Source organism: Streptomyces sp. NPDC049915, from assembly GCF_040656475.1.
Lineage (GTDB): Bacteria > Actinomycetota > Actinomycetes > Streptomycetales > Streptomycetaceae > Streptomyces.
On sequence record NZ_JBFAMH010000001.1, the window covers coordinates 517479 to 575149 of the forward strand.

The 57671-nt window shown below is 71.0% G+C and carries 43 protein-coding genes (2 of these 43 cut by a window edge); 23 read left to right on the forward strand and 20 right to left on the reverse strand.

Annotated elements, in window-relative coordinates; translation table 11 throughout:
* From AB0J12_RS02195 to AB0J12_RS02240, 10 genes are all read left to right on the forward strand, one after another.
* Positions 1-212, forward strand: partial view of an SPFH domain-containing protein gene (locus tag AB0J12_RS02195; protein WP_363262208.1) — the final stretch only. Its footprint begins 724 nt before the window's first position; 212 of the gene's 936 nt are visible here — the last part of the coding sequence; the start codon falls outside the window, past its left edge; its stop codon occupies positions 210-212.
* Between the two features lie 128 nt (positions 213-340).
* On the forward strand, positions 341-1708 hold the full coding sequence (locus AB0J12_RS02200) for a PhoX family protein (protein WP_363262209.1): 1368 nt from the start codon (positions 341-343) through the stop codon (positions 1706-1708).
* A gap of 50 nt (positions 1709-1758) precedes the next feature.
* Positions 1759-3279 carry an FAD-dependent oxidoreductase gene (locus AB0J12_RS02205; protein WP_363262210.1) on the forward strand — a complete coding sequence of 507 codons (1521 nt, stop codon included), beginning with the start codon at positions 1759-1761 and terminating at the stop codon, positions 3277-3279.
* Between the two features lie 250 nt (positions 3280-3529).
* Positions 3530-4399 carry a polysaccharide deacetylase family protein gene (locus AB0J12_RS02210; protein WP_363262211.1) on the forward strand — a complete coding sequence of 290 codons (870 nt, stop codon included), beginning with the start codon at positions 3530-3532 and terminating at the stop codon, positions 4397-4399.
* Positions 4400-4429: 30 nt separating this feature from the next.
* Positions 4430-4621, forward strand: a complete 192-nt coding sequence (locus tag AB0J12_RS02215; protein WP_363262212.1) for a hypothetical protein — start codon at positions 4430-4432, stop codon at positions 4619-4621.
* 45 nt (positions 4622-4666) lie between these two features.
* Positions 4667-5383, forward strand: coding sequence for an aminoacyl-tRNA hydrolase (locus AB0J12_RS02220; RefSeq protein ID WP_363262213.1), 717 nt, complete (start codon positions 4667-4669; stop codon positions 5381-5383).
* 198 nt (positions 5384-5581) lie between these two features.
* Positions 5582-6904 carry a DUF692 domain-containing protein gene (locus tag AB0J12_RS02225; protein ID WP_363262214.1) on the forward strand — a complete coding sequence of 441 codons (1323 nt, stop codon included), beginning with the start codon at positions 5582-5584 and terminating at the stop codon, positions 6902-6904.
* A 177-nt stretch (positions 6905-7081) separates the two neighbouring features.
* The gene (locus AB0J12_RS02230) at positions 7082-7804 is read left to right on the forward strand and encodes a DUF4142 domain-containing protein (RefSeq protein ID WP_363262215.1); all 723 of its coding nucleotides are present in this window, start codon (positions 7082-7084) and stop codon (positions 7802-7804) included.
* A 93-nt stretch (positions 7805-7897) separates the two neighbouring features.
* Complete coding sequence (locus AB0J12_RS02235; protein ID WP_363262216.1) at positions 7898-8686, forward strand: TIGR04222 domain-containing membrane protein; 789 nt, start codon at positions 7898-7900, stop codon at positions 8684-8686.
* Between the two features lie 107 nt (positions 8687-8793).
* Positions 8794-10455 (forward strand): alpha/beta hydrolase, encoded by a 1662-nt coding sequence (locus AB0J12_RS02240; protein ID WP_363262218.1) that lies wholly within the window; start codon positions 8794-8796, stop codon positions 10453-10455.
* Positions 10456-10543: 88 nt separating this feature from the next.
* Here the strand turns inward: AB0J12_RS02240 and hemQ are convergent, their stop codons facing one another.
* Positions 10544-11275, reverse strand: coding sequence for a hydrogen peroxide-dependent heme synthase (gene hemQ / locus AB0J12_RS02245; protein WP_363262219.1), 732 nt, complete (start codon positions 11273-11275; stop codon positions 10544-10546).
* 4 nt (positions 11276-11279) lie between these two features.
* Positions 11280-12728: a protoporphyrinogen oxidase gene (gene hemG / locus AB0J12_RS02250; protein WP_363262220.1), complete on the reverse strand. Its 1449-nt coding sequence runs from the start codon at positions 12726-12728 to the stop codon at positions 11280-11282.
* Between the two features lie 152 nt (positions 12729-12880).
* Between hemG and AB0J12_RS02255 the strand changes: the two genes are divergently transcribed.
* Both AB0J12_RS02255 and AB0J12_RS02260 read left to right on the forward strand, forming a co-directional pair.
* The gene (locus AB0J12_RS02255) at positions 12881-13822 is read left to right on the forward strand and encodes a DUF4349 domain-containing protein (RefSeq protein WP_363262221.1); all 942 of its coding nucleotides are present in this window, start codon (positions 12881-12883) and stop codon (positions 13820-13822) included.
* A 27-nt stretch (positions 13823-13849) separates the two neighbouring features.
* Positions 13850-15259 (forward strand): FAD-dependent oxidoreductase, encoded by a 1410-nt coding sequence (locus tag AB0J12_RS02260; RefSeq protein ID WP_363262222.1) that lies wholly within the window; start codon positions 13850-13852, stop codon positions 15257-15259.
* Between the two features lie 152 nt (positions 15260-15411).
* Here AB0J12_RS02260 and AB0J12_RS02265 read toward each other — a convergent pair whose 3' ends face one another.
* Entirely contained in the window at positions 15412-15678 is a 267-nt protein-coding gene (locus AB0J12_RS02265) for a hypothetical protein (RefSeq protein WP_363262223.1), read from the reverse strand.
* A 124-nt stretch (positions 15679-15802) separates the two neighbouring features.
* Here AB0J12_RS02265 and AB0J12_RS02270 point away from each other — a divergent pair, with 124 nt between their 5' ends.
* Positions 15803-16627, forward strand: coding sequence for a rhomboid family intramembrane serine protease (locus AB0J12_RS02270; RefSeq protein ID WP_363262224.1), 825 nt, complete (start codon positions 15803-15805; stop codon positions 16625-16627).
* 11 nt (positions 16628-16638) lie between these two features.
* On the opposite strand, the gene hemE is transcribed toward AB0J12_RS02270, so the two are convergent.
* Positions 16639-17706, reverse strand: coding sequence for a uroporphyrinogen decarboxylase (hemE, locus tag AB0J12_RS02275; protein WP_363262225.1), 1068 nt, complete (start codon positions 17704-17706; stop codon positions 16639-16641).
* 118 nt (positions 17707-17824) lie between these two features.
* On the opposite strand from hemE, the gene AB0J12_RS02280 reads away from it, so the two are divergent.
* The 5 genes from AB0J12_RS02280 (at position 17825) to AB0J12_RS02300 (ending at position 24589) form a co-directional block, all read left to right on the forward strand.
* Entirely contained in the window at positions 17825-18496 is a 672-nt protein-coding gene (locus tag AB0J12_RS02280) for a DUF3000 domain-containing protein (protein ID WP_363262226.1), read from the forward strand.
* 273 nt (positions 18497-18769) lie between these two features.
* Positions 18770-19432: a response regulator transcription factor gene (locus AB0J12_RS02285; RefSeq protein WP_361624703.1), complete on the forward strand. Its 663-nt coding sequence runs from the start codon at positions 18770-18772 to the stop codon at positions 19430-19432.
* A 247-nt stretch (positions 19433-19679) separates the two neighbouring features.
* Positions 19680-20960 carry a ribonuclease D gene (locus AB0J12_RS02290; protein ID WP_363262227.1) on the forward strand — a complete coding sequence of 427 codons (1281 nt, stop codon included), beginning with the start codon at positions 19680-19682 and terminating at the stop codon, positions 20958-20960.
* Positions 20961-21242: 282 nt separating this feature from the next.
* The gene (locus tag AB0J12_RS02295; RefSeq protein WP_363262228.1) at positions 21243-22463 is read left to right on the forward strand and encodes an acetyl-CoA C-acyltransferase; all 1221 of its coding nucleotides are present in this window, start codon (positions 21243-21245) and stop codon (positions 22461-22463) included.
* Positions 22460-24589, forward strand: a complete 2130-nt coding sequence (locus AB0J12_RS02300) for a 3-hydroxyacyl-CoA dehydrogenase NAD-binding domain-containing protein (protein WP_363262229.1) — start codon at positions 22460-22462, stop codon at positions 24587-24589. Before AB0J12_RS02295 ends, AB0J12_RS02300 begins: the two co-directional genes overlap by 4 nt.
* A gap of 67 nt (positions 24590-24656) precedes the next feature.
* Here the strand turns inward: AB0J12_RS02300 and AB0J12_RS02305 are convergent, their stop codons facing one another.
* Genes AB0J12_RS02305 through AB0J12_RS02315 form a run of 3 tightly spaced genes read right to left on the reverse strand, consistent with a single transcriptional unit; the run spans position 24657 to position 27946 of the window.
* On the reverse strand, positions 24657-24902 hold the full coding sequence (locus tag AB0J12_RS02305) for a hypothetical protein (protein ID WP_363262230.1): 246 nt from the start codon (positions 24900-24902) through the stop codon (positions 24657-24659).
* A 13-nt stretch (positions 24903-24915) separates the two neighbouring features.
* Complete coding sequence (locus AB0J12_RS02310; protein ID WP_363262231.1) at positions 24916-26436, reverse strand: hypothetical protein; 1521 nt, start codon at positions 26434-26436, stop codon at positions 24916-24918.
* Positions 26437-26491: 55 nt separating this feature from the next.
* Positions 26492-27946, reverse strand: a complete 1455-nt coding sequence (locus AB0J12_RS02315; RefSeq protein WP_363262232.1) for a hypothetical protein — start codon at positions 27944-27946, stop codon at positions 26492-26494.
* A 75-nt stretch (positions 27947-28021) separates the two neighbouring features.
* On the opposite strand from AB0J12_RS02315, the gene AB0J12_RS02320 reads away from it, so the two are divergent.
* Positions 28022-28933, forward strand: coding sequence for an endonuclease/exonuclease/phosphatase family protein (locus tag AB0J12_RS02320; protein ID WP_363262233.1), 912 nt, complete (start codon positions 28022-28024; stop codon positions 28931-28933).
* A 56-nt stretch (positions 28934-28989) separates the two neighbouring features.
* Here AB0J12_RS02320 and AB0J12_RS02325 read toward each other — a convergent pair whose 3' ends face one another.
* Entirely contained in the window at positions 28990-32976 is a 3987-nt protein-coding gene (locus AB0J12_RS02325; protein ID WP_363262234.1) for a CDP-glycerol glycerophosphotransferase family protein, read from the reverse strand.
* 367 nt (positions 32977-33343) lie between these two features.
* Between AB0J12_RS02325 and AB0J12_RS02330 the strand changes: the two genes are divergently transcribed.
* Complete coding sequence (locus AB0J12_RS02330) at positions 33344-34435, forward strand: LCP family protein (protein ID WP_363262236.1); 1092 nt, start codon at positions 33344-33346, stop codon at positions 34433-34435.
* Positions 34436-34485: 50 nt separating this feature from the next.
* Here AB0J12_RS02330 and AB0J12_RS02335 read toward each other — a convergent pair whose 3' ends face one another.
* A complete protein-coding gene (locus tag AB0J12_RS02335; RefSeq protein ID WP_363262237.1) occupies positions 34486-35589 on the reverse strand; it encodes a hypothetical protein in 1104 nt (367 codons plus the stop codon).
* A gap of 177 nt (positions 35590-35766) precedes the next feature.
* On the opposite strand from AB0J12_RS02335, the gene AB0J12_RS02340 reads away from it, so the two are divergent.
* A complete protein-coding gene (locus tag AB0J12_RS02340) occupies positions 35767-36147 on the forward strand; it encodes an NTP pyrophosphohydrolase (RefSeq protein WP_363262238.1) in 381 nt (126 codons plus the stop codon).
* Positions 36148-36318: 171 nt separating this feature from the next.
* Here the strand turns inward: AB0J12_RS02340 and AB0J12_RS02345 are convergent, their stop codons facing one another.
* From AB0J12_RS02345 to ngcE, 9 genes are all read right to left on the reverse strand, one after another.
* A complete protein-coding gene (locus AB0J12_RS02345) occupies positions 36319-37848 on the reverse strand; it encodes an amino acid permease (RefSeq protein WP_363262239.1) in 1530 nt (509 codons plus the stop codon).
* A gap of 143 nt (positions 37849-37991) precedes the next feature.
* Entirely contained in the window at positions 37992-39911 is a 1920-nt protein-coding gene (dxs, locus tag AB0J12_RS02350) for a 1-deoxy-D-xylulose-5-phosphate synthase (protein WP_363262240.1), read from the reverse strand.
* Between the two features lie 223 nt (positions 39912-40134).
* A complete protein-coding gene (locus AB0J12_RS02355) occupies positions 40135-41427 on the reverse strand; it encodes a sugar ABC transporter permease (RefSeq protein WP_363262241.1) in 1293 nt (430 codons plus the stop codon).
* Complete coding sequence (locus tag AB0J12_RS02360; RefSeq protein ID WP_363262242.1) at positions 41424-42224, reverse strand: ATP-binding cassette domain-containing protein; 801 nt, start codon at positions 42222-42224, stop codon at positions 41424-41426. Before AB0J12_RS02360 ends, AB0J12_RS02355 begins: the two co-directional genes overlap by 4 nt.
* Before the next feature lie 207 nt (positions 42225-42431).
* Positions 42432-43535 carry a substrate-binding domain-containing protein gene (locus AB0J12_RS02365; RefSeq protein ID WP_363262288.1) on the reverse strand — a complete coding sequence of 368 codons (1104 nt, stop codon included), beginning with the start codon at positions 43533-43535 and terminating at the stop codon, positions 42432-42434.
* 134 nt (positions 43536-43669) lie between these two features.
* Positions 43670-44869, reverse strand: coding sequence for an ROK family transcriptional regulator (locus AB0J12_RS02370; protein WP_363262243.1), 1200 nt, complete (start codon positions 44867-44869; stop codon positions 43670-43672).
* A 339-nt stretch (positions 44870-45208) separates the two neighbouring features.
* On the reverse strand, positions 45209-46132 hold the full coding sequence (locus tag AB0J12_RS02375) for a carbohydrate ABC transporter permease (protein ID WP_363262244.1): 924 nt from the start codon (positions 46130-46132) through the stop codon (positions 45209-45211).
* Entirely contained in the window at positions 46132-47058 is a 927-nt protein-coding gene (locus tag AB0J12_RS02380) for a sugar ABC transporter permease (RefSeq protein WP_363262245.1), read from the reverse strand. The genes AB0J12_RS02375 and AB0J12_RS02380 overlap by 1 nt, the downstream gene beginning before the upstream one ends.
* A gap of 88 nt (positions 47059-47146) precedes the next feature.
* Positions 47147-48601 carry an N-acetylglucosamine/diacetylchitobiose ABC transporter substrate-binding protein gene (ngcE, locus tag AB0J12_RS02385; protein WP_363262246.1) on the reverse strand — a complete coding sequence of 485 codons (1455 nt, stop codon included), beginning with the start codon at positions 48599-48601 and terminating at the stop codon, positions 47147-47149.
* A gap of 376 nt (positions 48602-48977) precedes the next feature.
* Between ngcE and AB0J12_RS02390 the strand changes: the two genes are divergently transcribed.
* Positions 48978-52787 carry a GH92 family glycosyl hydrolase gene (locus tag AB0J12_RS02390; protein ID WP_363262247.1) on the forward strand — a complete coding sequence of 1270 codons (3810 nt, stop codon included), beginning with the start codon at positions 48978-48980 and terminating at the stop codon, positions 52785-52787.
* Between the two features lie 49 nt (positions 52788-52836).
* Here the strand turns inward: AB0J12_RS02390 and AB0J12_RS02395 are convergent, their stop codons facing one another.
* Together AB0J12_RS02395 and AB0J12_RS02400 are read right to left on the reverse strand one after the other, a co-directional pair.
* Entirely contained in the window at positions 52837-53289 is a 453-nt protein-coding gene (locus tag AB0J12_RS02395) for a hypothetical protein (protein WP_363262248.1), read from the reverse strand.
* Positions 53290-53350: 61 nt separating this feature from the next.
* Positions 53351-56623, reverse strand: coding sequence for a GH92 family glycosyl hydrolase (locus AB0J12_RS02400; protein WP_363262249.1), 3273 nt, complete (start codon positions 56621-56623; stop codon positions 53351-53353).
* Between the two features lie 456 nt (positions 56624-57079).
* Between AB0J12_RS02400 and AB0J12_RS02405 the strand changes: the two genes are divergently transcribed.
* Positions 57080-57671, forward strand: partial view of a SpoIIE family protein phosphatase gene (locus AB0J12_RS02405; protein ID WP_363262250.1) — the beginning only. Its footprint extends 2057 nt past the window's final position; only the first 592 of its 2649 coding nucleotides appear in the window; the start codon lies at positions 57080-57082; its stop codon lies beyond the right edge, outside the window.

The following is a 57671-nucleotide window of genomic DNA, read 5'->3' on the forward strand; positions in this document are numbered from 1 at the left end:
TGGAGCTGCTGCGCTTCCTGGAGAGGGGCGCCGAGCGGACCGAGCAGACGCCGAAGAGCCACGTCAACGATCAGGCCCCGAAGGGCCTGGCCGGCGAACAGGCGCCGAAGGGCCTCGCCAACGATCAACCACCCAAGGGCCTGGCCGGCGATCAGGCCCCGAAGGGCCTCGCCGACGAGCAGGTGCCGAAGGGGCACGTCATCGAGCCGTGACGCGGCGGTGATACGCGCGGTGACACGTGCTACACGCGTGGTTCCCGCGCACGGCGGCAGATGGTAGACACAGCGGGGTCAGTAGTTCCTGTGCATTTCCTGTCCGCCAGCAGGAAGGTTGCTGCCGCATGTCTGCAACTCGACGTCAGGTTCTGGCTCGTGCGAGTGCCCTGGGAGCGGGCATCGCCTTCACCGGGGCCCTGTCCGAGCTCTTCGCGGGCACCGCCGCCGCGCAGAACCTGGGCCACACCGGCTACGGCCCGCTCGTCCCCGACCCGAACGGACTGCTCGACCTGCCGAAAGGTTTCCGCTACACCGTGCTCTCCCGTGAGGGCGACCCGCTGCGCTCCGGAGAGGGCCCGGTCCCCTCCCACCACGACGGCATGGCCGCGTTCGCCGGCCGAGGGGGCCGTACCCACCTCGTGCGCAACCACGAGAACCGCGTCACCGCGGCCGTCCCGGTACCCACGATCGAAGGCCTCACCTATGACCCGGCGGGCAGGGGCGGCTGTACGGCCCTGACACTGGACTCCCGCAATCGGGTCCTGTCCGAGCGTGTCGCCATCGCCGGCACGGCCGTGAACTGCGCCGGTGGGCGCACCCCCTGGGGCACCTGGCTGACCTGCGAGGAGACCGAGGACAAGGCCGGCACCAATGGTTACGCCAAGGACCACGGCTTCATCTTCGAGGTCCACCCGAGCGACCCGCACCGCACCGGCGCCGTCCCGCTGACCGCGATGGGCCGCTTCCAGCACGAGGCGATCGCGATCGACCCGGGCAACGGCGTCGTCTACGAGACGGAGGACGCCTTCCTCAAGCCGTTCGGCCTCTTCTACCGCTTCCTGCCGAACAAGCCGCTGGGCGGCGTCGGTTCGCTGCGCGCGGGCGGCCGGCTCCAGGCGATGCGCGTGCCCGGCGTAGCGGATCTGTCCACGATCCAGGAGACCGGCGCGCACTTCGACGGCGTGGAGTGGGTGGACGTACCCGACCCGCTGGCCGTGTCCACCCCGACCCGGCTGCAGGACTACGGCCCCGGGGGCATCACGCACGCGCAGAAGCTGGAGGGCTGCTACTGGGGCGGCTCGTGCGTCTACTTCGTGTCGTCCTTCGCCCGCAGCGCGGACGGCTCGGGCGCCGACCACTACGGCCAGATCTGGCGCTACGACCCGAAGCGGCACCGCCTGACGCTGGTGATCGTCTTCGGCCCCGGCACCGATGTGCAACTGCCCGGCGAGTCCCCGGACAACATCTGCCTGGCGCCCAGCGGCGGGCTGATGGTGTGCGAGGACGGCAACGGCGCGCAGCACGTCTTCGGGGTGACCCGCGGGGGCGAGGTGTACCCGATGGCCCGCGGCCGGCAGAACATCGGAACACCCGAGGCACCGGAGTGGGGCGAGTTCGCCGGGGTCACCTTCTCCCCCGACGGCGACACGATGTACGTCAACTGCTACACGCCGGGCACGACGTTCGCGGTGACCGGCCCCTGGCGCCGATAGCGGGACGGTCCGCAGCCGTGATCATGCCGGGACGGGGTACCCGCTCCGGCATGACGCGGAAAGAGCAGGTCAGCGGCTCGTACTGGCTGCAGACGGAGCCCGGCGGCAGCCCCCGGCCCACCCTGACGGAGGACCTGACGGTCGACGTGGCCGTGATCGGCGCCGGGATGGCCGGGCTGAGCACGGCGTGGGAGCTGACCCGCGCCGGGCTCTCCGTGGCCGTACTGGAGGCCGACCGGGTCGCGGCCGGGGTGACCGGCCACACCACCGCCAAGGTCACCGCCCTGCACACCCTGATCTACGACAAACTGCGGCGCACCCGCGGTGGCGAGGCCGCGCGGCTGTACGCCCGCTCGCAGTCCGAGGCGATCGAGCGGGCCGCCGGGATCGTGGCCGAACTGGGCATCGACTGCGACTGGGAGGAGCGCAGCGCCTACACCTACGTGCACGACGGCGGCCGCCTCGAGGAGGTGCGCGCGGAGGCGCGGGCGGCGAAGGAGGCGGGGCTGCCGGCGTCGTTCGTGACGGAGACCGGGCTGCCGTTCCCGGTCGCGGGCGCGGTGAAGGTGACCGGACAGGCGCAGTTCCACCCGCGCAAGTACCTGCTCGCCCTGGCCGAGGATCTGGAGGCGCGCGGCGGGCGCATCCACGAGTACACGCGCGTGACCGGGCTGACCGAGGGCGAGCCGTGCCGGCTGACGACCGACGCGGGGGTCACGGTGACCGCGCGGGACGTGGTCGTCGCCACGCACTACCCGGTGTTCGACCGGGCGCTGCTGTTCACGCGGCTCTCCCCGCGCCGCGAGCTGGTCGTGGCCGGGACGATCCCCGCCGACCGCGACCCGGACGGCATGTACATCACGCCGGACGACAACACGAGGTCGGTGCGGACCGCGCCCTACGGCGACGGGCAGCGGTTCCTGGTGGTCACCGGGCAGCACTTCACGCCCGGCACCGGCGACACCCCGGCGCTCTTCGAGGAGCTGACGGACTGGGCGTCCACGCACTTCCCCGGCGTGTACCTCACCCATCGCTGGGCCACGCAGGACAACGACCCCACGGACACCGTGCCGATGGTCGGCCTGCTGCACCCCGGCGCCCGGCACACCTATGTGGCGACCGGCTTCGGCGGCTGGGGGCTGAGCGGCGGGATGATGGCCGGGCGGCTGCTCACGGCGCTGATCCGGGGCGAGAAGTGCGCGTGGAGCGAGCTGTACGACCCGCGCCGGCTGGGCACGGCGGTGCGTGAGGCGCCGACGTTCCTGAAGACGCAGGCCAAGGTGGCCCGGCATTTCATCGGCGACCGGCTGCGTCCGGCGAAGTCCCTGGAGGACGTAGCGCCCGGCGAGGGCGCGGTGGTCCGGGCCGGCGGCGACCGGGTCGCGGCCTACCGCGACGAGGACGGCGAGCTCCATGCCCTGTCCGCCCGCTGCACCCACCTGGGCTGTCTGGTGAACTTCAACGCCGCCGAGCGTTCCTGGGACTGCCCCTGCCACGGATCGCGCTTCGGCATCGACGGCGAGATCCTTCAGGGGCCGGCGCTGCGGCCGCTGAAGCGGCACAAGCGGTAAGGCTGCCTGCCGGGTGCCGGGCGCCCAAGGGGTTGGAGGCTTGTGAGCGTCGGCGGCTGCGGGTCCGTCGTGGCTGGGCGCGCAGTTCCCCGCGCCCCTTGAGGTAGGCCGACTTGGCCCGTGTTGTTCCCGCGCCCTTGAGGTCGGTCGGCGCGCCCCGGGTCGTGCTGGTGGCGCCGGGTGGGTGATGCGCCGTCGCGTCGGTGGGCGGTCGGCGGGATCGGCGCCGGGTCAGTCATATCTTCATACCGTGATTGTTCCCCTTCGCCGTCTCACCGCGCTGTGCGCCCTCGGCGCCGCCCTCGCCGCCTGCGGAACCGCACCGACCCCCGCGCCGCACACGGCGCCGCACACCGCCCGGCCGGCGCCGAGCGCGGCGTCGCCGTCGGTGGCGGTGTCCCGGCCGCCGACGCTCGCCCCCGGCCCGGCCGGGCTGACGCCCGTCTTCAAGAACGGCCCGCGCACCGGGCACGGCAAGGTCGTCGCACTGACCTTCGACGCCGACATGACCGCCGACCAGGGACCGCGCGCGGCAGCGGGCGAGCACTTCGACAACCCGGGGCTGATCCGGGCACTGCGCACCCTGAAGGTCCCGGCGACGGTGTTCATGACGGGCCGGTGGGCGCAGCAGTACCCGGCCCAGGCCCGGGCCATCGACAAGGACCCGCTGTTCGAGATCGCCAACCACTCCTACAGCCACTATGCCTTCACCGGCGACTGCTACGGCCTGCCCACGGTCGACCCCGACCGGATGCGCGAGGACGTCGAGCGCGCCTACACCGCCTTCCGCGCGGCCGGGGTGAAGGACGCGCGGCCGTACTTCCGCTTTCCCGGCGGCTGCTACGACCGTGACGCGCTGAAGGCGCTGAGCGGCACCGGCGTGACGGCTGTGCAGTGGGACGTCGTCAGCGGCGACGCGTTCGCGACGGACGCGGACGCGGTCGCCCGTCAGGTGCTGGACGGAGTGAAACCGGGGTCCGTGGTCGTCATGCACTGCACCCGCAGCGCCGCCCCGACCACCGAGCGCGTCGTGCGGACCGTGGTGCCGGAGCTGCGCAAACGCGGTTACACCTTCGTCAGGGTGTCCGAGCTGATCGGCGAGGCGAGCGGCCGGCCCTGACATCCCGCACGCCCTCGTACGCTGGAGGACATGAGCGACGACGACTCACCTGCGGACTACTGCCTGATCGACGCGACCCGCCCGCCGAAGGCCGACGGCCCGCCGTACGCGGAGTGCGTGCTGTGCCGCGAGCCCACCGAGTATCCGGAGTCGTACAAGGGCGTCACGCTGTGCCCTGTCTGCGAGTGGCAGGAGGCGCAGCGCACCGCCTGCTCGGGGTGAGACGCGCGGGCGGGCGCGCCGGAGCTGCTTGGCAGACTGGACGGCGTGAACAGTGAACCCACGCCCGTGCAGGACAGCCCCTTCCGCTCCGAACCCGGTGACCGCGACCTCGCCCCGCAGCACGTCCTGCCGATGGTCGTGCGGCTGGAGAAGGCCGCGCCGCCCGCCCGTACCGACGCCCTCGAGACGGCGGCCCGCGCGGTGCTGGTGATGCTGAGCGACGAGCGTTCGCTCGGGGACGGCGAGTGGGCGCAGGTGATGCGGGACTGGCAGGACGCGCGCATCCGCAAGGTGGTGCGCCGGGCGCGCGGCGCGGAGTGGCGGCGCGCGGAGTCGCTGCCCGGCATCACGGTCACCGGGAAGTCGGCCGAGGTGCGGGTGTTTCCGCCGGTGCCGCTGGACGGCTGGCCCAAGGATCTGGCCAAGTTGCAGGTGTCCGGCACCGAGCTGGACGACCCGGAGCCGCCCGCCGGGCCGGACCTGTCCGGGCCGGTGCTGTGGATGAGCCCCGACGTGGAGATGTCGGCCGGCAAGGCGATGGCGCAGGCCGGGCACGGCGCCCAGCTGGCCTGGTGGGAGCTGTCGGACGAGGAACGGGCCGCCTGGCGGGACGCCGGCTTCCCCCTGGCCGTGCGCACCGCGGACCCCGCGCGCTGGCGTGAACTGACCCGCGCCGGCCTGCCGTTGGTGCGCGACGCGGGGTTCACCGAGATCGCGCCCGGCAGTTGCACGGTGGTTGCGGACCATCCAGCGCTGCGCTGACTCACCCGGCTGTGAGGTGATCGTCCGGCAGTGAGCTGATCACCCGCCAGCGAGTTGATCATCCGACGGTGACCTGATCATCCGCTTCGAAGCTCAAATGTTGCTCTGAACCCCGGCCCCGCGCGGTTCGCCGCCCGTCGCCGGGGCCATACCCCCGTCACATCGTCCGCCCGCGGTGAGCGACGAGGAGGGGGACCCATGGAGCGACTGGGCACGGGCATCGGCTGGCGGCCGGAGATCGCCGAGGCCGTCGAGCGCATGCCGGGCATCGACTGGGTGGAGGCCGTGGCGGAGAACGTCTGCCCCGGTCACCTGCCCGACTCGCTGCGCCGGCTGCGCGAGCGCGGCGTCACCGTGGTGCCGCACGGCGTCTCGCTGGGCCTCGGCGGCGCCGACCGCCCTGACCCGCAGCGGCTCACCGCGCTCGCCGAACGGGCCGAGGCACTGGGATCGCCGCTGGTCACCGAGCACATCGCGTTCGTGCGGGCGGGCGGCGAGCTGACCGCCTCGCCCCGGCTGGAGGCCGGTCACCTGCTGCCGGTGCCGCGCACCCGGGACGCCCTGGACGTGCTGTGCGAGAACGTGCGCATCGCCCAGGACGCCCTGCCGGTCCCGCTCGCCGTGGAGAACATCGCCGCGCTGATCGGCTGGCCGGGCGAGGAGCTGACGGAGGGGCAGTTCCTGTACGAGCTGGCCGACCGCACCGGCGTGCGGCTGCTGATCGACGTGGCGAACCTGCACACCAACCACGTCAACCGGGGCGAGGAGCCGGCCAAGGCGCTGGCCGACCTGCCCGTGGAGGCCCTGGCCTACGTCCATGTCGCGGGCGGCGTCGAGCGGGACGGCGTATGGCACGACAGCCACGCGCACCCGGTGCCGGGACCGGTCCTCGACATCCTCACCGACCTGGCCGCCCGCACCAGTCCGCCGGGCGTCCTGCTGGAACGGGACGACAACTTCCCCGAACCGTCCGAGCTGGAGCGGGAGCTCGCCTCGATACGCGGGGCGGTGGAGCGGGGCCGGGCGTCGGCGACCGCGGCGGACGTCTCCCCCGCCGGGCACCAGCCGCAGCGAGCGGATCTGCCGGACCTGCCGTCCGTCGCCGACGCCACGCGGGCGCGGCTCGCCCTGGCGCAGACCGCGCTGCTGTCCGCGCTGGTCGCGGGCACGCCCGTGCCGGAGGGTTTCGACCGGGCACGGCTGACCGTGCAGGCGCGGGCGCTGGCCGGGAAGCGGGCGGACGTGGTGGCCAAGGTCGCCCCGGAGCTGCCCGGTATCCTCGGCGCCGCCTACCGCCCGGCGTTCGTGGCCTACGCGCAGCACCACCCGATGAGCGGCGGGTACCGCCTGGACGCGCTGGAGTTCGCCGGGGCGCTGCTGCGCACCGGCGCGGTGACGGACGACCTTGCGCGCCGCGAGCTGCACGAGTGGTGGCGGGACCGGTCCGGGCCCCGGCCGCGTGCCCACCATCCGGCGGCCCGGCTGGCGCGCGCCACCCGGCGGGTACTGCTGCGGCGCTGACGCCGGGCCGGTGGGCTGGGGGACGCGGGACGCGGGACGCGGGACGCGGGACGCGGGACGCGGGACGCGGGACGCGGGACACAGTACGACCATCCGCTTTTCGTGGCGCAGTACTATGCCTCTCCCCGCACCCGGGAGAAGCCCCCGGCCGTGCGGTGCCGTAAGCAGGAGAGCACCATGCGACCGCGACCCCCCGTCCAGGGCCGAGGCATTGTCAGTGGCACCGGTCTGATCATCGCCGGCCTCACCGCCACTCTCCTGGCGCTGATCATCCCGATCTGGTCCTACGCCGACCGCCCCACGGACGACGGCACCGGCACCACCGTGGACACCCTGAGCACGGGCACGGGCACGGGCACAGGCACAGGCACAGGCACAGGCACTGAGGACATGCTGACGCAGTACGGCGTGCTGTCCGCGCTCGACCGGGACTTCGTCTTCAAACTCCGGCTGGCCGGCCTGTGGGAGCAGCCCGCCGGCCGGCTCGCGCAAGAGCGGGGCACCACCGACGCCGTACGCACCGCAGGACGGCATCTGGTCGAGGGACACACCTTCCTCGACGAGCGGGTGCGCGGCGTCGCCGCCCGGCTCGGGCTGCCCCTGCCGGACAAGCCGAACGAGCAGCAGCAGGCCTGGCTGCGGCAGTTGCGCGCGGCGCGAGGCACCGCGTTCGACCGGGCGTTCGCGAACATCCTGCGTCTGGCGCACGGCAAGGTGCTCACCCTGGTCGCCCAGGTCCGCGCCGGCACGCGCAACGCGCTCGTGCGCGACCTCGCCGACGACGCCGAGACGACCGTGCTGGACCACATCCGGGTCCTGGAGGCCACCGGCTACGTCGACTTCGACGCGCTGGCCCGCGACCTGGCGGCCTCCGCTTCACCGGCGGCGCCCGCACGGTAGCCGGGGAAACGGAACGTCACCTACCCACAACACTGTGTCCGTATGGTGAACAGCCCATGGCGGACCGCGGAGCCCGTGGCATAGAAACGCGGCATGTTCTGGGTCCTCTTGCTGCTGCTCGCCTGGATCGTCACCGCCGTGGCGTGCACCCGTCTGTGCCTGGCTGCCGTCCGTGCGGCCGCCGACGAGGCGCAGGAGGCGACCGGGGTACCCGGACACGAACTGACGCTGTACGAGGCCGCGTTCCTCTCCGGCGGCCCCGAGCGGGTCGCCGAACTCACCCTTGTGTCGATGGCCCGCCAGCGCCGGCTGCTGCTCGCGCACACCGGCTGGGCGACAGTCGTCGATCCGCGCGGGCGGGACGACATGGAGCGGTCGGTGATAGGGGCCATAGGGCCCGAGGGCCAGTCGAGGATCGCGCCGGTACGGGCCGCCGCGTCCGCCGCCGGCGCGGTGCGCCACCTGGCCGACCGGCTCGTGCGGGCGGGTCTGGCCGTACCGGACGGGGCGCGCACGACGGTCGCGGCCGGAGTGCGCCGGGTGCGGCTGGCCGCGCCGGCCGTCACGGCCCTGGGTGCGATCGCGCTGCTGACGCCGGGGCCGACGGGCGTGCCGCGCACCCTGGTCGCGATGTGGTTCGGGCTGCCCCTCGCCCTGGCCATCAGCTGCCTGCTCCTGGCCCGGGTCGAGGCGCACCCCTACTCCCGCTGGGCCTCACCGGCGGGACAACGGCTGCTGAGCGCCCTGACCCGGAAGGCCGACGGCGGGGACGACCTGAGATACCTGATCCGCGTCGCCGTACGCGGCGTCCGTGCCGTCGGCGAACCGGACCTGCGCGCCGCGTTCGCCCACCGCGACCGGACCGGCTCGCACGCCCTCTAGGGGGCGCACTGGGGGCATTGGCGCCGACACCCGCGGGCGGTGCTTGCCTTCACCGCTCCGCGGACGAACATCCCTTGTGTTGCAGACGCGCACGAAAGGGATACGCCATGAGAGCCGCCGCCCTCTGCTCGGCCGCCGGGTCGCTCCTGCTGACCGCCCTGGCCGCCGCCCCGGCCGGCAGCGCGCCGGGCGTGCCCCCGGCCGTGCCGCCCGGACCCACTGGAACCACCGCTCGGGCCGCCGACGCGCGGGGCGCCGTGGCCGCGCAGGGGGAACGCGCCGCCGAGACCCGCGGAGTGAGGGTGGCGGCTGCCCGGGCCGCCGCGCGCGGCATCGACTTCGGCGCCTGCTCCGACGCGTCCGACATGCCGGGGAGCATGCAGTGCGGCACCGTGACGGTCCCGCTCGACTACGCCCACCCCGAGGGCCTGCAGATCAAACTCGCCGTCAGCCGCGTGCAGGCCACCCACCGCGACCCGCGCAACAGCAAGCGGCGCGTGCCCCGCCAGGGCTCCCTGGTCTACAACCCGGGCGGCCCCGGCGGCGACGGGCTGTACTTCCCGCTGGCCGGCCTCACCCCGCAGTGGAAGCGCATCGGCGCCGCCTACGACCTGATCGGCTACTCCCCCCGCGGGGTGGGCCGCTCCGCGCCCCTGTCCTGCCAGGACCCGGGGCACTTCCTCAAAGCTCCGTCGCAGGCGCCGACGTACCCCTCCGCCGCGTACAAGCAGCAGCGGATCACACAGGCGAAGGCGTACGCGCGCGGGTGCGCGCAGCGGGCCGGAAACGCGCTGGCGCACTACACCTCCCTGAACAACGCCCGCGACCTCGACGTCATCCGCGCCGCGCTGGGCGAGGACCGGCTGACGTTCCTGGGCGCCTCGTACGGCACCTACTTCGGCGCGCTGTACGCGACGCTGTTCCCCTCGCACGTACGGCGGATGGTCTTCGACTCGGCGGTGGACCCCGACCCGGCGAAGATCTGGTACCGCAACAACCTCGCCCAGTCGGCGGCGTTCGAGGGCCGCTGGGCGGACCTGAGGGAGTGGATCGCCCGGCACGACGACGTCTACAAGCTGGGCGACACGCCCGAGAAGGTGCTCGCGAGCTACGAACGGGCGCTGGCCCGGCTGGCCGTGAAACCGGCCGGCGGGAAGGTCGGCCCGGCGCAGTTGCAGAACGCGTTCCTGCAGGCGGGGTACTTCGACGACTACTGGCCGCAGCGGGCGCACGCACTGTCGGCGTATCTGAGGGGTGACGCCAAGCCGCTGATCGAGCAGGCGGCGCCGGTCGGTCAGGCGGCGGCCGAGGCGGAGAACGCGAGCGCCGTCTACACGGCCGTGGAGTGCAACGACGCGCCCTGGCCGACGGACTTCCGCGTCTGGGACCGGGACAACACGCGGCTGGCGCGGGTGGCGCCGTTCGAGACGTGGGACAACGTGTGGGCGAACCTGCCCTGTGCGTACTGGCTCGCGCCGCGTCAGAGGGTGGTCGATGTTCGGACCGGGCCCGGTGAGCTGCCGCCCGTTCTGATTCTGGCCGCTGAGCGGGATGCGGCGGCGCCCTATGAGGGGGCGCTGGAGTTGCAGCGGCGGTTGTCCGGAGCGGTGCTGGTGACGGAACGGGACGCCGGGACGCACGGGGTTGCGGGCGGGCCCAACCGGTGCGTCAACGGGTATCTGGAGGCGTATCTGCTCGAGGGGCGGCTTCCGGCGCGGCGTGTGTCGTGCGCGCCGCATGCGGAGCCGAAACCCACGGTGGCTCGTTGACGCCGGATGCGGGTGGTCCGTGGCCGGTCGCGCCGGTCCCGCGCCCCCTTCGGGGGCGCGGGTCACACCGGCGTGAGTAGCGGCCGTCCTACGCGAGGCCCGCGATCAGTTCGCTGATGTCCTTGCGGCGGCCCGTGAAGAACGGGACTTCCTCGCGGACGTGCATGCGGGCCTCCGAGGCGCGCAGGTGGCGCATGAGGTCGACGATGCGGTACAGCTCGTCGGCCTCGAAGGCGAGGATCCACTCGTAGTCGCCCAGGGAGAACGAGGCGACCGTGTTGGCGCGCACGTCCGGGTAGCCGCGGGCCATCTTGCCGTGGTCGGCGAGCATGCGGCGGCGGTCCTCGTCCGGCAGCAGGTACCAGTCGTAGGAGCGGACGAACGGGTAGACGCTCACGTAGTTGCGGGGCGTCTCGTCGGCGAGGAACGCCGGGATGTGGGCGCGGTTGAACTCGGCGGGGCGGTGCAGCGCCATGTTCGACCAGACCGGCTCGAGGGCGCGGCCCAGCCTGGTGCGGCGGAAGAGGTTGTACGCCTCCTGGAGCTGGTCGCTGGTCTCGGCGTGCCACCAGATCATGAGGTCGGCGTCGGCGCGCAGGCCGGACACGTCGTACGTGCCGCGGATCGTCACGTCCTTCGCGGCGAGCTGGTCGAACAGCTCCTGGACCTCGTCGGCGTAGCCGGCGCGGTCCTCGGGGAGCACGTCCTTCAGCTTGAAGACGGACCACAGCGTGTAGCGGATGACCTCGTTGAGGTCCTTGGCCAGCTTGCCCTTGTTCGGAATCCGGTCAGGGGCAGTGGTGGGGGCGTCGTCACTCATGACCCTATTCTCCCGCTCCGCCGTGCAGGCTCTGCACCGGGTGGGCGGTGAGCTCCTCCACACCCCGAAGTTCGCCGCCGAGCTGGTCGACGGCCGCGTACGCGCTCGCGATGCAGGCCGGGATGCCGACGCCGTCGTACTGCGCGCCGCACACCGCGAGGCCGGGCAGGCGGGAGACGTGCTCGCGGATGCGGGCCACGCGCGCGTGGTGGCCGACGGGGTACTGGGGCAGGCCGTCGTCCCAGCGGGTGACGCGGGTGGCGAGCGGGGTGGCGTCGAGCCCGGTGGCCTCCTTGAGGTCCTGCCGGGAGACCTCGACCAGCTCGGCGTCGTCGCGCTGCAGGATCTCCGTCTCGCCGTGCCGGCCGACCGAGGTGCGCAGCACGATCACGTCGGGGTCCTCGTCGGCGATCCAGCCCCACTTGTTCGAGGCGAAGGTGGACGCCTTGATCGTGCGGCCGTCGAGCGGCGGGACGAGGAAGCCGCTGCCGTCGGGCAGCCGGGTCTCGGCGCGCCGGTAGGCGAGGGTGATCAGGGCCATGGAGGCGTACGCGATCGTGCGCAGCTCGGCGGCGGCCTGCGGGGACTCGGCGGCCAGCAGACGGGCGGCGGCGGGTGCGGGGAGCGCGAGGACCACGGCGTCCGCGTGCAGGGTCCGCTCGCCGGCCGTGACGCGCCAGCTCCCGCCGGGCTCGCGGCGCAGCTCCGTCGCGGGTGTGTCGGTGGTGATCTCGCCGCCGCGCGCCCGTACGGCGTCCGCGACGGCGAGCGGCAGGGAGCCGATGCCGCCCGCGATGCCCATGAAGACAGGCCCGGTCTGCTGGTTCGCGGCGGCCTTGGCCTGGATCTCGCGGACGGCCTCGGTCAGTGAGGTGTGGGTCCGCGCGGCCTGGTAGAGCTGGGGGACGGCCGAGCGCAGGGAGATGCGGTAGGCGTCGCCCGCGTAGACCCCGCCGAGCAGGGGCTCGACGAGGCGGTCGACGACCTCGCGGCCGAGGCGCGCCGCCACGTACTCCCCCACCGCGACGTCGTCGCCGACCTCGGTGCGCGGCAGCTCGGCGTCCCGCTCGATGCGGGTCAGGCCCTCGTCGGACAGGACGCCCGCGAGGGCGGAGGCGGTGCCGGGGACGCCCATGACGTGGCCCTTGGGCATGGGGCGCAGGGCGCCGCGGGTCCAGATCGACGCCGTCGCGGTGGACGGGGGCTGGAGGCGGTCGGCGAGACCGACCTCGCGGGCCAGGCCCACCGCCTCGGGGCGGCGGGCGAGCATCGACTCGGCGCCGAGGTCGACGCGGACGCCGGCGATCTCGCCGGGCAGCAGCTTGCCGCCGACCCGGTCGGAGGCCTCCAGGACGGTCACGCGGGCGCCGCGGTCGAGCAGCCGGTGGGCTGCGGCCAGCCCGGCGATCCCGGCCCCGATGACGACGACGTGCTGCGTACCCGTTGCGCTCATGTCCCCCACTCTCTCAAACGGCACTGACAACGCCGGTGTCCGGGCCGAGTCCGGAGCGTGACCGCATCGGAACCGCCGATCGCCGACGTCACGCCCCGCTGCGGCGTCGAAGGAGCGTTGCAGTTGTCCATCAACCCGGGGGTTCGACTCTGATGCGCTCACGACACTCCGTACGACGGCCCGTGCCCGTCCTGGCCGGCCTGCTGCTGGCCGCCGCCCTCGCCCTCACCGGCTGCGGCGCCGCCGCCGACGCGGGCGGCGGCGCGAAGAGCGACACCGGCGCCGCCGGGCCCGCCGAGGCCACCGCCGGGCCGCAGGACGCCGCGGGTCCGGCACAGGCCGCGGACAGCGCCGCGGGTGACGCCGGCAGCGCTGCGGGCGGCGCCCGCAAGGCCACCGCGCCGCCGCGGCTCACCGCGGACCGGATCATCCGCACGGCCACGCTGACCGTGCAGGTCAAGGATGTGCCCAAGGCGCTGGACGGCGCGCGGGCCGCCGCGGAGGACGCCGGCGGTTACGTCGGCGACGAGACGACCACCCGGGACGAGGACGGCGGCGAGCAGACGCGCGTGGTGCTGCGGGTGCCGGTGGAGAAGTACGACACGGTGCTCGCCGCACTCCAGGGCGCGGGCCGGCTGATGGCACGCGCGTCCAAGGCGCAGGACGTCACGGACCAGGTCGTCGACGTGGAGAGCCGGATCCGGTCGCAGCGGGCCAGCGTGGCGCGGGTGCGCGAACTGATGGACCGGGCGGCGAAGCTGAGCGACGTGGTGGAGCTGGAGGGCGAGCTGAGCCACCGTGAGGCCGATCTGGAGGCGCTGCTGGCCCGGCAGGCGTCGCTGAAGGACCGCACGAGCCTGGCGACGATCACCCTGTCGCTGCACGGGAAGCCGGTGCGGAAGGCCGACGGCGACGACGACTCGGCGGGCTTCCTGGACGCGCTGGCCGGCGGCTGGGGCGCTTTCGTGACGATGCTGCGCTGGATCGCGATGGTGCTGGGCGCGTCACTGCCCTTCCTCGCGGTGGCGGCGCTGCTCCTGGCGGCGTGGCTGCGGCTGGTGCGACCCCGGCTCAGGAGCCCCGGGCAGGACTGAAATGCCGTCCGCGTCTAGCGTGTTCGCATGACCATGACTGGTGCGGCACAGGGTGCGCGGGAACGACTGGTGGTGATCGGCGGCGACGCCGCGGGGATGTCCGCGGCGTCGCAGGCCCGTCGGCTCAAGGGGCCCGACGAGCTGGAGATCGTGGCGTTCGAACGCGGCCACTTCACCTCCTACTCGGCGTGCGGCATCCCGTACTGGGTGGGCGGTGACGTCGCCGAGCGGGACGAGCTGATCGCCCGCACCCCCGAGGAGCACCGGACGCGCGGCATCGATCTGCGCATGCGCACCGAGGTCGTGGAGATCGACGTGGCCGGGCAGCGGGTACGCGCGCGTGACGTGGACTTTGGGGCCGAGTCGTGGACGTCGTACGACAAGCTCGTGATCGCGACCGGGGCGCGGCCGATCCGGCCGCAGATGCCGGGGGTGGACGCGCCGGGCGTGCACGGCGTGCAGACCCTCGACGACGGGCAGGCGCTGCTCGACACGCTGGCACGCACGCGTGGGCGGCGCGCGGTGGTCGTCGGCGCCGGGTACATCGGCGTGGAGATGGCCGAGGCGCTGATCAACCGCGGGTACCAGGTGACCGTCGTCAACCGGGGCAGCGAGCCGATGTCGACGCTCGATGCGGACATGGGCGCTCTGGTGCACGAGGCGATGGTGGGCCTGGGCATCACCATGGTCGACGACACCGAGGTCACCAAGGTGCTCACGGGGGACGACGGCCGGGTGCGCGCGGTGGCCACGGAGACCGGCGAGTTCCCGGCGGACGTGGTGGTGCTCGGCATCGGCGTACGCCCCGAGACGGCGCTGGCGCGCGCGGCGGGCCTGCCGCTGGGCCGGCACGGCGGTCTGCTGACCGACCTGTCGATGCGCGTGCGCGGGCACGGGAACATCTGGGCCGGCGGCGACTGCGTCGAGGTGCTCGACCTGGTCTCCGGGCAGGAACGGCACATCGCGCTCGGCACCCACGCCAACAAGCAGGGGCAGGTCATCGGCACCAACGTGGGCGGCGGCTACGCCACCTTCCCCGGTGTGGTCGGTACGGCGGTCAGCAAGGTGTGCGATCTGGAGATCGCGCGGACCGGGCTGCGGGAGAAGGACGCCCGCAGGGTCGGCCTGCAATTCGAGACGGTGACGATCGAGTCGACGAGCCGTGCCGGCTACTACCCGGGCGCCTCCCCCATGACGGTGAAGATGCTCGCCGAGCGCCGCACGGGCCGTCTGCTCGGGGTGCAGATCGTCGGCCGCGAGGGCGCCGCCAAACGGGTGGACATCGCGGCGGTGGCCCTCACGGCCGGTCTGACGGTGGAGCAGATGACGGCGCTGGACCTCGGCTACGCGCCGCCCTTCTCCCCGGTGTGGGACCCGGTGCTGGTGGCGGCGCGCAAGGCGGCGGCGAAGGTGCGGTCCACCACGCCCTCCGGCTGATCCCGCCCGCCACGCCCTCCCGCTGATCCCACCCACGGGCCGCCGTCGCCGACCCCGCCCACCGGGCCGTCGCCTCCGACCCGCCCACCGGGCCGTCGCCTCCGACCCGCCCACCGGGCCGTCGCCTCCGACCACGCCGGCCCCTACGGCCCCTACGCCGTCCCGCTGATCCTCGGCAGCGCCGACACCGCCGCGGTCGGCTGCTCCCCGGCCGGTTTCGCGTGCGCGGCGACCGGGCGGGAGCGCAGCCGGTGGCTCACCGCCTCGTCCAGGGTCACCGGCCGCTTCGCCTGGGCGGCCAGCCGCCCCGCCTCCTGGCCCAGCCGGGCCACGTCCTCCCACGGCAGCCGGAGCACCACGGCCAGTTCGGCCTCGCCGTCGGGCAGCGCGTGCATCGCGGGAGTCACTCGGTCGTTCATCTGCTGTCCCCTCGTCGGCCCCGCGGCGCGCCTTCCCCGCGCCGCGAGCGGTTGAGCAGACATACGCGCCACGGACCGCGCACGTTCACCGATTCGCCCGCCGCTGCGCGGGCAGTAGTGTCTCGTGGTCATCCCCGTCCATGACGTGAACCCCGTGCGCCGCACCCCCTGGGTGACATACGCGCTGATCGCCGCCAACGTCCTCGTGTTCCTGTTCACGCCCGGCCTCGCCGGGTCCGTGGCGGGTGAGAGCAGCCAGGCACAGCTGTGCCATCTGCACGCGTTCCTGGATCACTGGGCGGCAGTGCCGCGCGAGCTGATCCACCACCAGATGCCGCACCTGGTGCCCACCGGGGACGTGGGCATCGGCCCGCACGGTCCGGGCTGCGTGATCGCTCCTCCGCACTACGACAAGTCGCCCGCGCTGAGCGTGTTCACGGCGATGTTCCTGCACGGCAGCTGGCTGCATCTGCTGGGCAACATGCTGTTCCTGCTGATCTTCGGCAACAACGTCGAGGACCGCATGGGGCACGTGCGCTTCGCGCTCTTCTACGTCGTGTGCGGCTACGCGGCCGGCTACGGCTTCGCCGTCCTCAACGCCGGTTCCGGCGACCCGCTGATCGGCGCGTCCGGCGCCATCGCGGGCGTGCTCGGCGCGTACCTGGTGCTGTATCCGAAGGCGCGGGTGTGGGTGCTGGTGCCGTTCCTGATCTTCCTGCCGCTGCGGCTGCCCGCCTGGCTGGTGCTGGGCTTCTGGTTCGTGCTCCAGGCGGTGTACTCCGCCGGCGAGGGCATCTCGGCGGCCGGCACCGTGGCGTACGCGGCGCACGTCGTCGGCTTCCTGGCGGGCATGCTCATCGCCCTGCCGCTGCGTCCGGGCACCCCACCACCGCCGGAGCCGCGCGGCCTGCTGTTCGGCAGGAACGCGCGGCCCCGTCAGACGTGGTGAGTGCCCGTCGGTCAGCGGGCGGTCTGCGTGTGGACGTACTCCACGAGCCGGGTCAGGGCGTCGGGGTCGGTGGACGGCATGACGCCGTGGCCGAGGTTGAACACGTGGCCCTCGAGGGAGGCGGCCGAGTCGAGCACCTCGCGGGTCTTGGCCTCGACGGCGGTCCGCGGGGCGAACAGGACCGTCGGGTCGAGGTTGCCCTGGAGCGCCTTGCCGGGGCCGACGCGGCGGGCGGCCTCATCGAGCGGGACGCGCCAGTCGACACCGACGACGTCCGCGCCGGCCTCGCCCATCAGGCCCAGCAGCTCACCGGTGCCGACACCGAAGTGGATGCGCGGCACGCCGTAGGACTCGACGGCGCGGAAGACCTTGGCGGAGGCGGGCAGCACCGAGCGGCGGTAGTCGACGGGGGCGAGGGCGCCGGCCCAGGAGTCGAAGAGCTGCACGGCGGAGGCGCCGGCCTCGATCTGCACCTTCAGGAAGGCGGACGTGATCTCCGCGAGCCGGTCCAGCAGGTCGGCCCAGAGCTCGGGGTCGCCGTACATCATCGCCTTGGCGTTCTCGTACGTGCGCGACGGGCCGCCCTCGACGAGGTAGCTCGCGAGAGTGAACGGGGCGCCTGCGAAGCCGATCAGCGGGGTGGCGCCGAGCTCCGCCGTGAGCAGCCCGATGGCCTCGGTGACGTAGGGGACGTCCTCGGGGGTGAGGTCGCGCAGCTGCGCGAGGTCGGCGCGGGTGCGGATCGGGTGCTGCACCACCGGGCCGACGCCGGGCTTGATGTCCAGGTCGACGCCGATGGCCTTCAGGGGCACGACGATGTCGCTGAAGAAGATCGCGGCGTCCACACCGTGCCGGCGCACCGGCTGCAGGGTGATCTCGGTGACCAGGTCGGGCCGCATGCAGGAGTCGAGCATGCCGACGCCCTCGCGCACCTTGCGGTACTCCGGCAGGGAGCGCCCGGCCTGCCGCATGAACCACACCGGCGTGTGCGGCACGGGCTCGCGCCTGCACGCCCTCAGGAAGGCGCTGTCGTACGTCGCTGTCGGCTGCTTGCCCGAGGGGCTTCCGTTGGCACTCACGACGGCAAGTCTCGCACGGCGCACCAGGCCCGCCGCCCGCACCCGCCCGGCAACCGGGTCGGCCGACGAGGGGTGTCTTGCCCTGCGCGACGGCCCGCTTCCCCTTACTCTTCCCCGCATGGCTGCGGCTCAGGGACGACTGTCGGACGGCGCTGACGGAATGGACGACGCGAGGGACACGGGGGAGGCACGAGGGGGCACAGCGGTTCCGCTGCCCTTCCGGGCCGCCGTCGACGCGCTGCGCACCGCGCGGCTGCGCCCCCAGGTGGAGATCGAGCCGACCCCTGCCCCGCAGCGGCTCGCGCCGCATGCGTACGCGCTGGAGGCCGCGGTGGTCGACAGCGAGCAGGACCTGGCCGACGGGCGTCTGGTGCTGCTGCACGATCCGGCCGGGCACGACGCCTGGCGGGGCACGTTCCGGCTGGTGACGCTGGTGCGCGCGGAACTGGAGCCGGAGATGGCCGCCGACCCGCTGCTGCCCGAGGTGTGCTGGTCGTGGCTGACCGGGGCGCTGACGGCGCGCGGACTGGCCTGCGGCGAGCCGAGCGGCACCGTCACGCGGGCGGGCTCCCACTACTTCGGGGGGCTGTCGGACCGCCCGCCGGCGTCGCAGATCGAGATCCGCGCGTCCTGGACGCCCCGGGAGGGGCTGGGCGGGGTGCCGGACACGGCGGCGCATCTGGCCGCCTGGTGCGATCTGCTGGCCCAGGTCGGAGGTCTGCCGCCGGCCGGTCCGGGCGACGCCTCGGTGGTCACGCTGCCGCAGCGGCGGGATCCGCAGTCGCGCTGAGTCCGCGCTCCCACGGCCGGTGACCCGGCCGCTCCCACGGTTTCACCCACGGAACGGGTTTGTGGCGTCGGCTTGACCGTCACTTTGTCGATACGGCCACTTTCAGTCACGAGCGCCACTCGAACGAACCGATTCGTTCACCGAACGATCGACCGCATGTCCGAATTGCACAGATTGTTACTCACTAAATCGTGATCTTTCTCTAAAGGGCCCGGGCTTCGCTGCCGAAGACGACTGTGACCTTGAAAGCCGTCCCGCCCCTCAGGAGGCCTGGTGTCCGTTCTCCTCGAGCAGCCCTCAAGCCTGGTCGCCTACCGCCCGAACAAGCCAACCGCCATGGTCGTCGTCGCCGATCCCCGCGTCCGCTCCACCGTCACCCGCCATCTGTGGGCGCTCGGTGTGCGCGACGTCATCGAGGCCTCGTCCATCGCGGAGGCTCGTCCCCGCGTCGGCAACCCCAGAGACATCTGCGTCGCCGACGTCCATCTGCCGGACGGCTCCGGCCTCACCCTGCTGTCCGAGACCCGCGCCGCGGGCTGGCCCAACGGGCTCGCCCTGTCCGCCGCGGACGACATCGGCGCCGTGCGCAACGCCCTCGCGGGCGGAGTCAAGGGCTACGTCGTCACCGGCACCCGCACCGCCGTCGGGCTCCCCACCCGGCCCGGTGCCGCCCCCATCGGCGCGGCCGCCGCCCGCCTCCACCGCCGCCCCCCGGGTGCCCCGAGCCACCCGGGCGGCTACCGCGAGCTGTCCGGCCGCGAGGTGGAGGTACTGCGGCTGGTGGCGGAGGGCCAGTCGAACAAGGCCATCGGCGTGTCCATGGGCCTGTCCGCACTGACCGTCAAGAGCCACCTCGCCCGCATCGCCCGCAAGCTGGGCACCGGCGACCGCGCCGGGATGGTCGCCGTGGCCTTGCGCACCGGCATCATCCACTGACCCCGCGATCACGGACCCCGCAACCACCGAACCGATCATGCACCGCTCCCGCCGCGCCGATCGCCCACTGCCCCCGCCGCACCGATCGTTCACTGGCGTGAACGGGATCGCCCGCCGCTCCCGGACCGCGTCACCAGCGGATCGTGAACCCGGCATGACAGCCGACTGACCGGTTTCCGACCCTTCGGCGCCCGTCGACGGAACGTTTCGTCGACGGGCGCCGTCCACACATGGATACCCTTGACAGGTGACCGACGCCCACGACACCGCAGCAGACACTTCACTGCGAACCACCGGAGGCGCCCCTCCGGACGACGGCGGATCTTCTGCTACGGAGGCGCCGATCCCGTTGCTGGAGCCCCGCGAGGGCATTCCGCCCGTCGTCGCGGACCAGGCGGCGCTCGCCGAGGTGGTCGCCGCCTTCGCGGCCGGCTCCGGACCCGTCGCCGTCGACGCCGAGCGCGCCTCCGGCTACCGCTACGGCCAGCGCGCCTACCTGGTCCAGCTGCGCCGCGAGGGCGCGGGGACGGCCCTGATCGACCCCGTGGCCTGCGGCGACCTGTCGGACCTCGGCGAGGTGCTGGCCGGCACCGAGTGGGTGCTGCACGCCGCCACCCAGGACCTGCCGTGCCTGCGCGAGATAGGCATGGTGCCGGAGCGGCTGTTCGACACCGAGCTGGCCGGCCGGCTCGCCGGTTTCCCGCGCGTCGGCCTCGGCGCGATGGTCGAGAACGTCCTCGGCTTCAGCCTGGAGAAGGGCCACTCCGCCGTCGACTGGTCCACCCGCCCGCTGCCCGAGCCGTGGCTGCGCTACGCCGCCCTCGACGTCGAGCTGCTGGTCGACCTGCGGGACGCGCTGGAGAAGGAGCTGGAACGCCAGGGCAAGCTGGAGTGGGCCCGCCAGGAGTTCGACGCGATCGCCTCCGCCCCGCCGGCCGAGCCACGCAAGGACCCGTGGCGGCGCACGTCCGGCATGCACAAGGTCCGCCGCCGCCGGCAGCTGGCCGTGGTGCGCGAGCTGTGGCAGATGCGGGACCGGATCGCGCAGCGCCGGGACGTCTCGCCCGGCAAGGTGCTGTCCGACGCGGCCATCGTCGAGGCGGCCCTGGCGCTGCCGTCCAACGCGCACGCGCTCGCCGCGCTCGGCGGCTTCGGGCACCGCGTGGGGCGGCGCCAGCTCGAGCAGTGGCAGGCGGCCGTCGACCGGGCGAAGGCCCTGCCCGAGGCGGAGCTGCCGCAGCAGGGGCAGCCGGTGACCGGGCCGCCGCCGCCGCGGGCGTGGGCGGAGAAGGACCCGGCGGCCGCGGCGCGGCTGTCCGCCGCGAAGGCGGGGGTCTCGGCGCTGGCTGAGCGGCTGAATCTGCCGCAGGAGAACCTGATCACTCCGGATACGGTGCGGCGGGTCTGCTGGGAACCGCCGAAGCCGGTGTCCGCGGATGCCGTGGCCGCGGCGCTGACCGGGTACGGGGCTCGGGCGTGGCAGGTGGAGCTGGTGACGCCGGTTCTGGTGGAGGCGTTGTCGGCGTAGCCGCCGCGGGGGTTTCGGTCGTCTGGCGGCCGCGGGTGCGCTGGGGCTGGTCGCGCAGTTCCCCGCGCCCCTTGCGGGGCGTGTTCCTGCCCGGCACTGCGAAATGCGCCGTCCGGATCCGGCCAAGGTCGCCGGACCCGGCCGCCGCCGTCGGTGTGACCTTCGCCGCTCCCGTCGTGGGGACTGGGCAGCTACGTTACTCATAAGTAGCATGGGGCTGAGCGCGCGCTCAGTGCATGCGTGCCGCAGCAGTGCCACCCCGCACCCTGGAGGAGAGCCATCGTGCCTCGTACCGTCAGGGACGTCGTCTTCGTCGACGGCGTCCGCACCCCGTTCGGCAAGGCGGGCCCGAAGGGCATCTACCACGAGACCCGGGCCGACGACCTCGTCGTGAAGGCGATCCGGGAGCTGCTGCGCCGCAACTCCGGCCTGGACCCGGCCCAGATCGACGAGGTCGCCATCGCCGCGACCACGCAGATCGGTGACCAGGGCCTGACGATCGGCCGCACGGCCGGCATCCTCGCGGGTCTGCCGCAGTCCGTCCCCGGTTACTCCATCGACCGCATGTGCGCCGGCGCCCTGACGGCCGTCACCTCGGTCGCCGGCTCCGTCGCCTTCGGCGCGTACGACGTCGCCATCGCCGGCGGTGTCGAGCACATGGGCCGCCACCCGATGGGCGAGGGCGTGGACCCCAACCCGCGCTTCGTGAGCGAGAAGCTGGTCGACGAGTCCGCCCTGTTCATGGGCATGACCGCGGAGAACCTGCACGACCGCTACCCGTCGATCACCAAGCTGCGCGCCGACGAGTACGCGGTGCGTTCGCAGGAGAAGGCCGCCAAGGCGTACGCCAACGGCAAGATCCAGGCCGACCTGGTGCCGATCTCGGTGCGCCGGACCAGCCCCGAGGCCGGCGAGACCGGCTGGGGCCTGGTCACCGCCGACGAGCCGATGCGCCCGGGCACCACGCTGGAGAACCTCCAGGGCCTCAAGACGCCGTTCCGTGTGCACGGCCGGGTCACCGCGGGCAACGCGGCCGGTCTGAACGACGGTGCCACCGCGTCGGTCATCGCGAGCGAGGACTTCGCCCGCGAGCACGGCCTGCCGGTCAAGATGCGCCTGGTCTCCTACGCCTTCGCGGGCGTGGAGCCGGAGGTCATGGGCTACGGCCCGATCCCGGCCACCGAGAAGGCCCTCGCCAAGGCGGGCCTGTCGATCTCGGACATCGGCCTGTTCGAGATCAACGAGGCCTTCGCCGTGCAGGTGCTGGCCTTCCTCGAGCACTACGGCATCACCGACGACGACGCGCGCGTCAACCAGTACGGCGGCGCGATCGCGTTCGGCCACCCGCTGGCCTCCTCCGGCGTCCGCCTGATGACGCAGCTGGCCCGCCAGTTCGAGGAGCAGCCGCACGTCCGCTACGGCCTGACCACCATGTGCGTCGGCTTCGGCATGGGCGCGACGGTCATCTGGGAGAACCCGCACTTCGACGGAGGCGACAAGTGAGCACCACCGCTGAACTCCTGAAGGGCGCGGCCGAGCTGTTCCCGGACGAGGTCGTCACGCAGGCGCACGTACGCCACTTCGACCTGCCGCTGGGCGCGGGCCGCTTCGCCCTGATCACCCTGGACAACGGCCACGACCACACCAAGCCGACCACCTTCGGCCCCCAGTCGCTGGCGCACCTGAACACCGCCATCGACCAGGTCGAGAAGGAGGCGGCCGAGGGCGCGATCGTCGGCGTCGGCATCACCGGCAAGCCGTTCATCTTCGCCGTCGGCGCCGACCTCAAGGGCGTGGAGCTGCTGAAGGAGTGGGACCACGCCTACGCCATCGGCAAGGGCGGCCACGACGTCTTCAAGCGGCTCTCGGGCCTCGCGGTCCCGACCTTCGCGTACTACAACGGCGCGGCCATGGGCGGCGGCGTCGAGGTCGGCCTGCACTGCAGCTACCGCACGGTGTCCGCGGCGCTGCCGGCGTTCTCCCTGCCCGAGGTCTTCCTCGGTCTGGTGCCCGGCTGGGGCGGCTGCACGCTGCTGCCGAACCTGATCGGCGCCGACAAGGCCGTGACGGTGATCATCGAGAACAGCCTCAACCAGAACAAGCAGCTCAAGGGCCAGCAGGTCTACGACCTGGGCATCGCCGACGCGCTGTTCGAGGGCGCGGACTTCCTGGAGCAGTCGCTGATCTGGACGGCGTCCGTCCTCAAGGGCGAGATCGTCGTCGAGCGCCCGGCCATCGACCGCGGTGAGGGCTGGGACCAGGCCGTCGCCAAGGGCCGGTTCATCGCCGACTCCAAGGTGCACGGCGCGGCCCCGGCCGCCTACCGCGCCCTGGACATCATCGCCGCCGCCAAGAACGGCGACCTGCAGCAGGGCTACGACGCCGAGGACAAGGCGCTCGCCGACCTCATCATGGGCGGCGAACTGCGCTCCGGCATCTACGCCTTCAACCTGGTGCAGAAGCGCGGCAAGCGCCCGGCCGGCGCGCCGGACAAGTCGCTGGCCCGCCCGGTGACGAAGGTCGGCGTGGTGGGCGCGGGTCTGATGGCCTCGCAGCTCGCCCTGCTCTTCCTGCGCCGCCTGGAGGTGCCGGTCGTGCTGACCGACATCGACCAGGAGCGCGTCGACAAGGGTGTGGGCTACGTCCACGCCGAGATCGACAAGCTGCTCGGCAAGGGCAGGATCAACCAGGACAAGGCCAACCGTCTCAAGGCGCTGGTGACCGGCGTCCTGGACAAGGCCGAGGGCTTCGCGGACGCGGACTTCATCATCGAGGCCGTGTTCGAGGAGATGGGCGTCAAGCAGAAGGTGTTCGCGGAGGTCGAGGCGGTCGCCCCGGCGCACGCGATCCTCGCGACCAACACCTCCTCGCTGTCGGTGTCGGAGATGGCGTCGAAGCTGAAGAACCCCGAGCGGGTCGTCGGCTTCCACTTCTTCAACCCGGTCGCGATCCTGCCGCTGCTGGAGATCGTGCGCGGCGAGCAGACGGACGACGCCTCGCTGGCCACGGCCTTCGCCGTCGCCAAGAAGCTGAAGAAGACCGCGGTCCTCACCAAGGACGCCCCGGCGTTCGTCGTGAACCGCATCCTGACCCGCTTCATGGGCGAGATCCAGAACGTCATCGACGAGGGCACCCCGGTCGAGGTCGCCGAGAAGGCGATCGAGCCGCTCGGCCTGCCGATGTCCCCGCTGGTCCTGCTGGAGCTGGTGGGCCCGGCGATCGGCCTGCACGTCTCCGAGACGCTGCACGGCGCCTTCCCGGACCGCTTCAAGGTCTCCCCGAACCTCAAGGCGGTCGTCGAGGCGGGCAAGCGCGGCTTCTACGTCTACGACAGCGGCAAGCCCGAGCTGGACCCGGAGGTCGCCGCGCTGCTGAAGCAGGGCGACACCGTCCTGACGGAGGAGCAGGTCCGCGCCCGCGTCCTGGACGCGGTGGCGCAGGAGATCGGCCTGATGCTCGACGAGGGCGTCGTCGCCGAGGCCCAGGACATCGACCTGTGCCTGATCACCGGCGCCGGCTGGCCCTTCCACCTGGGCGGCATCACGCCGTACCTGGACCGCGAGGGCGTCTCGGAGCGCGTGAACGGCAAGAAGTTCCTGGCTCCGGGCGTGGCGTCGGTCCCGGCGTGACCCCGAACAGCTGAAGAGGGCCCCCGCGGTGCGCGGGGGCCCTCCCCTTTTTGTGGCCGCGACGCGGTCAGGACTTCGGGACGATCACCACGGCGTCGGCGAGCTTCCGCTCGACCGGGACAGTGCCCCAGTCGTCCATGGGCTTGTTCATCAGGGAGCCGCCGACGACCATGGTGGCGTCACCGCCGCTGCCCAGCCCGACCTCCGTGGCGCCGAGCCATTTTCTCGTGTGCTTCGTCTCATCCCCGTTGCGGTCCGGCACGGCCGGTGCCGTGATCGCGCCGCGGGCCGCCTCCAGGGTGCCTTGACCCACTGCTGACGGGCGCTCAGTAGCCGGGCGAGCCGGCTCCGGAAGACACTCCCACGGTGCTGAAGGGGATGCGGCTGATCGATGACTCGACGCCCGCGGCGTCCACGCCGAAGACGTCGACGACATGCGTACCGGTGCTCCAGGCCCAGCCGCTGTCCCACGACCACACGCCGTCCGGGCCCACGGCAGCCGCGCCGAGCAGGACGCCGTTCTCCCGGAACCCCACCTGTACCGCACCCGGCGCGGAGCCGGCGAAGAGGACCCGTGCGTCCATCAGCTGCTCATGCGCCATGGGGGCGAACACCATGGGCGCGCCTCCCCCTTCCGGAGCGGTTATCGGTGCCATCGCCAGGGCCCCGCCCATGGGGTGCGCCGCGGGCCCGGCCGGCACGGCGCCGTGCACCGGGCCGTCGACGGCCGTGAACTGCACCTCGGTCCGCTGCGACTGGTAGCCCACCCGGTCGATCCCGTACACCTTCACCGGGTGCTGCCCCTTGCTCCAGGCCCTGCCCAGCTCCCAGGACCAGGTGCCGTCGGGGGCCACGTCCGCCTGCCCCAGATACCTGCCGTGCTCCCAGATGCTGACGCGCACGGCGCCGGGAGCGAGTCCGCTGAACCGTACGGCGCTCCTCGCCACCTCTGAGCGCGCAGCCGGCTCGGTCACGACGGGCGGGGGGAATTCGGCCCCCCTGACCACGGCGGTGGCCTTGAGATACAAACCTATGGGGGTCCGATCGCGGTCCGGTTCCTCATAGCCGTTGCGGACATGTCCCAGTCGGGGCGGCAGTCCGTCGACCAGAAGATTGAGGAGGCCCAGCAGCGCGGGCACATTGCGCCGGGTTACCTGGGTGTGGTCGGTGATGAACGGCGACTCGCTGTAGATGAAGTTGAAGTTGTCGTAGCCGAGGAACAGGTCCAGGAAGGGCTCGACCTGCTCGGTGTACTGCTCGTCCTGCGGTGAGGACAGCAGGTAGATGTTCGCCGTGCGGTTGATCTGCGAGCGCACCAGGTCGGGCAGGATCGCGTCCACGATCCGCACGTTCTCCTCCGGCACCGTCTCGCCCAGCATGAACCGGGCCACCTTCGGATGAACCCGCTGCACATACGACCCGACCAGGAACTGCGGCACGATCGACACGATGTTGCGGAAGCCGTAGCGCAGGCCGAAGTACAGCGCCGCGCTGCCGCCCTTCGAGCCGCCCCACAAGGTGACGTCGTCGGGCGTCAGCTCCAGGGCGTTCATCACGTTGAAGATCAGCGCGGCCACGGACTGCTCCAGCGAGAAGTCCATTTCCTTGCACAGGTAGTAGCTGTTCATCCCGTCGAACCGGTCACGGACCCACAGGATGTTGGCGCGCACGTTGTCGAGAACGCCGTTCGACCATCCGTAGTCCTCCGGGGCCGAGAAGTTGGCGAACACCACGACCAGATGCCGGTTTCCGCCCTTGGCGTGGGTGAACCTGTACGGGACGGGGAAGGCTCCCGAGGCCTCGATCCCCGTGAGCAGCTGCCGCCCGTTCGCGGGTGCTGTGGACATGTGCGGTATCACTCTCTGCTGTGCGTCGGAAACGGGCGAGGGCGCAACCACGCGCTCAGTAGGCGGGTGCGCTCGAGCCGACCGGGGCGTTCATGACGGTGAACGGCACGATCGCTGCCGGGGACTCGGCGCCCGTCTCGTCCACTGCGAACACTTCGACCGTGTAGAGGCCGTGCGGCCATATCCGTCCGGCGTCCCAGACCCAGCCGCCGTCCGGGCCGACGGGGCTCGCCCCGAGCAGCGCGCCGTTGAGCCGGAATCCCACCTGGGCCGCACCGGGGGCCACGCCGGCAAAACCGACCGCGTCACCCCGCACCTGGTCGTGCGCGCGTGGCGTCCGCACCAGCGGTGCCTGCGCCGATCCGTGGCCGCTCGGTGCGGGCATCACGTGCTCCGAGACGGTGAACTGCACGTCGGTGCGCTCGGACTGGTAGCCGCTGGCGTCGACGGCGAAGAGCCGCACCCGGTGCTCGCCCGTGCCCCACCGCTGGTCCCGTTCCCAGGCCCAGGCACCGTCTGCGCCGACCGGAGCGGACGCCAGGTACTTGCCGTTCTCCCAGATGCTGATGCGGACCGCGCCGGGCGCCCAGCCCGTCAAACGCACGGCGCCCGCGGGCAGCAGGTCGTGTGCCGCCGGGGCCGTGACGACCGGCGCGGCGAACGAACTCTGCACGACGGACGTGGACTTGAGGAACATCTCGATACCCGTCCGGTCGGCCTCGGGCTGTTCGTACCCGTGGCCGGTGACGCCCAGGCGGGGCGCGATCCCCTCGACGAGCAGATAGGCGATCCCCAGCAGCGGCGGCGTGTTGCGCTGGGTCACCTTGCCGTGGCCGGTGATGAAGGGTGACTCGCTGAAGAGGAAGTTGAAGTTGGGGTAGCGCTCGAACAGTCCGAGGAACGGTTCGACCTGGGTGCTGTACTGCTCGTCCTGCGGTGAGGACACCAGGTAGAGGTGGGCGTCCGGGTTCGCCCCGGCGGCGAGCAGGTCGGGCAGGATCGCATCCAGGGCGGCGACGTTGTCGTCCGGCATGGTCTCGCCCAGCATGTGCCGGCCAACATCCGGGTAGACCTCGCGCACGAAGCTCCCGATGCGCAGTTGCGGGACGCTGGCGACGATGTTGCGGAAGCCGTACCGCAAACCGAAGTACAGGGCCGCACTGCCGCCCTTGGAGCTGCCCCACACGGTGACGTCCTGCGGGGTCAGCCCGAGCGACGTCATCACCCCTGAGATGAGCCCGATCACGGACCGCTCGACACCGAAGTCCATCTCGTGGCACAGGTAATAGGTGTTCTGGCCCTCGAATCGGTCACGTATCCAGAGGATGTTCGCCCGCAGGCTGTCGAACACACCCGTGGCCCAGCCGTAGTCGTCGGGGGCGTAGATGTTGGCGAAGACGACCACGAGGTGCCGGTTGCCGTTGCGCGCGTGGGCGAACCGGTACTCGACGGGACGACCGCCGGAGGTGTCGATCCCCTTGATCGCCTGGCGTGCAGGTCCTGTTGACATCTACGCTTACACTCCCCAACGGGTTGATACACCAGGCCTGTGGCGCTTTTGCAGCAGGTCGGCCATCATGTCCTGATGTTTCCTACCGTCCTGCGGGCCGTGTCCCGGCGCCCCGGACGACGCGGTCGGCGCATCCTCGCCGCGCTGGCGGCACTGCTGGGACTCGCCACCGCCGCGGCCCTGCTGCAGACCGCCGGCCCCACCCCCTCCGCCGCCTCGGGCGGCAGCCTCACGGTCGCGACCTGGAACATGTGCGGGGTACGGCAGTGGGGCTGCGCCGGCACCGGCAGCCGTCAGGCCAAGAAGGCCCAGGTGGAACTGCTCGTCCGCGCCGGCGGGGCGCAGGTGGTCTTCCTGCAGGAGGCCTGCGCCGCCGACGTGGAGGCGGTGCGCGCAGAACTCGGCGACAGGTGGCACACGGCCTTCCACTCCTACGCCTGGGGTGACCGGTCCGGCCGCGTCAGCACCGTACGGTGCGCCGAGCCGGACCAGGGCGCTGCGGGGTTGGCCATCCTCTCGGCGTTCCCGCTCTCCGCCGTCGGCACCGTCCCGGCTCAGCAGCCTTCCGTGGGCCTGCGGCGCGGCATCCTGTGCGCCTCGCTCACCGCGCGGGCCGTCCGGCTGTGCACCGCACATCTCAGCCCGGCGGGCAGCGATCGCGCCCACCCCCGCTGGGAGCTGCGCGACGACCAGCTGAAAGCCCTGGTGACCGCGGTGCCCCAACGGCGCACGGTCTACGGCGGTGACCTGAACGTCCGTCCGCCGGGCTCCGGCAACCCGTCCACGTGGGTGTGGCCGCCCGGTCCCTACACCGTGCACCGGGAGTGCGACCAGGCCTCCCCCACCGCGCGGTCGGGGCGGGCGACGCATCGCTCCGGGCACAAGCTCGACTACCTGTTCACCGGATTTCCCCGGACCCGGTGCCAGGTGTACGACACCAGCGCCTCGGACCACTCCGCGCTCCTCGTCGAGGTGCGCACCGCCTGAGATCTCGCCCGGGGGACCGCTGCGTGGCCACCAGCCCGTGGGACCGGTCGTGGACGTCACACGATCACGCCCTCGACGGCCCTGCCGTCGTACGACCGCGTCGGGGGGTGGTGCTCGCCGGGCTCCTCGAGACCGGTCAGCTCCTGGAATCCGGCCGGCATCGGCTGCCGGCGTGCCTGCTGCGGCGGTGCGGGTATGCGCACCGCCGCCTCGCCCCGGCTGGGCTGGCCCGGCAGCACGTCCATCAGCCGGTGGCGGCCCTCCCCGTGGCCTGGCTCTTCCCCGTGGCCGGGCGCGGGCGATCGCTGCGGAGAGAACCACTGCGGAGTGGTCCGGGCAAGCGGCGTCAGCGGACGACCGACGTGCCGGGTGTCGACGGTTCCGACAGCCGGAGCCTGGGCGCCCTCGGGGGCGAGGTCACCGCCGGCGACCAGCATCCGGTCGGCGAGCCGTGCCGAGGCGTAGCCGTCGTCCAGGTCGCAGAACTCGCGCTGGAACCAGGCGTAGCGCTCGGCGTAGGTCTGCTGGATACGGTCGACCTCACGGATGGCGGTCACCAGTTCCTGCGAGGTGTACACCAGGGGGCCGGGAGCGCTTTCCGCGAAGTCGAAGTAGAAGCCGCGCAGGGTGTCGCGGTAGTGATCCAGGTCGTAGGTGAAGAAGAGGATGGGTCGCCCGGTGTTGACGTAATCGAACATCAGCGACGAGTAGTCCGTGATCATCACGTCGGTGATCAGGGACAGATCGGCCATGTCCGGGTAGTCGGAGACGTCGAAGACGAATCCGTCACCGGCGCCCGGCACCGGGTCGACCACGTTGGGGTGCCGGCGCACCAGCAGCACGTGGTCGGCTCCCAGACGGGCGCGCGCGTCGTCCAGGTCGATACGGAAGTCGAGCTTGTACTTGCCGGGGGCGTAGAACTGGTCGTCGCGCCAGGTGGGCGCGTACATCACGACGCGCTTGCCCTCCGGCAGGCCGATGCGCCGCCGGATGGCCTCTTCCCGCTCGGCCGTTCCGGGCCGGCGCAGGATGTCGTTGCGGGGGTAACCGGACTCCACCATCTCACCCGGGAAGCCGAAGGCACGTCGCAGGATCGGCGTGGAGAAGCTGTTGGGCGAGACCAGCATGTCCCAGTTCTGCACCTCCTTCTCGACCCGTTCCAGGTAGCGCTGGTCCGCGAAGTGGATCGCCTCGATGTCGTGGCCGATCTTCTTCAGCGGCGTGCCGTGCCACGTCTGCACGACGATCTGGCCCTCCCGCTTCTGGAACCAGTCGGGCAGGTGGTTGTTGGCGACGACGTACCGGCTGGTGGCGAGGGCGTCGTACCACTCGGGGGACCACATGCGCACCGGCTTGGCCGTGGGCGGCACCTGGACCTGATCGTCGCGCACCACCCACAGGTGTTCGAGGTCGGCGCCGCGCCGTACCAGTTCCTCGTGCAGGGCCCGCGGGCTGTCGGAGTACTGGGTGCCCTTGAAGGCGTCGAAGAGCACGGCGGGGCGCACCTTGTGGCGGCGGGCCGCCGGGTACGCCTTGGTGCGCAGCGTCTTCTGCCGGTAGGGACCGCGGGCGTGGTCGGGCATGGCCGAGTGGACCAGCAGGGAGAGCCGGTCCCAGGCTTCCGCCTGGAGTTCGTAACGGCGGTCGTTGCGCCCGTACTCCTGGGGGAAGGCGGCGATGATGTCCTGGTCGAGCTTGACCATCAGATCGTCGAGGCGGTCCTCGCGTGCGACCGCCGAGAGGTCCTGGCGGCGCAGGAAGAAGTCCCAGCGGCCGGCGGCGAGCGGGATGTCCCCGGCGAGCGTCCGCATGGCCGCGGGGGCCAGCACGCCGTGGAACCGGTTGCCGTCCCAGGTGAGCGGCACGGCGCGTTCCGCGCCGTGCGCACGTGAGCGCACCACCAGGTGTGCGGCCCGGTACTGCTCCGGGGTGAGACAGTCGGCCGCCCGGTACCGTCCGTGGACCTCCAGCGAGCCGTCCTCCCGCCAGTTCACCTGTGTCGCCGTCGGCAGGGTCGCGCGCTCGAAGACCACCAGGTAGCCGGAGCCGTTGCGGTGGACCACGACCTCCCGGTCGCCCTGGCGGGTCTGGAGCGCCGCGGGCACCCGGTAGTACCCGTCCGGGGTGTCTTCCGCCACGACCGGATAGATGGCCGCCTTGCGGCCCTCGACATGGAAGGTGGTCTTCCAGCCGTTGCTGCCCATGTTCCAGGACTGCGGTATCTCCACCCAGTTCTGGGCCGCCGCCCGGAACTTGGGGACGAGCACGCGCACGGGGACCTTCGCCGTGAAGGTGCACCACCCCTCGCCGCCGGGCCTGAAGTGGACGCGGGCGTCATGACGTCCGGCGCCGATCATGCTGGTCACCCGGAGCTTGCCCCACTCAGGCACCTTGGGGCCGAGGTACACACCGCGCACCTCGAGGTGGTCGCCGACGAGGCGGTGACCGGTGATCCTGCAGCGCACGATCTCCACGCGCAGCTTGAGGGACCCCTGGAGGAAGACGGGGAGGATGCGGGTGTTCTTGTCGACGTACCGGTACGGCGGGTTGGCGGCGCTCCCGGCGCCCCCGCGGCCGATGCCCTTGTAGCGGAACAGCCCGCGGCTGAGGACGCCCGCCGCGACGTCCCAGGTGCCCTCCGCCCACTGCCCCTTCTTCTTCAGCCTGGTCGTGTCGATCCGGACCTCGAAGCCGGCCCAGTCGTAGCAGTAGCGGCTCTGGTTCGAGTGCTCCGTGGCCTGCGGCGCGTAGGTGGTCTTCGCCGGCATGACCACCATCCGTCCCTGCTTCTTGTTCCGCAGGGCGAGCGCCTTGACCGACATGTGCCGCTTGTGCACGTTGATGAACCGCACGTAGGCGGTTCCGGTGAGCGTCAGCAGGTCCGAGTCGGCGTTCCAGCGGGCCCCGGTCAAAGAGCCGTGCAGGGAGAGTTCCTTGTCCAGGCGGTAGGCCTTCTTGTCGAGGCCGACCTCCCGGTCGCCGAGGTAGGGGTAGTTGAGGTAGCGGCGGAAGCGCCGCTGGACGGGTATGGGTCCGCCGCGGCGCTCGAACTCGATGACGTCGATGAGCTCCGGCAGCCGGCCCTCACGCACCAGAAGCCACTTGACCCGGGCCTCGGCGGGCAGTTCGTCGATGATGCTGACGTCGGCCTCGTCGAGGAAGAGGTTGGACCACTGCATGAAGGCCCGCTGGTACTCCTCGTCGGCGTCGGGCAGCACCTTCAGATGCTGCATCAGGTCCGACTTCAGGCAGGCGAGGTCGTACTTGCGCTTGGCGTCCTGGTACTGGCGCGAACGGTGCTCGGCGAGGAAGCGGCTGACGGTCTGGACGGCGACGACGCGGTCATGGAGGTTGGACAGTTCGGTGTACCGCTGGGTGATGGAGGGGGCGGCGCCACCCTCCCGGCGGCGCCAGTAATAGATCACGTCGGTGATGACGTCGACCTTGGCCGCGCGGAAGTGCGCGTACATGTTGACCCAGGAGTCCTCGTACATGACTCCCTCGGGGAACTGGATGAAGTTCCGGTCCCAGAAGGGCCGCCGGAACATCTTGTTCCACACGGTGCGGTCGTAGATCAGTGCGTCGAACCTGGTGATGTGGGTACCGCGCCGGTTCTTCTGCATCGGACCCTTGTGCAGCGGTGACTGCCACTTCTTCTCGGAGTTCATCATCTGCACGTTGCCGGAGACGAAGTCCGCGTCGGACTCCTCCAGGGTTCGTATCAGAAGCTCATAGGCGTATTCGGGGATGACGTCGTCGCCGTCGATGAAGGCGAGGAACTCGCCCCTCGGATGCAGCGAGCGCAGACCGGTGTTGCGGGCGTGGCCGGGACCGTGCGCGTGCTGGCGGATGAGCTTGAAGCGGGGGTCGGCGGCGCAGTAGTCGGCCGCGATGCGGATCGATCCGTCGGTGGAGCCGTCGTCCACGAGGATCACCTCGAAGTCCCCGAAAGACTGGCGAGCGATCGACTCCAGGCACTCGGCGAGATACGCCTCGACGTTCTGGAAGGGAACGACAACACTCAGACGCGGCTGAACCGCCAACTTCAACTCCTGCCCAAATCCCGCCCACGGGGACGTCAACCGGTACCCATGCGGACGCCTGCCCCCGCACTGCGGCGCGCCCTCGCGGCCTCCCGGCCGGTACGGCAGAACCGCCGCTGCGACCTGGGCAAATCCCCCTGTACCAAGATTCACAGCTTCGCTACATCTTATGTCACACTTACGAGTGGTCAAGGACTATTAATGTGAGGTTCATTCGGATCTCGCTATACGGTCACCCACCCCCCAAGACGCGGCGACCCCTTGCCTATAGTTCTGTCACCGCTTGACAGATCAGTGGGCCGGCCTCCCCCACCCGGGCCCGAACCCTCCGCCGAGGCGGAGCCCGTGAGGAGAGGAACCCCAGGCGATGACGCACAGCTCCACCAGCGAGTCCCGGCGTGCCCGCCGGTCCCCGGCGAACGGCGGTCGGCGGCGGCAACAGGGCGGCAAGCGGCGCTGGGGCCGCATCGTGCTCTTGTCCCTCGTCGTCGTCCTGCTGGCCGCGGGCGGTACCGGCTACTGGCTCTACCGGGACCTCGACGGGAACATCAAGGGCGTCGACATCGACAAGGCGATCGGTGACGACCGGCCCGCCAAACTGCCCACCTCCGGACAGAACATCCTGATCCTGGGCTCCGACTCACGCGCCGGCGCGAACGCCTCTCTCGGTACGGGCAATGTGGCCGGGGCCCGTTCCGACACCGCGCTGGTGATGCACATACCGCAGGGCCGCACGCGAGCCGTCGCCGTGAGCATCCCGCGCGACACCCTCGTCACCCGGCCCGCGTGCACGAAGACGGACGGCACCGAGGTGGCCTCCGCGAAGCGTGTGATGTTCAACTCCATCTATTCGCTTGCGGGTCCGGCCTGCGTCGTCAAGACGGTGGAATCCCTCTCGGGGGTCCGCATGGACCACTACGTCGAGATCGACTTCGCCGGCTTCAAGGGCCTGGTGGACGCCATCGGCGGCGTGACCGTCACCGTCGACCAGGACATTCACGACTCCTCCAGCGGCCTGAACCTGACCGCGGGCACCCACCGGCTGGACGGGACGCAGTCGCTGCAGTTCGTCCGCACCCGGCACGGCATCGGCGACGGCAGCGACCTGGGGCGTATCGGTCTCCAGCAGCAGTTCATGCTGGCCCTGCTGTCCGAGATCAAGAAGCAGGACCTGCTCGGCAGCCCCACCAAGACGTACAAGATCGCGAACGAACTCACCGCGGCGCTCACCACCGACTCCGACCTGGCCTCGCTCACCAAGCTGGCGGAGTTCGGCCGCAGCATGAACGGCGTCGACCCGGCCGACATGGAGACGATCATGCTGCCGGTCGCGTACGACAAGGTCGACCCGAACCGGGTGGTGGCCGCTGAGCCGCAGGCGTCGCAGCTCTGGAAGGCGATCCGCACCGACGACGACATTCCCGAGAGCGCGAAGAAGTCGCCCGCGAAGGGCGGTTGAGTCCCCTCCCCCGGTGCGGGCTCAGCGCTCCCCGCTGCGGGCCCGGCGAATCACAGTCGGCGCCACCGGGTGAGGCTGAGCCCCGTCCCCTCCTCCTGGCGGGCCACCCTCGGTACACCATCGGTGCCGATCAGCGCCATCACCACGCGCCCGCGGCCGTCGCGGGCCAGGGCGGGCGCGCCCTCGCACGACTCTCCCAGCGCGTACCACCAGAACCCGCCGGCCTCGTTCTCCGTGGCGCCCATGCCGAACACGGCGGAGCCGTCCCGGTCCCGATAGGCGAGAACGACCCAGTCGTGACCATCCAGTCGGGTGCGCAGGGCGGCATAGGGCCGCTGGGCCCAGGACGCGCCGAGCGCGGTCGGCCAGTGACCGATCCGCCAGGCCGCGGCGGCGCCGTTGTCGGCGTCCGTCCAGAAGAACGTGGCGCGGTCCGGTCCGGTCTCCAAGGCGGTGACCGTGCCCGGCGCGGGGCGCAGCGAGAAGCCGCGTGGTCCCGTGAAGTCGCCGCCCGGCGCCGTCTGTCGCCAGACCAAAAGCCCCGTTTCGGCGGCGGCGCACACCTCCAGCCCGCCTCCGCTCAGGGCGATCGGCGCCGGCAGCGCGTCGATGCCGCTCCCCTGCAGGTCTTCCCAGGCCCGCCACTTGCCGTTCGGGGCTTCCCGACGCAGCATCAACCCGCCGAGCGCACCGCGCACGAAGACGTGCACGATGCCGTCCATGGCGACCGCTCCCAGCGGTGGGCCCAGTTCACGCCCCAGTTCCCGGTCCGCGTGCGGATTGCCGAGCGAACGCCAGTCGGTGACGGCGAGCCCGGTCTGGTACTGGATGGCATGCACGACGTCCACGGTCCGCGCGCCATCGGCGACGGCCCGCTCCCTCCGACCGAGCAGGTGCACATAGGCGTCCGCACCCTGTACCACCGTCAGATCGGTGAGCCCCGGCGCTGCGACGAAATGCGCGTCGCCCCAGTCGGGGCCGCCGACCGCGGTTTCGGTCCACCGCAGGAGTCCGCCGTCCGCGGGGGCGTACAGCGTGAGCCGGCCGTCCTTGCCGAGCGTGAGCCAGCTTCCATGGGCCGCGCCGGACGCGTTGCGCGTCCGCTCCTCGACCGAGCCGGCGGCGCCCGCGGGACCGGTCGGCTTTCTCCGCATGGCCTGGTGAACCTTCCTGAATCCCGCCGCATCCGGCACTGGGGAACCTGAGACGGGGACATCATATGCAGTTCGCTCAGACGTTCCCCCAGGGCTGCCGGCCATACGCCCCGCGAACCCGCCGCGCTCCGTGAGAGCCGGGTGAGCGGGCCGCGGGCGCCGTGCGAGGCTGACCCCATGGACGACAGCACCCCCCTGCTCGTGATCGTCGACGGCGCCAACGTCGTCGGGTCGGTGCCCGACGGCTGGTGGCGGGACCGGCGCGGGGCCGCCGAGCGGCTGCGGGACCGGCTGGCGGCACGAGGGCTTGCCGGATACGGCGGCGACGGCGGCGCCGTGGACATCGTCCTCGTCGTCGAGGGCGCCGCGCGCGGCGTGGCCTCCGTGCCCGGCGTCCATGTCGAGGACGCCCCCGGCAACGGCGACGACCACATGGTCGACCTGGTCGCCCGCGCCACGGGCCGCCGCTGCCTGGTCGTCACCGCCGACCGCGAACTGCGCCGCCGGGTCACGGAACTGGGCGCGGAGGTCACCGGGCCACGGGCGGTACGCGACTGAGCCGCCGGCGAGGCACGGGCGGCAGGCCACTGGCGAGGCGCGGGCGGCAGCCGTCGGCGAGGCACGGGCGCGGGCCGCACGGCCCCGGGGACGGGGCCGGGGCCGGGGCGAGGACGTCACGGTGCCCGCGGGGTCTGTCCATCCACCTCCCCCGCGTCTACGCGGCGGTGGTCACGGCCTGGTGCCGGTGCCGGTGCCGGGTCCGGACGCCTGGCCCGCCGCGGCCCGTTGGGCCTGGCCCAGGCGGCTGTGGTTGCGGCTGTACAGGAAGTAGACGACGAAGCCGATCGCCATCCAGATGCCGAAGCGGACCCATGTCTCGGCCGGCAGGTTGAGCATCAGCCACAGCGAGGCGCACACCGACAGGATCGGGATCACGGGCACCCACGGGGTGCGGAAGGCGCGGTGCAGCTCGGGCCGGGAGCGCCGCAGGAGGATCACACCGATCGCGACTACCACGAACGCGAACAGCGTGCCGATGTTGACCAGCTCGGCCAGTTCGCTCAGCGGGGTGAAGCCGGCGAGGATCGCGATGAGCACGCCGAGCAGGATGGTCGGCCGGTGCGGGGTCTTGAAGCGCGGGTGGACGTGCGAGAAGAAGCGCGGCAGCAGTCCGTCGCGGCTCATCGCGAAGAAGACCCGGGTCTGCCCGAGCAGCAGGATCATGCAGACCGTGGTCAGGCCGACGGCGGCGCCGAAACTGATCAGGCCCGCGAACCACGGGTGCCCGGTGGCCTTGAAGGCGTCGGCGAGCGGCGCGGTGATGGACAGCTTGGTGTAGTGCTCCATACCGGTGACGACGATCGCCACGGCGACGTAGAGCGCCGTGCAGATGAACAGCGAGCCGAGGATGCCGCGCGGCATGTCGCGCTGCGGGTTCCTGGTCTCCTCGGCGGCCGTGGCGACGACGTCGAAGCCGATGAAGGCGAAGAAGACGACGGAGGCCGCGGTGAAGATGCCCATCACGCCGAAGTTGGACGGCGCCCAGCCGAAGATCAGCTGGATCAGCGGCGATTTCAGGTCGCCGCCCGCCTCCACCGGCTTCTGCGGGGGGATGAAGGGGTGGTAGTTGTCGCCCTTGACCAGGAAGGCGCCTGCGATGATGACGATGAGGACGACCGTCACCTTGATCGCGACGACGACCGAGGTCACGCGCGCGGAGAGCTTGGTGCCGACCACGAGGATGCCGGTGAGGACGAGGACGAGCGCTGCCGCGAGGATGTCGAAGCCGAAGCCGTGGGCCCCGTCCCGCGTGCCCAGCGCCGCGGGCAGATGCCACCCCGCGTTGTCCAGCAGCGAGGCGACGTAGCCGGACCAGCCGACGGCGACCACCGCCGTGCCGAGGGCGAACTCCAGGACGAGGTCCCAGCCGATGATCCAGGCGGGGAATTCGCCCAGGGAGGCGTACGAGAAGGTGTACGCCGATCCGGCGACCGGGACCGTGGAGGCGAACTCGGCGTAGCACAGCGCGGCCAGGGCGCAGACGACGCCGGCCACGACGAAGGCGAGCGCCGTGGCCGGACCCGCGTTGTTCTTGGCGACCGTTCCGGTGAGCACGAAGATGCCGGTGCCGATGATCACACCGACGCCGAAGACGGTCAGGTCCAGCGCGGACAGGGATTTCTTGAGCGCGTGCTCGGGTTCCTCGGTGTCGGCGATCGACTGCTCGACCTTCTTCGTCCTGAAGAGGGTGCTGCTCACGGTGACCTCCCACGCTGTGTCGTCCTCGACAGGGTCGAGAGGGGGTGTGGTGCGTATGCCCCACCGTGGGCCTCATCACGCGAACGGGCCGGTCGCACCACTCTTCACAGTGGCGCAACCGGCCCATTCCGGCATGTCGGGGATCAGTCGCGGGCCGGCTCGATCTCCGCGGCGCTCCGCTCGAAGCGGCCGTCGAGCTTCGAGACCAGGCCCGTGACCTGGCGTGCGATGTCCGGCGCGGTCAGCCCGATCTCGGCGAGGACCTCGGCGCGGGAGGCGTGGTCGAGGAAGCGCGGCGGGATGCCGAAGTCGCGCAGCGGCACGTCCACGCCCGCGTCGCGCAGAGCCTGCGCGATCGCGGAGCCGACGCCGCCGGCGCGGCTGTTGTCCTCGACGGTGACGACGACCCGGTGCCGCTCGGCGAGCGGGGCCATCGCCTCGTCGACCGGCTTGACCCAGCGCGGGTCGACGACGGTGGTGGAGATGCCCTGCTTGTCCAGCAGGTCGGCGACCTCCAGGCACATCGGGGCCAGCGCGCCCACGGACACCAGCAGCACGTCCGGGCGTTCGGTGCCCGGCTCGCGCAGCACGTCCATGCCGCCGACCCGGCCCACGGCCGGTACGGCGGGGCCGACGGCGCCCTTGGAGAAGCGCACCACGGTCGGCGCGTCCTTGACCTCGACGGCTTCCCGCAGCTGGGCGCGGACCTGGTCGGCGTCGCGCGGCGCGGCCAGCCGCAGGCCGGGCACGACCTGGAGGATCGACATGTCCCACATGCCGTTGTGCGAGGCTCCGTCGGTGCCGGTGACACCGGCCCGGTCCAGCACGAACGTCACCCCGCACTGGTGCAGGGCCACGTCCATCAGCACCTGGTCGAAGGCGCGGTTGAGGAAGGTGGCGTACACCGCGAAGACCGGGTGCAGCCCGCCGTGGGCGAGGCCGGCCGCGGAGACGGCACCGTGCTGCTCGGCGATGCCGACGTCGTAGACCCGCTCCGGGAACGCCTTGGCGAACCGGTCCAGGCCGACCGGCTGGAGCATCGCGGCCGTGATGGCGACGATGTCCTTGCGCTCCTTGCCGAGCTTGACCATCTCGTCGCCGAAGACGGATGTCCAGTCGGCGCCGGAGGTGGCGATCGGCAGGCCCGTGTCGGGGTGGATCTTGCCGACGGCGTGGAAGCGGTCGGCCTCGTCCTGCAGGGCGGGCTGGTAGCCGCGGCCCTTCTCGGTGAGGCAGTGCACGATCACCGGGCCGCCGAACCGCTTGGCGCGGGCCAGCGCGGACTCCAGCGCCTCGATGTCGTGGCCGTCGATCGGGCCGACGTACTTCAGGCCGAGGTCCTCGAACATGCCCTGCGGGGTGATGAAGTCCTTCAGCCCCTTCTTCGCGCCGTGCAGCGTGTCGTAGAGGGGGCGGCCGACGACCGGAGTGCGTTCCAGGAGGTCCTTGGTGCGGGCCAGGAAGCGCTCGTAGCCGTCGGTGGTGCGCAGGGTCGCGAGGTGGTTCGCGAGGCCGCCGATGGTCGGCGCGTAGGAGCGCTCGTTGTCGTTGACGACGATGACGAGCGGGCGGTCCTTGGCGTCGGCGATGTTGTTCAGCGCCTCCCAGGCCATGCCGCCGGTCAGCGCGCCGTCACCGATGACGGCGGCGACGTGGCTGTCCCGCTTGAGCAGCTGGTTGGCCTTGGCGATGCCGTCGGCCCAGCCGAGCACCGTGGAGGCGTGGCTGTTCTCGATGACGTCGTGCTCGGACTCGGCCTGCGACGGGTAGCCCGACAGGCCGCCCTTCATCTTCAGCTTGGAGAAATCCTGGCGGCCGGTGAGCAGCTTGTGCACGTAGGACTGGTGGCCGGTGTCCCACAGCACCTTGTCCTTCGGCGATTCGAAGACGCGGTGCAGGGCGATGGTCAGCTCCACCACGCCGAGGTTCGGACCGAGGTGGCCGCCGGTCTTGGAGACCGCCTCGACGAGGAAGGTCCGGATCTCCCCGGCCAGCTGGTCCAGCTCCTCCAGGCTGAGCCGGTCCAGATCGCGCGGTCCCCTGATGCGGGTCAGCAGCGGCACCCGTGCCTCCTTGCAGTAGAGCTGATCGAGCAATTGCCGGGCTTGTCGAGTCTAATGTTCCGCCCACGGAAACGATGTCCGGCCCCATGACACGACAGTCGCCCGGCACCTTTCAGGTGCCGGGCGACTGGACCTACTCAAGGGCGCGGGGAACTGCGCGACCGGCCACGGACTACCCGCACCCGGCGCTCATCCGCACCCCTGCGGCGCTGAACGCGAAGCGCTACGCACGCCCCGCGGTCTTCTGCGTCTTACGGGTGATGGAGTCGATGACGACCGTGGTCAGCAGCACCGCCGCCGTGATCATGTACTTCACCGGCTCCGCGATGGACTCCAGCTGCAGCCCGTACTGGATGGACACGATCACCAGCACACCGAGCAGCGCGTTCCACGTGCGCCCACGCCCGCCGAACAGCGACGTACCACCGATGACCGCCGCGGCGATCGCGTTCATCAGCAGGTCACCGGTACCGGCGCTCTGGTTGGCGGAGGCGATCTTCGACGCCAGGAACAGGCCGCCGATCGCCGCGAACCCACCGGAGATCGCGAACACGGACATCCGTACGGCGGTGACGTTGATGCCCGCACGCCGGGAGGCCTCCACGCTGCCGCCGAGCGCGAACACCTTGCGGCCGTAGGTGGTACGGCGCAGCAGGAAGTCCGTGCCGATCAGGAACACGAGGAAGATCACCGTGGCCAGCGGCAGGCCCTTGTACTGGTTGTACATGTAGGCCGCGGCGAAGGAGATCACCGCGAGCAGGACCGTGCGCAGCACGGTGTCGCTCATCGGCCGCGACGGGATGCCGACGGCCTCGCGGCGCCGGTTGCCGAGGAAGGAGGTGAGGAAGAACACGACCACTACCACGGCGGCCAGCGCGTACGCGGCGGCCATGTCGGTGAAGAAGTACGTGGTCAGTTTGCCGATCAGGCCCTCGCTGTCGAGGTTGATCGTGCCGTTCTCACCGAGGATCTTCAGCATGAAGCCGAGCCAGAACAGCAGGCCGGCCAGGGTGACGGCGAACGCGGGTGCGCCGAGGACGGCGAAGAAGAAGCCGTGCAGGGCGCCGATCGCGCAGCCGGCGACGACCGCGAGGACCACGGCCGCCCACTCGGGCCAGCCCTGGTTGACCGCCAGGACGGCGGCGATGGCGCTGGCCGCGCCGCTGACCGAGCCGACCGCCAGGTCGATCTCGCCCAGCAGCAGCACGAACACGATGCCGACCGAGATCATGCCCGTGCCGACCATCGTGACGGTGATGTCACTGAGGTTCTGCGCGGACAGGAACTCGGAGTTCAGGCTCTGGAAGACGACGCAGATGATGATCAGGCCGAGGATGACGGGCATGGAGCCCAGCTCGCCCGCCTTCAGCTTGCGCTTGAACTCACCCAGGTAGCCCGCGAGACCCTGCTCACGGACGAGGAGGCGGGGGTCGACGGCGACGTCGGCGCCTGCGGCTGCCTCGGGGTTCACGACCTGCTCGTCCTGCGCGGTCGTGGAGGTCTTGTCGATGCTCACTTGGAAACCTCCCCGGTCGTGCTGGTCGTGCGGGCCGCACGGCGGGTCACTGCGTTGTCGGTGGCGCCGGTGATGGCGGAGATGATCTCTTCCTGCGAGGTCGTCTTGACCTCGAAGACACCGTTGTTACGGCCGAGACGCAGGACCGCGACCTTGTCGGCGACGGCCTTGACGTCGGCCATGTTGTGGCTGATGAGGATGACGGCGTGCCCGCGCTCCCGCAGCCGCTCCACCAGGTCGAGCACCTGTGCGGTCTGCTCGACGCCGAGGGCGGCGGTGGGCTCGTCGAGGATGACCAGCTTGGGCTCGCCGAGCATGGAACGCGCGATGGCCACGGTCTGGCGCTGTCCGCCGGAGAGCGAGGCGATCGGGATCCGGACGCTGGGTATGCGGATCGAGAGGGTGCGCAGCAGCTCCTGGGAGCGCCGCTCCATCTCGACCTCGTCGAGGATGCCCCACTTCCTCAGCTCACGGCCGAGGAAGAGGTTGCCGACGACATCGATGTTGTCGCACAGCGCGAGGTCCTGGTAGACCGTCGCGATGCCCAGGGACTGGGCATCGTGCGGCCTGCTGATCGAGACCGCCCTGCCCTCCCATTCGATGACGCCCTCATCGATCGGGTGCACGCCGGCGATCGTCTTGACCAGCGTGGACTTTCCGGCGCCGTTGTCGCCCACCAGGGCGACCACTTCACCGGCGTGGACCTCAAGCTCTACGTCGGTGAGCGCCTGAACGGCACCGAACCGCTTGGAGACCCCGCGCAACGCCAGCACGGGCGTAGCGGACACGTGAACCATCTCCTTCGCCGCCTGACCCGGCGGGAGGGTTGTGCAGAAGAGTTTTTTGGGGGGGGTGTTCCGTCCGGCGCCCCGCCACTGAGCTTGCGGGGCTGTCCGATGCGCGGGGCGCCGGAGGAGCGGGGAAGCAGCGGGTGCTGCTTGTGGGGGCCGGTCCGGGTACGCCGGGACCGCTCGGGGCGGCCGGCGGACACGGACGGCCGCGGCTTACTTCAGACCGATCTTGTCGCAGGCCGCCTTGTACTTGGCGGTGCAGATCTCGTCGATGGTGTAGATGCCGTCCTTGACGACAGTGTCCTTGATGTTGGCCTGGGTCAGCGAGGTGACCGGGACCAGGACGGACGGGATGTCCTTTTCGCTGCCGCTGTTGACCTTGTTCTTGGCCACGGAGTCCAGGGACTGGCCCTTGGCGAGCGCGACGGCCATCTCGGCGGCGGCGGCGGCCTCCGGCGCGTACGGCTTGTAGACGCTCATGTACTGGTCGCCGGTGACGATGCGCTGCACGCCCGCCAGCTCGGCGTCCTGGCCGGTGACCGGGACCTTCACACCCGCGGCCTTGAGGGCGGTGATGATACCGCCGGCCATGCCGTCGTTGGCGGAGTAGACGCCCGCGATGTTGTCCTTGCCGACCGCGGAGATCGCCGCCTCCATCTCGGAGTTGGCGTTGTCCGGCGACCACTCCTTGGTGTCGTACTCCTTGGCGATGGTCACCTTGGGGTCGAGGGCGGAGTGCGCGCCCTTCTTGAACTGGGCGGCGTTCGGGTCGGTGACCGAGCCGTTGATCATGACGACCTTGGACGCCTTGGTCGCCTTGTCGCCCAGCGCCTTGATGAGGGCGCTGCCCTGGGTCTTGCCGACCTCCTCGTTGTCGAACGAGGTGTAGCCGCTGATCGGGCCCTCGGCGAGGCGGTCGTAGGCGACGACCTTGATGCCGGCGTCGGTGGCCTTCTTGACGGAGTTCTGGACGGCCTTGGCGTCGACCGCGTCCAGGATCAGCACGTCCACCTTGTTGGTGATCATGGTGTCGACCTGCTGGGCCTGGAGGTTGGCGTCCTGGCGGGCGTTGTTGTACTGGATGGTCGCCTTGCCGCCCGTCAGCTCCTTGATCTTCTTCTCGATCAGGGGCCGGTCGAACTTCTCGTAACGAGCGGTCTTGTTCTCCGGCAGGAGCAGACCGATCTTGATGTTGTCGCCCTTGGCGGCGGAACCGGACGACTCGGTCTTGCTGCCGCCGGACTCCTTCGCGCTGCCGCAGGCGGCGAGCGAAACGGCCATCGCACCAGCGGCAACGGCTACGGCGGCACGACGCATACGCGTGTTCACTTCGAAAAACCTCCCTGACGAGGCCGCGTCGTTGCGGCCGAGGTGGCTGGAAGTCAACTCGGCCACACGTACGACGTCAAGAAGTAAATCCTTAACGAGATGGCAACGGTGCCATCCGTTCTCTAAGTGAAGGCAGGCACGGCCGCAGTCGGCGCGCCGTCCAAAAGTGTCGAATCACCCATCTCGCTGAGTGCGAGCGCGAGCGCTCCGAGCACCTCCGCACGGCCCCCAAGTGCCCCCGGGAGAACGGACAGTTGGCGCGCCGCGCTGGGGATGGCGTAGCGGCCGACGGACTCCCTGATCGGCCCGAGCACAAGCTCACCGGCCTCGGCGAGATCACCGCCCAGGACCACCCGGCTCGGGTTCAGCAAGTTGCAGAGATTGGCCACTCCACTGCCGATATGGCGGCCGACGTCGGCGATCACCCGACGACAGCCCGGATCCCCGTCCTTGGCCAGCCGTACGACGCCTTCCATGGTCAGGTCGGTGCCGTGACTGGACTGGAGCAGCGGCAGCACATAGCGCGCGGCCGTGAAGGTCTCCAGGCAGCCACGGTTCCCGCAGCGGCAGACCGGTCCGGATTCATCAAGAGTAATATGTCCTATTTCTCCCGCGGTGCCACCCGGACCGCGGTAGATCTTGCCGTCGATCACCAGACCGGCGCCGACACCGCTGGCGACCTTGATGTACGCCAGGTCGCGCACGCCCCGGCCGCTGCCCCAGACCAGCTCGCCGAGGGCGCCGAGGTTGGCGTCGTTGTCCACGTACACGGGCACGCCCAGGCGCTCTTTGAGCTCCTCGGCGGGCTTGGTGCCGGTCCAGCCGGGGAGGATCGCGGTGGACCCCAGGGTGCCGGACTCGACGTCGATCGGACCCGGTACGCCAAGGCCCACGCCGGCGACTTTGGACCGGTCGACCCCCGTTGCTGCGATCAGGCGATTCACGAGCTCCTCGGCCCGGTCCAGGCCCTGCGCGGCGGAGGCGTCGACGTCCAGCGGCTCGGACTCCTCGGCGAGCACCTGGTGGGCGAGGTTGCCCACGGCGACGCGCAGGTGGGTGTGCCCGAAGTCGACGCCGACAACGATGCCCGCGTCTCCGCTGAGGCTCACGCTGCGGGCCCTGCGGCCGCCCGCCGAGGTGGGCGTGACGTCGACCGTCCCGCCGTCCTTGAGTTCCCGGACGATGTTGGAGACCGTAGCCGCGGACAGGCCCGTGGTCCTCGCGATCTCCGCCTGGGTGAGCGATCCCGCCAGCCGAACGGCGCGTACGACCCGCTCCAGGTTGGCTCGGTGCAGCGACGACTGCGACCCTGGAGTCTCCACGACGACCTCCTGCGCACGGGACCGCTTCGATGAGGCCCCGCTCTATGTCCAACTAGTGAACTCTAAGCTGAGCCGTTCGGGGTGACTCCCGTCAAGAGGTTGAACACTTTCCACCTCTGTGCACGAGCTCTCACCGTCAGTCTCCGACGGCGGTACCGGATGCGTCCACACGGTCGCACAGGGCTACGAACGCACCGGGGGCGGGGGCTTACTCCGGAGCCTGCCGTATCCAGGACCGGAGTACCCCGGAACGGGACCGGAGCACCCCCGCACACGCGTACGCCGCTCCCTCGGGAGCGGCGTACGCGTCCTTCGGTGCGGCCGGACCGGCCGCCGGGGCTACTTCAGCGCCCCAGCCGTCAGGCCCTGGACCAGCTGTCGCTGGAAGATGATGTACGCCGCCAGGACCGGGAGCATCGCCATCACCAGGCCCGCGAAGAGGCCCGACCAGTCCCCCTTGTAGCCCTGGCTGACGGCCAGCTGGACCAGTCCCTGGGTGAGGACCCGCTTGTCGGGGTCGGTGTTGAGGACCGTCGGGAGCATGTACTGGTTCCACTGGCCCAGGAAGTTGAAGATGCCCACGCTGATCAGGCCCGGCTTGGCCATCGGGAGCATGATCTGGAAGAACGTCCGGCTGTGCGAGGCGCCGTCCACGAACGCCGCCTCCGCCACCGACGACGGCAGCGAGCGGAAGAACGCGGTCAGGAAGAACACCGTGAAGGGCAGCGAGTACGCGATGTACACCAGGATCAGCCCGTGGATCGTGTTCAGCAGTCCCATGTTGTTCACGACGTAGAACAGCGGGACCAGCGCCAGCATGATCGGGAAGCTCATGCCGCCGACGAAGAGGTAGTAGATGAAGCGGTTGCCCGGGAAGTCGAACCGGGCCAGGACGTACGCCGCCATCGAGCCCAGCACCAGCGTGCCGACGAGCGAGCCGCCGACCACCAGGACGGTGTTGAGGAAGTACTCGCTCATATGGGCGTCGGTCCAGGCCCGCGCCCAGTTGCCGAAGTGCAGCGTGTCCGGCAGCGACCAGGGCGAGCCGAAGATGGAGCTGTCGTCCTTGAAGGACGTCATCACCGCCCACAGCAGCGGCATGACCACCATGATCGCCCAGAGGATCAGCATGCCGTGCGAGAAGACGTTGAGGACACTGCCCTCCTTCTTCACCGCACGCGGCTTCCTCGCCGGTACGTCCACCTTGGCGATCGGCAGGCCCGGCTCGGCCGGGATCGGGGCGGGGGTCTCGGTCGTCTTCATCAGAACTCCAGCCGCTCGCGCCGGCCCAGCAGCATGACGACGGCCGCGAAGGCCAGCGTGACGACGAGCAGGGCGACGCCGATCGTGGTGGCGTAGGCGGCCTGCCCATCACGGAACGCCTTCTGGTACACGTACAGGACCATGACGGTGGTCGAGTAGTCGGGGCCGCCGGGTCCGGTCGTCATGATCTGCACGACCGCGAACGACTCGGCGCCGAGCGCCAGGATGCCCATGTACACCCAGCCGGACTGCACGGTGTCCCACAGCAGCGGCAGCGTGATCCGGAAGAACGTGGTGAAGCGGTTCGCCCCGTCCAGCAGCGCGGCCTCGTACAGGTCCGCCGGGATCGACGCCATGCCCGCCGAGAACAGCACCACGAAGAAACCGACCGTCGACCAGACCAGAACGGCCATCACACACCACAGCGCCAGGCTCGGATCACCCAGCCACAGCGGCTGCAGGCTGTCCAGCCCGATTCCGCGCAGGACCGAGTTGATGGCACCGCTCTCCGGGTTGTACGCGAAGGCGAACAGCAGGGCGACGATCGCGATGGAGAGCACCTGCGGGAAGAAGTACACGATTTTGTAGAACGACGACCCCCGCACGCCGGAAATGACCGGCCCGCCCTTTTTCCGCCGCCCGCCCACATTGATCATGAAGGAGAAGAACAGCGCCAGACTGAGTGTCACCAGCGGAAGCACCAGGGCGAACACCAGGCTGTGCTGCAACGACTTCCAGAAGATGTCGTCGTCGAGCATCCTCTTGTAGTTGTCGAAGCCGACCATCTTGAATTCGGGGCTCAGACCCGTCCAGTCCGTGAACGAGTAGTAGATGGACTGGATGAAGGGCCAGACCACGAACAGGGCGTACAGCCCCAGGGGCACCGCCAGGAACCCCACGATGAACCGGTATTTACCGTGCTGCATTACTACCGACCCCGATCTCTGGGCGGGTCCGGCCGCCAGGGCCCGCCCGGGCTGGTCAGGGCGCCGGGCGGGCTCTGGTGACGGTTCGTCACTGGTGCTTGTAGTGCTTGATCGAGCTGTCCTTGGCGGCCTCGTCGGCGAAGCCCTGGATCTTCTTGATGGCCTCCGCCGGGGTGAGACGGCCGGCCATCATCTCGCCGAGGCCGGCCACACCGATCTTCTCCTTCTGCAGCTGCACATACCAGTCCTGCAGCCGCGGGTTCACCACGTTCTGTCCGGCCTTGTCCAGCGCCGCCACACCCGACTTCAGACCGGGGGTGAGGGTGATGCCGTCGGTGCCGCCGTTGTACGCGGTCAGCGACTTCACCTTGGCGGTGAAGTTCTTCGAGGACGCCTCGCTGAGCATGATGCGCAGCTGCTCCATGCCGCCGGTGCCGTTCCTGGCCTTGGCCGGCACGACGAAGGGCTCGCCGCCGGAGGCCCAGATGGTGCCGAAGGGCATCTTGTCGGAGGCGTCCAGGCCGGTCGGCGCGGAGACGGCGAGGTTGAAGTCGGCCGGGATGACGTTGGCCGACTCGTTCTCCACCCAGGAGCCGTTCGGGATGAACAGCGCCTTGCCCTTGGCCCACGCGGTCTGCGACTGGATGTGGTCCAGGCCCGGGGTGCCCTGGAGGACGTAACCCTTCCGGTACAGCTCGTAGTACGCCTCGAAGCAGGCCTTGACGGCCGGGTGCTTCCAGGCGTTCGGCTCGAGGTTGTCGATGGCGTCGAGCACCTCGCGCCCGCCGACCTTGCCGATCATCGGGTAGAGGGAGAAGGGCAGGTAGTACGGGTACTTGCCGGCGTACGTCCAGCCGGCCATGCCCTTCTTCTTGGCCTTCTCGCACACCGCGAGCATCTGGTCCCAGGTCTCGGGGTACTTCTCGTCGAGCGCGTCCAGCGCCTTCTGCGAGTACCACACGCCGTACACGGTGTAGGCGTAGTACAGGATCCAGACCTGCTGCCCGTCGAACTGGCCCATCTCCACGATGCCCGGGCGCAGGGTGTCGCGGACCTTCTTCTTCGGGTCGTCGTAGGACGGGGCGTCCAGCAGCGGGGTGAGGTCGGCGAGCTGGTTCTTGCCCACCAGGACGCCCATGTCCATCTGCTCGGCGCCGGAGTTGTCGATGAGGTCCGGCGGGTTGCCCTGGTTGAAGCGGGGCTGCAGCGTGGACTGGATCTTCTGGGTGGCGGAGAACTTGACGTGCGCCTTGGGGAAGTTCTTGGCGTAGATCTTCGTCGCGTCCTCGGCGTACTCCTTGCCGAAACCGCCGTCGAAGAGGACGAACTCCATCTGCGCGGTGTCATTGACGCCGAGCGGGTTCTGGGCGGTCTTCTTGCCCGCCGCCGCCTTCTCGTTGTTGTCGCTGCCGCCGCCGCTGGCACACGCGGACAAAAAGCCCATCGCGGGCACGGACACCAGGCCGAGCGCGGCTGACCGCTTGATCAGATCACGGCGGCCGACACCGTCGGTGCCGTTGTTTGCTGCGGAAGTGGATCCCATGCTCAAGTCCTCGCCTTCTCACAGGACTCAGGCGGTGAACCGGATCCTCCCGGCACCGCGGTCGGGTCAAGCAGGGTGAAGCAGGGTGACACAGGGTCGTGCTGCGAGCTCGTGGAGATCGGGTGAATCGCCGACAGGTATAGTCCACTTCCGGCCGCCTGAGCAAGATCGAATGCAAGGTTGGCCATGGGTCTTTTCCGAGTTGAGACCTCGCGGAAATATGAACCGCCTGTGGATGCCGTGCCGGAAGAATTACCGACATAGCCCCCGAACGGCGCAGCCAACACCCTTGACACCGCTGACCACTTCACCCCCTACTGGTTCCTGCGCGATGAAGGTGACAACGTTGTCCAGCGCAGGGAGGGTGTGCTCGTCGATGCAGCGCAGAACTCGGCACAGATACGGTCCGGCGGTCGTTCTCACGGCCGCCTTTGTCATGGCGGCAGGCGCCGAGGGGGCGGCGGTGGCGCTGCCCGGCAAGGCCCCGGCCGCCGACCGGTCCTTCGCGTCGTCCTTCGAGGCGGGCGACCCGGCGCCCGACTGGCTCAACACCGTCGACACCGCGCCCGACGGCGGCAAGCGCGCGTCCGGCGTGGACGGCGGCTATGCGAGCGGCATATCGGGCAACGTCACCGACCACGTCACGGACGTGCGGGCGAGCGGCGAGAACACGGGCGCGGGCGAGGTGAAGGAGAACCTCGTCGACGGCGAGCCGAGCACCAAGTGGCTCACCTTCGAGCCGACGGGCTGGGTCGAGTTCGACCTGGACAAACCGCAGAAAATCACTACGTACGCGCTCACCTCGGCCAATGACGCCGCCGAGCGCGACCCCAGGGACTGGACCCTGAAGGGCTCCACCGACGGCAAGGACTGGAAGACGCTCGACACCCGCTCCGGCGAGTCCTTCGGCGAACGTTTCCAGACGAAGACGTACGACCTGGCCGAGCCCGCCGAGTACGCGCACTTCCGACTGGAGGTCACCCGCAACAGCGGCGCCTCGGACATCCTGCAACTGGCCGACGTGCAGTTCTCCACCGGCGCCGCCGACGGGCCGGTTCCGCAGGACATGCTCTCGCTCGTCGACCGCGGCCCCAGCGGTTCCCCGACGGCGAAGGCGGGCGCCGGATTCACCGGAAAGCGCGCCCTGCGTTACGCCGGACGGCACACCGCCGACGGCCGGGCGTACTCGTACAACAAGGTCTTCGACGTCGACGTGCGCGTCACCCGGGCGACCCAGCTGTCCTACCGGATCTTCCCCTCGATGGCCGACGGCGACCGTGACTACGACGCGACGAACGTCTCGGTGGACCTCGCCTTCACCGACGGCACCTATCTGAGCGGCCTCGGCGCAAGAGACCAGCACGGGTTCGCGCTCACCCCGCAGGGGCAGGGCGCGGCGAAGGTTCTCTACGTCAACCAGTGGAACAACGTGGCCTGTGCGATCGGGTCGGTCGCGGCCGGCAAGACCGTCGACCGCATCCTGGTGGCGTACGACTCCCCGAAGGGCCCGGCGCGCTTCCGCGGCTGGCTGGACGACATCGCCCTGCGGCCCGTCGCGCCCGAGCGGCCCGAGGCGCACCTGTCCGACTACGCGCTGACCACCCGCGGCACCAACTCCAGCGGCGGCTTCTCCCGCGGCAACGACTTCCCGGCGACCGCGATGCCGCACGGCTTCAACTTCTGGACGCCGGTCACCAACGCCGGTTCGCTGAGCTGGCTGTACGACTACGCCCGGATGAACAACGCGGACAACCTGCCGACCATCCAGGCGTTCAGCGCGAGTCATGAGCCGAGCCCGTGGATGGGCGACCGGCAGACCTTCCAGGTGATGCCGTCCCTCACGCCGGGCACCCCGGACACCTCGCGTGCCGGCCGTGCCCTGCCGTTCCGGCACGAGAACGAGACCGCGCGGCCGTACTACTACGGTGTGCGGTTCGAGAACGGCCTCAAGGCCGAGATGGCCCCCACCGACCACGCGGCCGCGCTGCGTTTCACCTTCCCCGGTGACGACGCGAGCGTGCTGTTCGACAACGTCACCGAGCAGGCGGGCCTGACGCTCGACAAGGAGCACGGGATCGTCACCGGGTTCTCCGACGTGAAGTCCGGCCTGTCCACCGGCGCGACCCGGCTGTTCGTGTACGGCGTCTTCGACCGGCCGGTGACGGACGGCTCGTCCAGCGGCGTGCAGGGCTGGCTGCGCTTCAAGGCGGGGGACGACCGCACGGTCACCCTGCGCCTGGCGACCTCGCTGATCAGCCTCGACCAGGCCAAGGACAACCTCCGCCAGGAGATCCCCGACGGCATGTCCTTCGACGGGGTGCGGAACCGCGCCCGCAAGGCCTGGGACGACCTGCTCGGCCGGGTCGAGGTGGAGGGCGCCACCCCGGACCAGCTGACCACCCTGTACTCCAGCCTGTACCGGCTGTACCTGTACCCGAACTCCGGCTTCGAGAAGGTCGACGGCAAGGACCGATACGCCTCGCCCTTCTCCCCCATGCCGGCCCAGGACACCCCGACGCACACCGGCGCGAAGATCGTCGACGGCAAGGTGTACGTCAACAACGGCTTCTGGGACACCTACCGCACCACCTGGCCGGCGTACTCCTTCCTGACACCCACTCAAGCGGGCGAGCTGGTCGACGGGTTCGTGCAGCAGTACAAGGACGGCGGCTGGACCTCGCGCTGGTCCTCCCCCGGCTACGCCGACCTGATGACCGGCACCTCCTCGGACGTGGCGTTCGCCGACGCCTACGTCAAGGGCGTCGACTTCGACGCGAAGGCGGCCTACGACGCGGCCGTGAAGAACGCCACGGTCGTCCCGCCCGCCTCGGGCGTGGGCCGCAAGGGCATGGCCACCTCGCCGTTCCTGGGGTACACCAGCACCGACACGCACGAGGGCCTGTCCTGGGCGCTGGAGGGCTACCTCAACGACTACGGCATCGCCAAGATGGGCCGGAAGCTGTACGCGCAGACCGGCGAGAAGCGCTATCAGGAGGAGTCGGAGTACTTCCTCAACCGGGCCCGCGACTACGTGAACCTCTTCGACACCAAGGCCGGTTTCTTCCAGGGCCGCGACGCGAAGGGCGACTGGCGGGTCGCGTCGGAGAAGTACGACCCGCGGGTGTGGGGCTACGACTACACCGAGACCAACGGCTGGGGCTACGCCTTCACCGCCCCGCAGGACAGCCGGGGCCTGGCCAACCTCTACGGCGGCCGCTCGGGGCTCGGTGACAAGCTCGACACGTACTTCGCCACCCCGGAGACCGCCTCGCCCGAGGTCGTCGGCTCCTACGGCGGCGTCATCCACGAGATGACGGAGGCCCGGGACGTCCGCATGGGCATGTACGGCCACTCCAACCAGGTCGCCCACCACGTGATCTACATGTACGACGCGGCGGGACAGCCGTGGAAGGCGCAGGAGAAGATCCGCGAGGTGCTCTCCCGGCTGTACGTCGGCAGTGAGATCGGGCAGGGCTACCACGGCGACGAGGACAACGGCGAGCAGTCGGCCTGGTACCTGTTCTCGGCGCTCGGCTTCTACCCGCTGGTCATGGGCAGCGGCGAGTACGCCGTCGGCTCCCCGCTGTTCACCAAGGCGACCGTGCACCTGGAGAACGGCCGCGACCTGGTGGTGAAGGCACCGAAGAACAGCGCGCGCAACATCTACGTGCAGGGCCTGAAGGTCAACGGCCGCAGCTGGAACTCCACCGCGCTCCCCCACTCCCTGCTCGCCCGCGGTGGTGTCCTGGAGTTCGACATGGGCCCGCAGCCGTCGGCGTGGGGCACCGGAAAGGACGCGGCACCGGCGTCGATCACGACCGACGACAAGGCACCCACCCCGCGCGCGGACGTACTGAAGGGCGACGGCGCCCTGTTCGACGACACGTCGGCGACCGAGGCCGCCCTGACGACGGCCGACCTGCCGGTCACCGGCCGCACCGAGGCCGTCCAGTACACCCTGACCTCGCCGAAGGACCACACGAAGGCACCGGCCGGCTGGCGCCTTGTTGGCTCCGCCGACGGCACCACCTGGCACACCCTCGACGAACGCACCGGCCAGTCCTTCCCCTGGGACCGGCAGACCCGGGCGTTCACGGTGGAACACCCGGGCGCGTACGAGAAGTACCGCCTGGTGCTGACCGGTGAGGCGACGCTGTCGGAGGTCGAACTGCTCGCCCGTCCCTGACGGGTGCGGCCGGCACCGGGCTCGAGCCCCGGTGCCGGCCGTCCTGCGGTCAGCCGTACAGCTGCACGAGGGCTGTGAGCAGGAGGGCCGCCGCGACCGACACCGCCGGGACGCGGTAGCGGCTCCATGCGGCGAGCGCGAGGGCGGAGCACCAGAGCGCGCCGGCGAGCACGACGGCCCCCGGACCGGCGAACGTCTGTGCGGCGGCCAGCGGCACCGGCGCCAGCATCACGGTCGGCGGGACGATCACCAGGCGCGGCCTGATGTCCAGGGCCTTGTAGACGGTGATCAGCACGGCCACGGCGACCATCGCGGTGAGCGGCACGAACGCCAGACCCCACCAGGTGATGCACAGTCCCTCCGTGGGCGCACACCCCCGGCTGTTCCGCCGGTCGATCCAGGCGTGGAACTGCCCGGCCCCCAGGGCCAGAACCGCCCCGGTGACTGCCACGCCGACCATGCGGGGCAGCACGTGGCGGTTCTGTGTGCGGACGGTGTTCATGCCGCCAGCTTTGCCGAACGGCGGGCACGGGGCCTGAGTACGGATACTCAAGCCCCCCGCCTCAGCCGACGGCCAGCGTGAACACGTGCAGGTCCGCGTTGCGCGGAAGGGTCACGGAAGCGATCCGCTTGCCGTCGGGCGCGGTGAACGGCCGGGTGGCGAAGATGTACGTCGCCACCGGATCGCGGTCGGCGCCGGCGACGTTGCGGTACGCGGTGCGGGCGACGGTCTCGTTGCCGTACTGGACGCTGCCGCCCCCGCCCCCGACGGTCCAGTCGGTGAAGGCCAGGTCGACCGTGCCGGTGGTGCCGTCGGTGTAGGTGACGGTGGCCTTCGTCTGCTGGTTGCCGTTGACGGCGCTGCCGACGAAGGACAGGCGGGCGGCCGGGGAGTCCAGCCGCAGGGTCTGGCCGGCCGCGGAGGCGTTGTCGGGACGGCCGTTCGGGGAGTTCGGCCAGGTGAAGGTCAGTCCGGCCACGGTGCCGTCGGCGCCAGGGGTGAGACCCGCCGCGGCCAGGGCCTGGCGGGAGTAGCTCCAGCCGCCGCCGTCGTAGTCGGCCTCGTCGTGGTCGCCGATGTCGTCGGAGATGCCGGTGGTGTCGTAGGCGGCGAGCAGGCTGCCGGGTGCGGCCACGGTCAGCGTCACCGGCTGCCGGTACGCGGTGTCGCCGGAGGTCACGGTGACCCGCGCGTCGTAGAAGCCCTGCGCGATGCCCGGGCCCGCGGTGAGGGTGATCTCCTGGGCGCCCGAGGTGACCGTGCCCTCGGCCGGGGAGGCGGTGACGCCGTCCGGGGTCTCGACGCGGAAGTGGACGTCGGGCCCGGCGCCACCGTTCAGCGCCACGGCCCGCACAGTCGTCGTCATGCTGCCGCCCGGCGGGATCGTCGCCGTGGTCGGTCCGACGCCGATCTGGTAGGGCTGCTCGCCCGCCCGGAACGACGGCGGCGCGTCGGCGGGGTCGCTCCCCCAGCTCCGGTCCGGGGTCGCGGACAGGGTGTAGTCGAGGTGTCCGCCGCGCTGCACGAAGGACGCGGGCAGCCAAGGCCGTTCGCCGGCGCGCCCGTCGACGCGCAGGGAGCGGATGTACGGGGCGTCGGCCGCGGCGCCCCGGGCACGCACGGAGATGTCGTTGCCGTAGGGGCGGTGGATCTCGATGCGCTCGAACAGCGGTGAGGCGAGGACCAGTTCGGCGCGGGAGGGCACCTGCGGATACATGCCGAGGGCGGAGAAGACGTACCAGGACGACATCGCGCCGAGGTCGTCGTTGCCGGGGATGCCGCCGGGCTCGGTCGACCACAGCCGGCGCATCGCGGCCCGCACGGTCTCCTGCGTCTTGTAGGGCGCGCCCGCGTAGGCGTACAGATAGGGCACGTTGATCGACGGCTCGTTGTCCAGCTCGGACTTCTCACCGCCCGCGCCGGTGAACGCCCAGCCGCCGTCGGCGGTGTGGAAGAAGGCGTCGAGGCGCTGCAGGGCCTTGTCCCGGCCGCCCATCGCGGCGAACAGCCCGGCCGGGTCGTGCGGGACCATCCAGGTGTACTGGGCGGCCGTGCCCTCCACGAAACCGGAGCCGGTGGCGGGGGTGAAGCCGGTGACCCAACTGCCGTCGGCCTTGCGGTCGGCGATGTAGCCGCCGCTGCCGTGTGCCGCGATGTTGAAGTTGTTCTGCCACCACTGGGCGCGGCCCGCGAAGGCGGCCGCGGTGTCCTTCTCCCCCGCGGCCGAGGCGAGCTGGGAGAGCGCGAAGTCGGCGGTGGACATCTCCAGGGTCTCGGCGGCACCGCCCCAGGCGTTGGACACCGACGGCATGTAGTGCAGCTTCAGGTACTTGTCGAGGGAGGGGCGCTGGCCGACGGAGAGCACCGGTTTTCCGGCGGAGGACAGATCCTGCTCGGTCGGCACCGTGGCCGCCTCGACCAGGGACTCCAGCGCGCCGTCGAGGTCGAAGCGGGTGCCGCCGAAGGCGTGGATGCCGGCGAGGGCGGGAGCGGAGGGGTCGCCGTTCATGACGTGGGTGCCGGACGCGCCGTGCAGCCAGCGGTCCCAGACGCCGCCGTTCTGCCGGGCCAGTTCGTACAGGGACTGGGCGATGTCCGAGCCGATCCGTGGGTCGAGCAGGGTCAGCAGCTGCACCTGGCCGCGGTAGACGTCCCAGCCGGAGAAGGTGCCGTACTGGGCGTGCTGCCGGCGGTCGACGGTGTGCGGCCGGCCGTCGGCTCCGCGGTATCGGCCGTCGGCATCGCTGATGACGTTCGGATGCAGCAGCGAGTGGTACAGCGCGGTATAGAAGGTGGTGCGCTCGGCGTCCGTGCCACCGCCGACCCGGACGGCACCGAGCCGCTCGCGCCAGGCCCGGCGCGCCGCCTGCCTGACGGCGTCGAAGGAGCGGCCCGGCGGGTTCTCGGCGGCGAGGTTCGCCTCGGCGGCCTCCCGGCTGACGTAGGAGATGCCGACCTTGACGTTCACCGGACCGGCGCCGGGCGCGAACTCCACGTAACCGCCCGCGCCCCTGCCGGCGACGGGCCGCCCGCCCTGGGAGAAGTCGCCGGTGCCACCGGACGCCTCCGTGGAGCCCGGGTCGAGACGGTCGTCCCGCCAGGTTCCGGTGGCCTGGAAGGCGCGGTCGAAGCGGGCGGTGAAGTACAGGGTGTAGTAGGCCCGCCGGCCCTCGGGATCGAGGTACCCGCAGAAGTTCCCGGAGGTGACGGAGCCGGAGATCGTCCGGGCGTCCGGGTCGATCGTGACCGTAGAGTCCTCCGAGCCGACCTCCGAGTTGGCGGTGCGCACCAGCAGGGAGGCGGGCTTGTCGGTGGGGAAGGTGAAGCGCGCCGAGCCGGTGCGCGTGGTGGACGTGAGGTCGGCGGTGACACCAGAGGCGAGGCCCACCTTGTAGTGGCCGGGTTCGGCGGTCTCGTCGGTGTGGGTGAAGTCCGAGGCGTAGACGGCGTCCTTGGTGTCGCTCGCCGGGGAGGAGGTGACCTCGCCGGCGTAAGGGAAGAAGGGGATGTCGCCGCCGCCTCCCGCGCAGCCGGTGCCGGACATGTGGGTGAGGCTGAAGCCGCGGATGCGCGTGGTGTCGTACTGGTAACCGCCGGGTGCGGCGGTTCTCGTGGCGTCACCGCGGGTGTTCTCCGGGCTCCAGGAGAGCATGCCGAACGGCACGACGGCGCCCGGGAAGACGTCGCCGCCGTTCTTGGTGCCGATCAGCGGATCGACATAGGGCGTGGGGTCATTGACGAGGTCGGGGGGAGCGGCGGTCGCCGCGAGGGCGGGGGCGGCGCCGCCGGTCGCGAGCAGAGCGGCCAGCAGCAGGGACATGGGTCGAAAGCGCATGACGCGGCCCTTCCTCCTTACGGGCGGGTCGCGCACCACCGGTCGCACAAGCCGCAGGGACAGTAGCGTGTGCCACCGGTACCACGGAAGACCGCGTACGCCCGCGCAGGCGCACGGCCGGGTACCGCAAGTGGGTTGACACCGTTGTCGGTTGACGCGGTAAAGTCATGTACAGACCATAAGACAACGTTGTCGAGCACCACCGACCGCACAAGCCACTCTGTTCGCACCCTCGGCGCCTTCCACCGGATCCGCCCCGAGTGCGACCCCCGGCCCCCGGCCCCGCGCGTTACAGGTGTGATGTGACTCCTGTGGCGATGAGAGACTCCCGCGGCATACGCAGCGCCAAAAGATGCGTCCATCTCCTGGACCGGCATAGTCACGGGCATCCACCGGTGCTACAAATGCCGCATGTCGGACCGATTTGCCCGATTCAGGATTACGCCACGTCGTGCCATGGTCGGCAGGAGCCCTCGCAGCGTCGCCGGGCAGGTCTTCCTCCTTCAGGTGCCGCTGGTGGTCCTACTCGTGGTCTGCGGCGTCATCGCTCTCGTCCTGCAGTCGGAACGGGACACCAGCACGGAGGCCAAGCGCCGTTCCGTAGCCGTGGCGCAGACCTTCGCGCACTCGCCCGGCGTCGTGCAGGCACTGCACACCCGCGACCCGTCCAAGCTGCTCCAGCCGCTCACCGAGGCGGGACGCAAGTCCGCGGGCGTCGACTTCATCGTGGTCATGGACACCAAGGGCATCCGCTACACCCACCCCATCCCGAGCAAGATAGGAAAGCGGTTCGTGGGCACCATCGGGCCGTCGCTGGCCGGGAAGGTCTACACGGAAAGCGTCCACGGCCCGCTCGGCCACGAGGTGCAGGCGACCGTCCCCATCGACGACGCCCACGGCCACGTCGTTGCCCTCGTCTCCGCCGGGCTGAAAGTGCGCAACGTGACCAGCCAGGTGGACCGGCAGCTGCCCATCATCCTGGCCGCCGGTGCCGGAGCGCTCGTGGTGTCGACCGGCGGTACCGCGCTGGTCGGCAGGAGGCTGCGGC

Bases quoted from the DNA above. Each gene is read 5' to 3' on its own strand.
- AB0J12_RS02200 (WP_363262209.1), top strand. From the start codon at position 341: ATGTCTGCAACTCGACGTCAGGTTCTGGCTCGTGCGAGTGCCCTGGGA.
- AB0J12_RS02340 (WP_363262238.1), top strand. From the start codon at position 35,767: ATGGACGACAGCACCCCCCTGCTCGTGATCGTCGACGGCGCCAACGTC.
- AB0J12_RS02365 (WP_363262288.1), bottom strand. From the start codon at position 43,535: ATGCGTCGTGCCGCCGTAGCCGTTGCCGCTGGTGCGATGGCCGTTTCG.
- AB0J12_RS02380 (WP_363262245.1), bottom strand. From the start codon at position 47,058: ATGCAGCACGGTAAATACCGGTTCATCGTGGGGTTCCTGGCGGTGCCC.
- hemG (WP_363262220.1), bottom strand. From the start codon at position 12,728: ATGAGCGCAACGGGTACGCAGCACGTCGTCGTCATCGGGGCCGGGATC.
- hemQ (WP_363262219.1), bottom strand. From the start codon at position 11,275: ATGAGTGACGACGCCCCCACCACTGCCCCTGACCGGATTCCGAACAAG.
- AB0J12_RS02320 (WP_363262233.1), top strand. From the start codon at position 28,022: ATGTTTCCTACCGTCCTGCGGGCCGTGTCCCGGCGCCCCGGACGACGC.
- AB0J12_RS02395 (WP_363262248.1), bottom strand. From the start codon at position 53,289: ATGAACACCGTCCGCACACAGAACCGCCACGTGCTGCCCCGCATGGTC.
- AB0J12_RS02360 (WP_363262242.1), bottom strand. From the start codon at position 42,224: ATGGTTCACGTGTCCGCTACGCCCGTGCTGGCGTTGCGCGGGGTCTCC.
- AB0J12_RS02375 (WP_363262244.1), bottom strand. From the start codon at position 46,132: ATGAAGACGACCGAGACCCCCGCCCCGATCCCGGCCGAGCCGGGCCTG.
- AB0J12_RS02400 (WP_363262249.1), bottom strand. From the start codon at position 56,623: ATGCGCTTTCGACCCATGTCCCTGCTGCTGGCCGCTCTGCTCGCGACC.
- AB0J12_RS02225 (WP_363262214.1), top strand. From the start codon at position 5,582: ATGGAGCGACTGGGCACGGGCATCGGCTGGCGGCCGGAGATCGCCGAG.
- AB0J12_RS02310 (WP_363262231.1), bottom strand. From the start codon at position 26,436: ATGTCCACAGCACCCGCGAACGGGCGGCAGCTGCTCACGGGGATCGAG.
- AB0J12_RS02230 (WP_363262215.1), top strand. From the start codon at position 7,082: ATGCGACCGCGACCCCCCGTCCAGGGCCGAGGCATTGTCAGTGGCACC.
- AB0J12_RS02315 (WP_363262232.1), bottom strand. From the start codon at position 27,946: ATGTCAACAGGACCTGCACGCCAGGCGATCAAGGGGATCGACACCTCC.
- AB0J12_RS02390 (WP_363262247.1), top strand. From the start codon at position 48,978: ATGCAGCGCAGAACTCGGCACAGATACGGTCCGGCGGTCGTTCTCACG.
- AB0J12_RS02215 (WP_363262212.1), top strand. From the start codon at position 4,430: ATGAGCGACGACGACTCACCTGCGGACTACTGCCTGATCGACGCGACC.
- AB0J12_RS02265 (WP_363262223.1), bottom strand. From the start codon at position 15,678: ATGAACGACCGAGTGACTCCCGCGATGCACGCGCTGCCCGACGGCGAG.
- AB0J12_RS02205 (WP_363262210.1), top strand. From the start codon at position 1,759: ATGACGCGGAAAGAGCAGGTCAGCGGCTCGTACTGGCTGCAGACGGAG.
- AB0J12_RS02335 (WP_363262237.1), bottom strand. From the start codon at position 35,589: ATGCGGAGAAAGCCGACCGGTCCCGCGGGCGCCGCCGGCTCGGTCGAG.
- AB0J12_RS02255 (WP_363262221.1), top strand. From the start codon at position 12,881: ATGCGCTCACGACACTCCGTACGACGGCCCGTGCCCGTCCTGGCCGGC.
- AB0J12_RS02280 (WP_363262226.1), top strand. From the start codon at position 17,825: ATGGCTGCGGCTCAGGGACGACTGTCGGACGGCGCTGACGGAATGGAC.
- AB0J12_RS02235 (WP_363262216.1), top strand. From the start codon at position 7,898: ATGTTCTGGGTCCTCTTGCTGCTGCTCGCCTGGATCGTCACCGCCGTG.
- ngcE (WP_363262246.1), bottom strand. From the start codon at position 48,601: ATGGGATCCACTTCCGCAGCAAACAACGGCACCGACGGTGTCGGCCGC.
- AB0J12_RS02260 (WP_363262222.1), top strand. From the start codon at position 13,850: ATGACCATGACTGGTGCGGCACAGGGTGCGCGGGAACGACTGGTGGTG.
- AB0J12_RS02330 (WP_363262236.1), top strand. From the start codon at position 33,344: ATGACGCACAGCTCCACCAGCGAGTCCCGGCGTGCCCGCCGGTCCCCG.
- AB0J12_RS02240 (WP_363262218.1), top strand. From the start codon at position 8,794: ATGAGAGCCGCCGCCCTCTGCTCGGCCGCCGGGTCGCTCCTGCTGACC.